The organism is Mesorhizobium sp. L103C105A0, assembly GCF_000502215.1.
In the GTDB taxonomy this organism is placed as follows: domain Bacteria; phylum Pseudomonadota; class Alphaproteobacteria; order Rhizobiales; family Rhizobiaceae; genus Mesorhizobium.
On the sequence record NZ_AYXF01000012.1, the window covers coordinates 1 to 57086 of the forward strand.

General features: G+C 62.7%; 52 protein-coding genes and 2 pseudogenes (1 of these 54 running past the window's edge). 29 read left to right on the plus strand and 25 right to left on the minus strand.

Annotation, left to right across the window (positions count from 1 at the left end; all coding sequences use genetic code 11):
* Positions 1 to 344: pseudogene (locus X727_RS1000000167020) on the minus strand (porin); the annotation flags it as partial.
* Between the two features lie 402 nt (positions 345 to 746).
* Between X727_RS1000000167020 and X727_RS1000000165725 the strand changes: the two are divergent.
* On the plus strand, positions 747 to 1469 hold the full coding sequence (locus X727_RS1000000165725) for a hypothetical protein (RefSeq protein WP_155923608.1): 723 nt from the start codon (positions 747 to 749) through the stop codon (positions 1467 to 1469).
* A 345-nt stretch (positions 1470 to 1814) separates the two neighbouring features.
* On the opposite strand, the gene X727_RS1000000167025 is transcribed toward X727_RS1000000165725, so the two are convergent.
* The 5 genes from X727_RS1000000167025 to X727_RS140170 form a co-directional block, all read right to left on the minus strand.
* Positions 1815 to 1961 (minus strand): hypothetical protein, encoded by a 147-nt coding sequence (locus tag X727_RS1000000167025; RefSeq protein WP_023686592.1) that lies wholly within the window; start codon positions 1959 to 1961, stop codon positions 1815 to 1817.
* Between the two features lie 77 nt (positions 1962 to 2038).
* Entirely contained in the window at positions 2039 to 2293 is a 255-nt protein-coding gene (locus X727_RS140185) for a GlsB/YeaQ/YmgE family stress response membrane protein (RefSeq protein ID WP_023704219.1), read from the minus strand.
* A gap of 105 nt (positions 2294 to 2398) precedes the next feature.
* On the minus strand, positions 2399 to 2605 hold the full coding sequence (locus X727_RS140180) for a hypothetical protein (RefSeq protein ID WP_023683046.1): 207 nt from the start codon (positions 2603 to 2605) through the stop codon (positions 2399 to 2401).
* A gap of 80 nt (positions 2606 to 2685) precedes the next feature.
* Positions 2686 to 3306 (minus strand): ribonuclease D, encoded by a 621-nt coding sequence (locus tag X727_RS140175; protein ID WP_023835012.1) that lies wholly within the window; start codon positions 3304 to 3306, stop codon positions 2686 to 2688.
* 77 nt (positions 3307 to 3383) lie between these two features.
* Complete coding sequence (locus X727_RS140170; RefSeq protein WP_023835013.1) at positions 3384 to 4769, minus strand: M20/M25/M40 family metallo-hydrolase; 1386 nt, start codon at positions 4767 to 4769, stop codon at positions 3384 to 3386.
* A 443-nt stretch (positions 4770 to 5212) separates the two neighbouring features.
* Here X727_RS140170 and polA point away from each other — a divergent pair, with 443 nt between their 5' ends.
* Together polA and X727_RS140160 are read left to right on the plus strand one after the other, a co-directional pair.
* Positions 5213 to 8140: a DNA polymerase I gene (gene polA, locus X727_RS140165; protein ID WP_023835014.1), complete on the plus strand. Its 2928-nt coding sequence runs from the start codon at positions 5213 to 5215 to the stop codon at positions 8138 to 8140.
* 7 nt (positions 8141 to 8147) lie between these two features.
* Positions 8148 to 8636 (plus strand): macro domain-containing protein, encoded by a 489-nt coding sequence (locus X727_RS140160; protein ID WP_023691986.1) that lies wholly within the window; start codon positions 8148 to 8150, stop codon positions 8634 to 8636.
* 8 nt (positions 8637 to 8644) lie between these two features.
* Here the strand turns inward: X727_RS140160 and X727_RS140155 are convergent, their stop codons facing one another.
* Entirely contained in the window at positions 8645 to 9049 is a 405-nt protein-coding gene (locus X727_RS140155) for a Fur family transcriptional regulator (RefSeq protein ID WP_023669789.1), read from the minus strand.
* A gap of 295 nt (positions 9050 to 9344) precedes the next feature.
* Here X727_RS140155 and X727_RS140150 point away from each other — a divergent pair, with 295 nt between their 5' ends.
* The 5 genes from X727_RS140150 (at position 9345) to amrB (ending at position 17660) form a co-directional block, all read left to right on the plus strand.
* A complete protein-coding gene (locus tag X727_RS140150) occupies positions 9345 to 11564 on the plus strand; it encodes a caspase family protein (protein ID WP_023835015.1) in 2220 nt (739 codons plus the stop codon).
* A gap of 89 nt (positions 11565 to 11653) precedes the next feature.
* On the plus strand, positions 11654 to 12046 hold the full coding sequence (locus X727_RS140145; RefSeq protein ID WP_031196013.1) for a hypothetical protein: 393 nt from the start codon (positions 11654 to 11656) through the stop codon (positions 12044 to 12046).
* Positions 12043 to 12756: a hypothetical protein gene (locus X727_RS140140; RefSeq protein ID WP_023835016.1), complete on the plus strand. Its 714-nt coding sequence runs from the start codon at positions 12043 to 12045 to the stop codon at positions 12754 to 12756. Before X727_RS140145 ends, X727_RS140140 begins: the two co-directional genes overlap by 4 nt.
* A gap of 12 nt (positions 12757 to 12768) precedes the next feature.
* On the plus strand, positions 12769 to 15792 hold the full coding sequence (locus tag X727_RS140135) for a caspase family protein (RefSeq protein ID WP_023835017.1): 3024 nt from the start codon (positions 12769 to 12771) through the stop codon (positions 15790 to 15792).
* Positions 15793 to 15941: 149 nt separating this feature from the next.
* Entirely contained in the window at positions 15942 to 17660 is a 1719-nt protein-coding gene (gene amrB, locus X727_RS140130; RefSeq protein ID WP_023835018.1) for an AmmeMemoRadiSam system protein B, read from the plus strand.
* Between the two features lie 29 nt (positions 17661 to 17689).
* On the opposite strand, the gene X727_RS140125 is transcribed toward amrB, so the two are convergent.
* Positions 17690 to 19492 carry a hypothetical protein gene (locus X727_RS140125; RefSeq protein ID WP_245274205.1) on the minus strand — a complete coding sequence of 601 codons (1803 nt, stop codon included), beginning with the start codon at positions 19490 to 19492 and terminating at the stop codon, positions 17690 to 17692.
* Between the two features lie 188 nt (positions 19493 to 19680).
* On the minus strand, positions 19681 to 20760 hold the full coding sequence (locus X727_RS140120) for a serine protease (protein ID WP_023733608.1): 1080 nt from the start codon (positions 20758 to 20760) through the stop codon (positions 19681 to 19683).
* Positions 20761 to 21162: 402 nt separating this feature from the next.
* Between X727_RS140120 and X727_RS140115 the strand changes: the two genes are divergently transcribed.
* On the plus strand, positions 21163 to 22254 hold the full coding sequence (locus tag X727_RS140115) for a trypsin-like serine protease (RefSeq protein WP_023713445.1): 1092 nt from the start codon (positions 21163 to 21165) through the stop codon (positions 22252 to 22254).
* An 80-nt stretch (positions 22255 to 22334) separates the two neighbouring features.
* Here X727_RS140115 and mgrA read toward each other — a convergent pair whose 3' ends face one another.
* The 7 genes from mgrA to X727_RS140080 all read right to left on the minus strand — a co-directional run bounded on the left by mgrA (position 22335) and on the right by X727_RS140080 (position 29687).
* The gene (gene mgrA, locus X727_RS140110) at positions 22335 to 23381 is read right to left on the minus strand and encodes an L-glyceraldehyde 3-phosphate reductase (RefSeq protein ID WP_023669798.1); all 1047 of its coding nucleotides are present in this window, start codon (positions 23379 to 23381) and stop codon (positions 22335 to 22337) included.
* 57 nt (positions 23382 to 23438) lie between these two features.
* The gene (locus X727_RS140105; RefSeq protein ID WP_023700131.1) at positions 23439 to 24581 is read right to left on the minus strand and encodes a Gfo/Idh/MocA family oxidoreductase; all 1143 of its coding nucleotides are present in this window, start codon (positions 24579 to 24581) and stop codon (positions 23439 to 23441) included.
* Positions 24582 to 24592: 11 nt separating this feature from the next.
* Positions 24593 to 25339 carry a sugar phosphate isomerase/epimerase gene (locus X727_RS140100; RefSeq protein WP_023835021.1) on the minus strand — a complete coding sequence of 249 codons (747 nt, stop codon included), beginning with the start codon at positions 25337 to 25339 and terminating at the stop codon, positions 24593 to 24595.
* Positions 25340 to 25439: 100 nt separating this feature from the next.
* Positions 25440 to 26537, minus strand: a complete 1098-nt coding sequence (locus X727_RS140095; protein ID WP_196815019.1) for an ABC transporter ATP-binding protein — start codon at positions 26535 to 26537, stop codon at positions 25440 to 25442.
* A gap of 8 nt (positions 26538 to 26545) precedes the next feature.
* The gene (locus tag X727_RS140090) at positions 26546 to 27481 is read right to left on the minus strand and encodes a carbohydrate ABC transporter permease (protein ID WP_023669802.1); all 936 of its coding nucleotides are present in this window, start codon (positions 27479 to 27481) and stop codon (positions 26546 to 26548) included.
* Positions 27474 to 28367 carry a sugar ABC transporter permease gene (locus X727_RS140085; protein ID WP_023683029.1) on the minus strand — a complete coding sequence of 298 codons (894 nt, stop codon included), beginning with the start codon at positions 28365 to 28367 and terminating at the stop codon, positions 27474 to 27476. Before X727_RS140085 ends, X727_RS140090 begins: the two co-directional genes overlap by 8 nt.
* A gap of 81 nt (positions 28368 to 28448) precedes the next feature.
* Entirely contained in the window at positions 28449 to 29687 is a 1239-nt protein-coding gene (locus X727_RS140080) for an ABC transporter substrate-binding protein (protein WP_023835023.1), read from the minus strand.
* A 392-nt stretch (positions 29688 to 30079) separates the two neighbouring features.
* Between X727_RS140080 and X727_RS140075 the strand changes: the two genes are divergently transcribed.
* Positions 30080 to 31123 carry a LacI family transcriptional regulator gene (locus X727_RS140075; protein WP_023692000.1) on the plus strand — a complete coding sequence of 348 codons (1044 nt, stop codon included), beginning with the start codon at positions 30080 to 30082 and terminating at the stop codon, positions 31121 to 31123.
* A 33-nt stretch (positions 31124 to 31156) separates the two neighbouring features.
* Here X727_RS140075 and gndA read toward each other — a convergent pair whose 3' ends face one another.
* Positions 31157 to 32584 carry an NADP-dependent phosphogluconate dehydrogenase gene (gene gndA / locus X727_RS140070; protein WP_023835025.1) on the minus strand — a complete coding sequence of 476 codons (1428 nt, stop codon included), beginning with the start codon at positions 32582 to 32584 and terminating at the stop codon, positions 31157 to 31159.
* 206 nt (positions 32585 to 32790) lie between these two features.
* On the opposite strand from gndA, the gene X727_RS140065 reads away from it, so the two are divergent.
* Positions 32791 to 33228, plus strand: a complete 438-nt coding sequence (locus X727_RS140065) for a VOC family protein (RefSeq protein WP_023733615.1) — start codon at positions 32791 to 32793, stop codon at positions 33226 to 33228.
* Positions 33229 to 33253: 25 nt separating this feature from the next.
* Here X727_RS140065 and X727_RS140060 read toward each other — a convergent pair whose 3' ends face one another.
* From X727_RS140060 to X727_RS140040, 5 genes are all read right to left on the minus strand, one after another.
* Positions 33254 to 34879: a copper resistance CopC/CopD family protein gene (locus X727_RS140060; RefSeq protein ID WP_050591322.1), complete on the minus strand. Its 1626-nt coding sequence runs from the start codon at positions 34877 to 34879 to the stop codon at positions 33254 to 33256.
* Positions 34880 to 34932: 53 nt separating this feature from the next.
* Positions 34933 to 35451, minus strand: a complete 519-nt coding sequence (locus X727_RS140055; protein ID WP_023835028.1) for a YcnI family protein — start codon at positions 35449 to 35451, stop codon at positions 34933 to 34935.
* 39 nt (positions 35452 to 35490) lie between these two features.
* On the minus strand, positions 35491 to 36030 hold the full coding sequence (locus tag X727_RS140050) for a copper chaperone PCu(A)C (protein WP_023835029.1): 540 nt from the start codon (positions 36028 to 36030) through the stop codon (positions 35491 to 35493).
* Between the two features lie 105 nt (positions 36031 to 36135).
* On the minus strand, positions 36136 to 36492 hold the full coding sequence (locus X727_RS140045; RefSeq protein WP_023835030.1) for a DUF2946 family protein: 357 nt from the start codon (positions 36490 to 36492) through the stop codon (positions 36136 to 36138).
* Between the two features lie 211 nt (positions 36493 to 36703).
* The gene (locus X727_RS140040; RefSeq protein ID WP_023686615.1) at positions 36704 to 37606 is read right to left on the minus strand and encodes a GntR family transcriptional regulator; all 903 of its coding nucleotides are present in this window, start codon (positions 37604 to 37606) and stop codon (positions 36704 to 36706) included.
* A gap of 256 nt (positions 37607 to 37862) precedes the next feature.
* Between X727_RS140040 and X727_RS140035 the strand changes: the two genes are divergently transcribed.
* The 7 genes and pseudogenes from X727_RS140035 to X727_RS140010 all read left to right on the plus strand — a co-directional run bounded on the left by X727_RS140035 (position 37863) and on the right by X727_RS140010 (position 45383).
* Complete coding sequence (locus tag X727_RS140035) at positions 37863 to 39368, plus strand: altronate dehydratase family protein (RefSeq protein ID WP_023728563.1); 1506 nt, start codon at positions 37863 to 37865, stop codon at positions 39366 to 39368.
* 52 nt (positions 39369 to 39420) lie between these two features.
* A pseudogene (locus X727_RS01000000165025) lies at positions 39421 to 40336 on the plus strand (aldo/keto reductase).
* Positions 40337 to 40409: 73 nt separating this feature from the next.
* A complete protein-coding gene (locus tag X727_RS140030; RefSeq protein WP_023669815.1) occupies positions 40410 to 40625 on the plus strand; it encodes a hypothetical protein in 216 nt (71 codons plus the stop codon).
* Positions 40626 to 40637: 12 nt separating this feature from the next.
* Entirely contained in the window at positions 40638 to 41630 is a 993-nt protein-coding gene (locus tag X727_RS140025) for an ABC transporter substrate-binding protein (RefSeq protein WP_023835033.1), read from the plus strand.
* A 146-nt stretch (positions 41631 to 41776) separates the two neighbouring features.
* Positions 41777 to 43300 carry a sugar ABC transporter ATP-binding protein gene (locus tag X727_RS140020; protein WP_023835034.1) on the plus strand — a complete coding sequence of 508 codons (1524 nt, stop codon included), beginning with the start codon at positions 41777 to 41779 and terminating at the stop codon, positions 43298 to 43300.
* A 23-nt stretch (positions 43301 to 43323) separates the two neighbouring features.
* Positions 43324 to 44289 carry an ABC transporter permease gene (locus X727_RS140015; protein WP_023735136.1) on the plus strand — a complete coding sequence of 322 codons (966 nt, stop codon included), beginning with the start codon at positions 43324 to 43326 and terminating at the stop codon, positions 44287 to 44289.
* A gap of 74 nt (positions 44290 to 44363) precedes the next feature.
* Positions 44364 to 45383 (plus strand): zinc-binding alcohol dehydrogenase family protein, encoded by a 1020-nt coding sequence (locus tag X727_RS140010; protein ID WP_023835035.1) that lies wholly within the window; start codon positions 44364 to 44366, stop codon positions 45381 to 45383.
* Positions 45384 to 45482: 99 nt separating this feature from the next.
* On the opposite strand, the gene phnF is transcribed toward X727_RS140010, so the two are convergent.
* On the minus strand, positions 45483 to 46253 hold the full coding sequence (gene phnF, locus X727_RS140005; protein WP_245261350.1) for a phosphonate metabolism transcriptional regulator PhnF: 771 nt from the start codon (positions 46251 to 46253) through the stop codon (positions 45483 to 45485).
* 97 nt (positions 46254 to 46350) lie between these two features.
* Between phnF and phnG the strand changes: the two genes are divergently transcribed.
* From phnG to X727_RS139990, 3 genes are read left to right on the plus strand one after another with little or no spacing between them, the layout of a single operon-like run.
* Complete coding sequence (phnG, locus tag X727_RS140000) at positions 46351 to 46812, plus strand: phosphonate C-P lyase system protein PhnG (RefSeq protein ID WP_023744067.1); 462 nt, start codon at positions 46351 to 46353, stop codon at positions 46810 to 46812.
* On the plus strand, positions 46812 to 47423 hold the full coding sequence (phnH, locus tag X727_RS139995; RefSeq protein WP_023744066.1) for a phosphonate C-P lyase system protein PhnH: 612 nt from the start codon (positions 46812 to 46814) through the stop codon (positions 47421 to 47423). Before phnG ends, phnH begins: the two co-directional genes overlap by 1 nt.
* A complete protein-coding gene (locus tag X727_RS139990) occupies positions 47424 to 48536 on the plus strand; it encodes a carbon-phosphorus lyase complex subunit PhnI (RefSeq protein WP_023744065.1) in 1113 nt (370 codons plus the stop codon). It begins immediately after the preceding gene.
* Between the two features lie 2 nt (positions 48537 to 48538).
* Here the strand turns inward: X727_RS139990 and X727_RS139985 are convergent, their stop codons facing one another.
* On the minus strand, positions 48539 to 48757 hold the full coding sequence (locus X727_RS139985; protein WP_023699000.1) for a hypothetical protein: 219 nt from the start codon (positions 48755 to 48757) through the stop codon (positions 48539 to 48541).
* 65 nt (positions 48758 to 48822) lie between these two features.
* Between X727_RS139985 and X727_RS139980 the strand changes: the two genes are divergently transcribed.
* The 8 genes from X727_RS139980 to phnE (X727_RS139945) all read left to right on the plus strand — a co-directional run bounded on the left by X727_RS139980 (position 48823) and on the right by phnE (X727_RS139945) (position 56451).
* A complete protein-coding gene (locus X727_RS139980; protein WP_023726432.1) occupies positions 48823 to 49722 on the plus strand; it encodes an alpha-D-ribose 1-methylphosphonate 5-phosphate C-P-lyase PhnJ in 900 nt (299 codons plus the stop codon).
* Positions 49719 to 50495 (plus strand): phosphonate C-P lyase system protein PhnK, encoded by a 777-nt coding sequence (gene phnK, locus X727_RS139975; protein WP_023744064.1) that lies wholly within the window; start codon positions 49719 to 49721, stop codon positions 50493 to 50495. Before X727_RS139980 ends, phnK begins: the two co-directional genes overlap by 4 nt.
* A gap of 208 nt (positions 50496 to 50703) precedes the next feature.
* Entirely contained in the window at positions 50704 to 51411 is a 708-nt protein-coding gene (gene phnL, locus X727_RS139970; RefSeq protein WP_023669827.1) for a phosphonate C-P lyase system protein PhnL, read from the plus strand.
* A complete protein-coding gene (locus X727_RS139965) occupies positions 51408 to 52025 on the plus strand; it encodes a DapH/DapD/GlmU-related protein (RefSeq protein ID WP_023669828.1) in 618 nt (205 codons plus the stop codon). The genes phnL and X727_RS139965 overlap by 4 nt, the downstream gene beginning before the upstream one ends.
* Before the next feature lie 130 nt (positions 52026 to 52155).
* Positions 52156 to 53013, plus strand: coding sequence for a phosphonate ABC transporter ATP-binding protein (gene phnC, locus X727_RS139960; RefSeq protein ID WP_023669829.1), 858 nt, complete (start codon positions 52156 to 52158; stop codon positions 53011 to 53013).
* A 148-nt stretch (positions 53014 to 53161) separates the two neighbouring features.
* Positions 53162 to 54070: a phosphonate ABC transporter substrate-binding protein gene (gene phnD, locus X727_RS139955; protein ID WP_023669830.1), complete on the plus strand. Its 909-nt coding sequence runs from the start codon at positions 53162 to 53164 to the stop codon at positions 54068 to 54070.
* Positions 54071 to 54126: 56 nt separating this feature from the next.
* Positions 54127 to 55083, plus strand: coding sequence for a phosphonate ABC transporter, permease protein PhnE (phnE, locus tag X727_RS139950; protein WP_023669831.1), 957 nt, complete (start codon positions 54127 to 54129; stop codon positions 55081 to 55083).
* Positions 55084 to 56451: a phosphonate ABC transporter, permease protein PhnE gene (phnE, locus tag X727_RS139945; protein WP_023669832.1), complete on the plus strand. Its 1368-nt coding sequence runs from the start codon at positions 55084 to 55086 to the stop codon at positions 56449 to 56451.
* Positions 56452 to 56531: 80 nt separating this feature from the next.
* Here phnE (X727_RS139945) and X727_RS139940 read toward each other — a convergent pair whose 3' ends face one another.
* Positions 56532 to 57086 carry the 3' portion of a sugar phosphate isomerase/epimerase gene (locus X727_RS139940; RefSeq protein WP_023683013.1) on the minus strand. It continues 297 nt past the right edge of the window, so 555 of the gene's 852 nt are visible here — the last part of the coding sequence; its start codon lies beyond the right edge, outside the window; it ends in the stop codon at positions 56532 to 56534.

The window sequence follows — 57086 nt, forward strand, 5'->3', positions numbered from 1 at the left end:
GTTGAAGCGGGTCTCAGTGTAGGTCTTCAAGGTGCCGAGCTCGGTTTCCTGGCCGGTCCAGGTCTTCAGCGAGAAACGGGCCTTTTTGAACCAGGTGTCGTTGCTGCCGCCGTCCTCAACGTCGGCGGACGTCGCGCCGTCGAACGAGCCGACATCACCACCGCCGATGTCGTAGCGGACATAGCCGCCGATGCGCAGGCAGGTTTCGGTGCCGGGGATGTAGAAGTAGCNTTGACGTATTCAGCCGGTTCCGGCTCGGCGACGACGACGGCGTCGGCGGCGCGCGCACCGGAAACTGCGATCAGGGCCGCAGCGGAGCCGAGAAGAAGGCTCTTAATGTTCATTTTCTGACCTCCAGTCAAAAGTTAAAAAACGGGTCTGGGTATTCTTTAGCTGAAGGACAGCGTTCCCTGCCCCATCCCCACTACCGAAAAAGATGCGCACCGCGCCGCTCCTTCGAAATCGACNGCTGAAGGACAGCGTTCCCTGCCCCATCCCCACTACCGAAAAAGATGCGCACCGCGCCGCTCCTTCGAAATCGACATTACGCATCGGATTGCGGTGAGCAACCAAGATCGTCGCGCCAAAAGGCCAATCTGGCTTCTATGACAGCCCCGTGTTGCAGAAACGTCACGTTTTTGCCACTTGAGAAACAATTTGGTAACGAATTGGCGTTGCCTCGGCCCGCCTTTATGATCTTTGTATGGCGCTGGGATGCCTTGCTTAGCAATAGAATCGAGAGCGCAATGACAACCAAAAGACGTTTTTCCAAACTGCGGCACAGGGAAAAGCTTGAAAGCCGCGAAGGCCTGCAGGAGACCCTCTACCTAGCCATTGAGAGCGTGCTCCAAACGGATGGACCGAAGATTCGACTGCCGGCGATGAGGGCTGCGTCTGAGATAGCGGCCATCATCGTATCCCAGATAGTATGTCAGCCAGACGCTATTCAGAGGGCCTTCAAAACCATTGAGGAAGACATTCCAAATTACGCGACGGAGTTTGCGACCGAGTTGACACAGATCGCCTTGGGACAAGTTTCTAGGCGCCTCGTTCGTCTCAAAGCCAGCCGTTCCGAACCGGCAGCAACTCTGAAACTGGCGGACGATTGGGCCGGGCCGGTGGCTGGCCCAACGGAGATCGAGCGTTTCTTCGGAATTCCGCGCTCCACATTATATCGTTGGCAGAAACGAAATGAAGCCGTCGCTCTAAATACCCGGAGCAGCAGCAAGCCCGTATTCCCTTTAAGGCAGTTTGCTGATGGACGGCCGGTCCCTGGCATCGCCGAGGTAATCTCGATCGTTGGTAGTCCACGTCAAGCATGGGAATGGCTCATATCGCCAAACTTTCAACTTAAGGAACAAAGTCCAATCGATGTTCTTCACGCTGGCGACATAAAGGGGGTGGTTTCGGCTGCTCGGAACCTCGCACCGAACGACACCACAGTTATCCCGTTCAAAATCTCAACGTAAGTTTTGGTGGTGCCAACACGAGACTTGGTTGGTCGCGAACAGCTCGCACTCGCCCTCGCCCCTGAGTGCGTTTCGCACAGCGCGCTCCATCGCGACCTGGAATTCATTGGGGTGTAGTTTTTTACTAAATTTCTCTCCCCAACGCCCCGAACGATCGCAACCAACGGTAACCACTTCAAGCAAAATCAAGGGCTTAGTCTTAAGGGCGCGTTAAAGCAGGGTTTATGCACCCTTCTGAAATTCCTTAAGAATTTCTAAAATCCGCTGCCGCCAACTGGGTCCGAAAGCCGCATCCTCGCGGCCTGTCTGCCGCAAAAGGCAGAGGCCCTGGCTACCCCGAATATTTCAATTCTGCTGGATCGAAATGCCCTTGTCGTCGATCTTCAGTTCGACGCCCTTGGGCTTGGTCTGTTCGTGATAGACATATGCACCGAGCGCGATGACCACGACAACGAGCGCGCCGACAAGGAGATAGAGAGTGTTCTGTTTCACGGCGCGCTCCTTTGGCAGCAATTCCAGGAAAGCACAGGCTTTCTCCTGAGGAATTGCGTTGAATGAAACTTAGAGCGTCAAGCTCGCTTCAGAACCTTGACCAGCACCAGCAGGATGACGGCGCCGATCGTGGCGTTGATGATGGCAGCCAGAATGCCGCCGCCGATAGCGAAACCGAGCCTTGGAAATAGCCAGCCGGCGATCAGGGCGCCGATAATGCCGACGATGATGTTGCCGATGAGGCCGAAGCCGAAGCCCGAGACGATGAGGCCGGCGAGCCAGCCGGCAATGGCGCCGATTATGATGAAGATGAGAAGGCTTTCGATGCCCATGACGCGTTCCTCCAGGAAGAGAGGCTACGGAGCGGAAGGCCCCGAATCGGCCTCGATATCAACGACTTCAGGCTATGCGAAAGCAGTTGCACCCGCTAGCGGCGCTCATTGATCGTCGTCATCGTCGCTGGAGACTGGCCGCCAGCTGGTCGGGTCGACCTTTTTCTGGGTATCGCTGTCGGTGTAGACCCACCAGGCGCCGTCGCGATATTGCCCGACGGATTCGCTGACGACGCCGGCGCCGTCCTTCCACAGAACAGTGACCTTGGATCCATCCGTCGGGGCGGTCGCTATCGGTTTGCGGTCTGCCACGTCATCCCCCTCATTGAGTCGACAGAACGCCACGACGCGTGTCTGGTTGCAAGGCTGCCGGAAGCGTTATCTGAAGGCCATCAGCTGTGGGCAAAAATATCCTCTTCGTCCCAACCCATCAAATCGAGCTTGGCACGCGTCGGCAGGAAGCAGAAGCAGGCGTCGGCTTCCTTGGTGCGCCCGTCCCGCGCCAGGCGTCCAGCCAGGACCTCGCGCAGACGGTGCAGATAGAGAACGTCGGAAGCGGCATATTCGAGCTGTTCGGGCGACAGGGTCTCGGCCGCCCAGTCCGACGACTGCTGCGCCTTCGACAGGCCGACGCCAAGCAGTTCGAAGCAGATGTCCTTCAAGCCGTGCCGGTCGGTATAGGTGCGGGTCAGCCGCGAGGCGATCTTGGTGCAGAACACCGGCTCCGGCATGACGCCGAAGGCGTTGTAGAGCACGGCGAGGTCGAAACGGCCGTAGTGGAACAGTTTCGATATGCCGCGGTTGCGCAGCAGGCTGACGAGGTTCGGCGCTTTCTTCTGGCCGGGCGCGATCTGGATCACGTCGGCGGAGCCATCGCCGGGCGAAATCTGCACCACGCACAGCCGGTCGCGGTGCGGGTTCAAGCCCAGCGTCTCGGTATCGATGGCCACCGCGTCGACATTGTAGTGGGCGAGGTCGGGCAGATCGTTCTTGTGGAAGCGGATGTCGGCCATGGTTGTCTCCGGATCGCGGCGTAACTCGTCCTCGCCGCGATCCGCTGAAAAATCAACAAGAAAACTTCCCAGCCTCCTCAGCGCGTCAGCGCATCGAGAATGCGCGCCCAGGAGCGCTGGCCCTTGTGGAAGGAGGTCAGCTCGTATTTCTCGTTGGGCGAGTGGATGCGGTCGTCGTCGAGCCCGAACCCGACCAGCAGCGATTCCATGCCGAGATAGGTCTGAAAGTCGCCGACCACCGGAATGGAACCACCACCGCCCGTGGTCACAGCGGGCTTCGGCCATTCATCCGACAGCGCAGTCTTGGCCTTGGTCAGGAATGGCGAGTCGTAGGAAAGCTGAATTGCCGGCCCGCCGCCATGCGGGTGGAATTCGACCGAACAGTCCCCGGGAATGCGCGCCTCGACGAATTTCCGGAAAGCGGCGCGGATCTTCTCGGGGTCCTGCTTGTGGACGAGGCGGAAGGAGATTTTCGACGACGCTTCCGCCGCGATCACTGTCTTGAACCCCTTGCCGGTATAGCCGCCGATGATGCCGTTGAACTCGGCCGTCGGCCGCGCCCAGGTCAGTTCCATCACCGAGCGGCCTTTTTCGCCCGACGGGATCGAGAGGCCGATCGGTCCGAGGAAGGTTTCGGCGGTCTCGCCCAGAGTTTCCCATGATTTCAGGATCTGCGACGGCGTTTCCTCGACCCCGTCATAGAAGCCGGGAATGGTGATGTGGCCGTTCTCGTCATGGATGTCGGCGAGGATTTTCGCCAGGATGCGGATCGGGTTGGCGGCGGCGCCGCCATAGAGGCCCGAATGCAGGTCGCGATCGGCGGCCTTGACGGTGACCTCCTCGCCGACCATTCCGCGCAGCGAAACGCAGATCGACGGCGTCTCGCGGTCCCACATGCCGGTGTCGCAGACCAGCGCGAAATCGGCCTTGAGCTCATCGGCATTGGCCTCGAGGAACGGCTTGAGCGACGGCGAACCGGACTCCTCCTCGCCCTCGAACAGGATGGTGATGCGGCAGGGCAGATTGCCATGCACCTGCTTCCAGGCGCGGCAGGCCTCGACGAAGGTCATCAGCTGCCCCTTGTCGTCGGCCGAGCCACGGCCGGTGATTACCTTGTGACCGGGCTCGATCTCCTTGACCGCCGGCGCAAACGGGTCGTTCTCCCAAAGCTCGATCGGATCGACCGGCTGCACGTCGTAATGGCCGTAAAACAGCACATGCGGCGAGCCGGCGGGGCCTTCATGGTGCGCAACCACCATCGGGTGTCCCGGCGTGTCGCGCACCGAAGCGTCGAAGCCGATCAGCTTGAGGTCCGCCACCAGCCATTCGGCGGCCTTGCGGCAGTCGGCGGCATAGTCGGAATCGGTCGAGATCGACTTGATGCGAAGCAGGCCGAACAGGCGCTCCAGGCTATGGTCGAGATTTTTATCGAGACGGTCTAGGACGGAGGAAATAGTGGACATTACTGCGGGCCTTTCTTTTCGGTGCCGGGACCGTAAAGGCAGCGCATCAAAACGAAAAGCCCGCGATCGTTGGACCACGGACCGTAAACACTTGTCAGAAGGCAAAAAAGAACCGCCGTGGTGGAGGGGAACCACGGCGGTTTTTACTCGAAACGATGCGGCAGCCCGGAGAGGGGGGATAGGCTGCCGCAATTGTCCGGGATAGGCGGGGGACGGGCCTTGCTCCGGACTCGGCGAAAACTGCCGATGACCTTTATTTGTGTCTCGGATCGTGGCGTTTCAAGGGCACAAAAATTACACTTTTGTAACATAGCCGTGAGCGCCGAGGCAAACAGCAGCAGGGCCTATCGGCAGGCAGGCTCTGTCAGCATGTCGCCGCAACACCTGTTGGAAGCCCGCCTTTGCCATGGACCGCGCCGTCCCGGCGCGCTATCCCTGCCGGCATGAAAAAAGGCGACCATCTCTTCCTTATCGACGGCTCCGGCTACATCTTTCGCGCCTATCATGCGCTGCCGCCGCTGACCCGCAAATCCGATGGGCTGCCGGTCGGCGCGGTCTCCGGCTTCTGCAACATGTTGTGGAAGCTGATGCAGGACGCCCGCAACACCGATGTAGGCATCGTGCCGACGCATTTAGCGGTCATTTTCGATTATTCGTCGAAAACCTTCCGCAATGATCTTTACCCGGAATACAAGGCCAACCGCAACGCACCGCCCGAAGACCTGATCCCGCAATTCGGTCTGATCCGCCAGGCAACCGTGGCCTTCAACCTGCCTTGCATCGAGATCGAAGGCTACGAGGCCGACGACCTCATCGCCACTTATGCCAGGCTGGCGTGCGAGGCCGGCGGCGACACCACTATCATCTCCTCCGACAAGGATCTGATGCAGCTGGTCGGACCCACGGTCGGCATGTACGACCCGATGAAGGACCGCCAGATCGGCATCCCCGAAGTCATCGAGAAATGGGGCGTGCCGCCGGAAAAGATGATCGACCTGCAGGCGCTGACCGGCGACTCCGTCGACAATGTGCCGGGCGTACCCGGCATCGGGCCGAAAACGGCGGCGCAGCTTCTGGAACAGTTCGGCGACCTTGACGGGCTGCTCGCCCGGGCCAGCGAGATCAAGCAGGACAAGAGGCGCGAATCGATCATCGCCAATGCCGACAAGGCGCGCATATCGCGCCAGCTGGTGACGCTGAAGAACGACGTGCCGGTGACCGACGGGCTCGACGATTTCGTGCTGCATGCGCCGGATGGGCCGAAGCTGATCGGCTTTCTCAAAACCATGGAATTCACCTCGCTGACCCGCCGTGTGGCCGAGGCGACCAGCACCGAAGCCGGCGATGTGCAGGCTGTCGCCGTCACCGTCGAGCGCGCCGACACCGCGCACGGCCCCGATGTCGGTTCCGGCATAGCGGCGCCTGCGGCAACACAGGATGAAGCCAAAACCGAAACCGCCAGAGCCGGCGACGCCCCTTCGCTGCTTGCCGCACTTCGCCTGGAAACGGCCGCTGCGGCCAAAATCGATCCCGCCGCCTATGTCGCCATCCGCGACACGGCGACGCTCAAGACATGGCTGGCCCAAGCCAAGGAGACCGGCATCGTCGCCTTCGACACCGAAACCACGTCTTCCGATCCGATGCTGGCCGACCTCATCGGTTTCTCTCTGGCGATCGGCCCCGGCCGCGCCGCCTATGTGCCGCTCGCCCACAAGAGCGGCGCCGGCGACCTGCTCGGCGGCGGCACGCTGGAGAACCAGATTCCGATCCGCGAGGCGCTGGCGCTGCTGAAGCCGCTGCTGGAAGACAAATCGGTGCTCAAGATCGCCCAGGACGCCAAATACGACATCGTCGTCATGAGCCGCCACGGCATCGATATCGCACCCTTCGACGACACGATGTTGATTTCCTATGTGCTCGACGCCGGCACCGGCCACCACACTTTGTCCTCGCTCGCCGACAAATGGCTCGGCCATGCCACGACGCCGCTCAAGGATCTCGCCGGTTCCGGCAGAAGCTCGGTCGGCTTCGACCAGGTCGACATCGACCGGGCGACCGCCTACGCCGCCGGCCATGCCGACGTGGCGCTGCGGCTGTGGCAGGTGCTGAAGCCCCGACTTGCCGCCAAGGGCCTGGTCTCGGTCTATGAGCGGCTGGAGCGGCCGCTGGTGCCGGTGCTGGCGCGGATGGAGCAGCGCGGCATCTCGGTCGACCGCCAGATCCTGTCGCGGCTCTCCGGCGAGCTGGCGCAAGGCGCCGCACGCCTGGAAGAGGAAATCTACGGCCTTGTCGGCGAGCGCATCAACATCGGGTCGCCAAAGCAGCTGGGCGACATCCTGTTCGGCCGCATGGGCCTGCCCGGCGGCTCCAAGACCAAGACCGGGCAATGGTCGACTTCCGCGCAGCTTCTGGAGGATCTCGCCGCCGAAGGCCACGAACTGCCGCGCAAGATCGTCGACTGGCGCCAGCTGACCAAGCTGAAATCGACCTACACCGACGCGCTGCCGGGCTTCATCCATCCCGACACCAGGCGCGTCCACACCTCCTATGCGCTGGCCGCGACGACGACGGGCCGGCTTTCCTCATCCGATCCCAATCTGCAGAACATCCCGGTGCGCACCGCGGAGGGACGCAAGATCAGGACGGCCTTCATCGCCGACAAGGGCCAGAAACTGGTCTCGGCCGACTACAGCCAGATCGAACTGCGCGTGCTTGCCCACGTCGCCGAGATCCCGCAACTGAAGCAGGCCTTCGCCGATGGCGCCGACATCCACGCCATCACCGCCTCGGAAATGTTCAACGTGCCGGTCGAAGGCATGCCTTCCGAAGTGCGCCGCCGCGCCAAGGCAATCAATTTCGGCATCATCTACGGCATCTCGGCCTTTGGGCTGGCCAACCAGCTGTCGATCCCGCGCGAGGAGGCCGGCGCCTACATCAAGAAATACTTCGAGCGTTTCCCCGGCATCCGCGACTATATCGAGGCAACAAAAGCCTATGCCCGCGAGCATGGCTTCGTCGAAACCATCTTCGGCCGCCGCATCCACTATCCTGAGATCCGGTCGTCAAACCCGCCGATCCGTGCCTTCAACGAGCGCGCCTCGATCAACGCCAGGCTGCAAGGCACCGCTGCCGATATCATCCGCCGCGCCATGGTGCATATGGACGAGGCGCTGGAAAAGGCCGGCCTGTCCGCCCGCATGCTCTTGCAGGTGCATGACGAATTGATCTTCGAGACGGTTGAAGCGGAAGTCGAGGCGACGATCCCCGTGGTGCGCAGGGTGATGGAGAACGCGCCGATGCCGGCCATCTCGATGTCGGTGCCGCTGCATGTCGATGCCCGCGCAGCGAACAACTGGGACGAGGCGCATTGAAGGTGCGATGATTGTCTTTGTCACCGGAGACCTGCTGGCCGCCCAGGAAAGCTATATCGCTCAAGGCGTGGCAGAGGGCAATCAAGAGGGCCTTGGCACCGGACTTGCGCTGAAGATTTCGAAAAAGTGGCCGAATGTGCAGGCTGCGTTCAAGAAATATGCTCGGACCGGCAGGTTTATTGGGGGTCATATCTGGACATTGGAGCCAGACGGCAATCAGCCGGGCTTCATTTATCTGGCAACCCAGCCAGATATGTATCACGCCACGCTTCCCTATTTACGGAAAGCAGTTCGCGGGCTTGTGAAATGGGCCGACAAAAACCGGGTAGAATCCATCGCCTTGCCAAAAATCGGGTCTGGCCTTGGCAAATTATCTTGGCTCGACGAGGTGAAACCCCTGCTTATGGAGCAGCTAACACCTGGGCCTACGCGGTACGTCGTCTATGAGACATTCTTGAACGAATTCGAGAATAGCGCACCGCCTCGGCTCAAGTAGGAAGCAAGCTAAGCCGCCTCAGCCAGGCACTTGGCACACGTCCCGCGAAACTCGATCACCGCCTTCTTCGCAGCAAACCCGGTCGAGCGCACCCATTCGTCCAGCCGATGGTCGACGTCATGGTCGGACATCTCCATCACCTGCCCGCATGTGTCGCAGATAGCGAAGGCTGTCATCGAATGCGTATGGTCGTGCGGTTCGGCGCAGGCGACGAAGGAGTTGAGGCTTTCCAACCGGTGCACGAAGCCTGACTTCACCAGGCTGTCGAGTGCCCGGTAAACCTGTAGCGGCGCGCGGAAACCGCGCTCGCGCAGCTGGTCGAGAAGCGTATAGGCGCTGAGCGGTCCGCTGGCGGCCTCGAGCTTTTCGAGTACGCTCAGCTGATTCTTCGTCAGCACATCCCTTGCCGCCATGATCCCGTTTTCCGATCGTTTAGAGCATGATGCCGAAAAGTGTGGAGCGGTTCTCGGACGACATCACGTTCCATCTGTTTGATCCAGCGCCGCTCGCAAATCATTTCTGCCATGCGACGGTCTCAATTCCCTTGAGATAGCGATGAAGCAGGCTTTTTGCCACTGTTTCCGTTATCGCCATCGACACCATGACCACCACCGCCGATTGACGGCACCGACCACATTCAAAATACTGACAAAATTCGCGAGGAAAGGTGCCGCACTTGCAAATTCGATCGGGCTTGGGGAAGCAATTATGATCAAACTGACACGACGGACGCTGCTCGTCGGCACGTCGGCGCTTGTGGTTGCCGGTACGGTTTCGTTCCGTGCCCTCGCCGCCTCGCGCACCTATCACGCGCTGCTGGTTGCCTGCACCGACTATCCGAACCTGCCGCAGAAGAACTGGCTGATCGGGCCGAAGAACGATGCCGGCCTGGTGCGCGACTATCTCCTGAAGAACACGCCCGATCCGGTGAAGTTCTCGGCCGAGAATGTGATCCTGCTCGCCAAGGACGTCGAAGGCGCCAACGGCCCGCCGACGCATGCGGCGATCAAGGCCGCCCTTGCCGACCTCGCCGGCAAGGTGCAACGCGACGATTTCGTCTATCTGCATCTGTCGGGCCACGGCGCCCAGCAGCCGCAAGCCAAGGCCGGTGACGAGACCGACGGCCTCGACGAGATTTTCCTGCCGTCCGATATCGACAAATGGATCAACCGCGAAGAGGGCGTGCCGAACGCGCTGGTCGACAACGAAGTCGGCGCCGCACTCGACGCCATCCGCGACAAGGGCGCCTTTGTCTGGGTGGTGTTCGACTGCTGCCATTCCGGCACCGCGACGCGCGCCGCGGAAGTCGATGACGAACTGGAGCGCAAGGTCGAGTTCGCCGACCTCGTCGGCGGCGACGACGCGGCGAGAGCAGCCGCGGTGAAGGCCTATGACGACATCTCGGCAAGCCCATCGCGCGGTTTCGACGAGAATGGCGGCCGCAAGCCGGCCTTCAACCTGACGCCGACCGGCGCAGAGCCAATCGCCCGGGGCAAGCTGGTCGCCTTCTATGCCGCGCAGACGGTCGAGACGACGCCGGAAATGCCGCTGCCCAAGGGCACGCCCGACGCGCCGCGCTTCGGCCTGTTCACCTTCACGATCCTGTCGAAATTGGCCGAGAACCCCAACGTCACCTATCGCCAGCTCGGCCAGGCCGTGCTGCAGCAATATTCGGCCGATGGCCGCACAAGGCCGACGCCCCTGTTCGAGGGCGAACTGGACGCCCGCGTGTTCGGCACCGACAAGACCGACGCCGTCATGCAATGGCCGATTGCCGTCAAGGACGGCGATGCCGCGATCGGCGCCGGGCTGCTGCAGGGTCTGACCCCCGGCAGCAAGCTCGCCATTTTGCCTTCGGCGCTGTCGAAGCTCTCCGACGCCGTCGGCTATCTCGAAGTGAAATCGGCAAAAAACCTCGAAAGCCAGCTCGCACCGGTCGAATTCGACGGCAAGCCGGCGCTTGCGCCGACGGCGGTGCCCGCCGGCGCCTATGCGCGCGTTGCCGAACTCGCAGTCGACTACAAGCTGCTGGTGGCAAAGCCGGCGCCGACCGCAGGGCTCGAAAAAGAAACCGAGCTGGTCAATTCGGTTCTGGACGAATTGGTGGCGAAGCCGAAGTCCGGCTTTCACATCGCGCTGGTCGAGCCCGGCAAGAGCGCCGATCTGCGGCTTGCGGTGCTGCGCGAAAAATCCATGGACGGCGCTGCCGCCAACGCCAGCGACGAACCGGCGCTGTGGTTCCTGCCGGCGTCCGGCGACATCAGCTTGAAGGACGGCAGCAAGCCGCCGCGCGTCGTCATCCATCAGGATGGCCGCGACAAGCTTGCGGAAAACACAGCCAAGACCCTGACCACGATCTTCCGCGCCACCGGCCTGTCGCGGCTCGCCGCGGCGTCCGACTACCGGCCGGACGAGGTCAGCGTCCAGTTCCTGATCAAGCGCCAGGACAGCGATGCGCTGGAGCCGATCGAATCGTCAACGGTGCCGCGCGTTTCGCCGGGCGATCAGGTACACATTGCGGCCAAGAACGAGTCCGACGAGTTCGTCGACATCAACGTGCTGTATATCGGCAGCGACTATTCGATCACCCACATCGTCGCCGAGCGGCTGGCCCCGATCAATCAGCAGGCCGATCAGGGCCTGAAGGAAGGGCTGCTCGCCTTCACCGACACCAGCTTCGGCATGGAGCGAATGATTGCCGTGCTGACCGAGGCGCCGCCGCAAAGCGAGAAAGAGGATCTGAGCTTTCTTGCCCAGGAAGGCGTGCGCGCCGTGACGCGTGCCGCATCGGGAACGCCTGGTTTTTCCGACATGCTGGCCGACATCGGCATGGCACCGGCAACGCGCTCCGTGATGCGGCTTGCCGACAAGAGCGGTCCCAAAGGCGCGGTGATGATCTTCCCGATGGAGACGGTGCCCCGCGCCTGACCTGACATTGCTTCGCCGGCTCTTGTAGGCGTGATATATGAACATTCCCGGCTCGCGACACCTCTATGCGCCGCGGCTGGATGCAACAGATGAGGACATCAGTGACTATCCCCGTGCTCTCCTGGCGTGCAGCGACGGCCGGCCTTGCCGGCAGCCTGTTGCTGGTTGCCAGCGCCTCGGCGGACGAGAATTGCGGCCTGTGCGCCAAGCAGATCGTCACCAATTCCGAGCTCGCCACCTGCTTTCTCGACCAGTACGACCAGATCGCCAAGACCGGCAACACGGCCGTTGTCGTCGATCTCTCCAGCTGCGCCTCGCGCGGCGTGGTCGAGCCCTTGCCGTCACCCAGCAAGGCGGCTGCCGAACCGGACGTGCAGTTCATGATTTCGCGCACGCAGCTCGATTGCCTGAAAAAGAAGCTGGAGACACCCGGCATCGTGCTCGATCCCACCGCCATCATCCAACTGGACAGCTGCGGATGAAAAAGCCGGGGGGCACTGCAACGCAGAAATCGCCGACCACATCGGCGCCTCCGCCGGCCAAGAAGCCGGCGACCTTGCCCGAAACCACCGAAGGCTTTCCGTGGCCGAGCAGTCACGAGATCAAGAAGGAAGCCAACCCCTTCACCGACCGCGACTGGCGCATGCTGATCTACGCCTGGTCGGGTCTCGCCGTGCGCCTGGCGATCATCTTCACCCTGGCCTTCTCGGTCTTCCAGTTTCTGGCAAACCAGGAACAGAAGCGCGTCGAGCAGACGATGTCGCTGGTCGAGCTTTGGGAAAGCAAGGATTTTCAGCAGGCGCAGCGCGCGCTCAAGGAGCGCCTCTCGTCGCTCAACGCCAAATACGACAATCTGCTCAGCGCCACGCCGTCGCCGACCGAGGAACAGGTCTTCCGGCAACGCATTGGCATCGAGGCGATGACTGCCGGCGGCGGCACCATGCCGATCGCCGATTTCAACGACAATTTTGATCGCATCGTCTATTTCCTCAATCGTCTCTCCATCTGTGTTGAGGGCAAGCTCTGTTCGCGCGATGTCGCCGATGCCTATTTCCGCGACTATGCGGTGTCGTTCTGGAGCTATTTTGCCGGCTACATCGAAAAAGAACGCAAGGCCGGTTCCGCCAATTATGCCCAGGCGATCGAGAATTATGTGCGTCACGGGTCGCCGCCGCCCGCCGACTCCAAATAGCGGCGCAACAAGGTGCCGGGCAGCTCCCATCCCTTTCGTGCTATCCGGTGGCTAATCCTGGTCGGTCTTCTGGCGTTAACGTCAACCGCCGGTGCCGAGGACCTCGATTTCCATCTCGATCTCAACACCGGCGGCCACAGCGCCAGGGTCACCGATCTTGCCTTCACGCCGGACGGCGAGGGACTGGTCTCGGCGTCCGATGACAAGACCATCCGCATCTGGGACTGGCAGAGCGGGGTGACGCTCCGCACCATTCGCGGCTATCTTGGCAATGGCAATGACGGCAAGGTCTTTGCGATTGCCGTGTCGCCGGATGGCAAGACGATCGCCGCCGGCGGTTATTTCGGCGCCGGCATCGGCGACAAGCCCCCTTATGGCGATATCAGGCTGTTCGATTTCGCCACCGGCAAGATCAGAACCGTGCTCAAGGCCGCCGACTATGCCATCTATGATGTCGCCTTTTCACCCGACGGAAACACGCTCGCCGCCGGCGGTGGCGATGGTTTCGTCTACCTCTGGCGGGCGGACGACAAATCCGCGTCGGGCTGGACGCTGGCGGAAAAATTCGATGCCGATTCCTGGCGTGTAGAAAAGCTCGCCTTCGCCGCTGCGGGAACCCGGCTGGCAGCGACGACCACCGACAATGGCATCCGGCTCTGGGACGTCGCCAAGTCAGAGGAAATCGCTTTGCCCGCCGAGGCCGAACCGCTGCGCGATGTCGGCGTCGCCGCACTCGCCGTGTCATTGGATGGCAGGCTGTTCGCCACCGGCAGCAAGGACGGCGACGTCCAGCTCTGGCAGGCCAGCACGGGCAAATTCGTCCGCGCCATGCCGAAGCAGGATTTCCAGATCGGCGCTCTGAGCTTCGCGACGGGTTCGCGGCTTGTGGCGTCATGCAGCTATCGCTGCGCCGACAAGCATCGCTCGGTGATCTGGAATACCGACAGCGGCGAGCAACTGCTCGACTATAACGGCCATGACGGCACGGTCTTTGCTGGCGCCGGCAATGCCGACGGCTCGCTGGTGGCGACAGCCGGCGGCACCCGCAACGGCATCCAGGTCTGGAACCCCATGACCGGCGAGCGCAAGGCGCTGCTGCAAGGGGTCGGCGAACCCGTGACGGCGATCGGGATCGATGCGGCGAGCAACTCCATCGCTTGGGGCAACACCAACCCCTGCCCTGAACGCGTGTCCTGTCCCGAGCTGCAGGGCACGCTGGACAAGGTACTGGCACTACCGACGGCCGAGCGGTTCTTCGAAGACCCGGTGGCGTTGGCGGAACAGGGCGCCTATGCCCGCGCGGCACTCGCAGAGGGTGAGTGGTCGCTCCGTGCTGCCCCCGGCGGCAAGGACGGCCTGGAGAATGCCGTGCTCGAAATCGCGAGCGGCGGAAAGGTGATGCACAGCATCGAGAATGCCGCCACCAATGGCTTCGTCCATTCGGCTTACACGCTGATCGGCAATGGGCTTGGCCTGATCACCGGCGGCAGCGACGGCACGCTGTTGGAATACAAAACCGCGACCGCCGATGTATCGGGTGAATTCACCGGCCACACCGGCGAGATCAACGCCATGGTTGCCGCCGAGAAGGAAGGGCTGTTGGTCACCGGCAGCGCCGACCAGACCGTGCGGTTGTGGAATTTGAAGAGCCACAAACTGATCGTGTCGATGTTCTTCGCCGGTTCCGAATGGATCGCCTGGATGCCGCAGGGCTACTATTATTCCTCCGCCGACGGCGACAAGTTGATAGGCTGGCACGTCAATCAGGGTCGCGACCACGAAGGGCGTTTCATCAGCGCCGGCCAGCTGAAGAAATATCTCTGGAGCCCGGAAATGGTGCGCCGGGCCATCATCCTGCGCAGCGCCGAACAGGCGGTCCAGGAAATGCGCCCCGGCGTCGACCGCGAGCTGGAAAAGCTGCTCGAGCGCAAACCGCCGGAATTCGGCATCAAGCTTGCCGCCGACCAGAGCAACGTCCGCGAGGGCTATGTCGCCGTCGAGATTTCGGGCGCGCAGGAAGCCGGCGCCGATGTCGCCGGATTTTCGATCCTGTCGGACAGCCGCAATGTCGGCGATGTCACCGCTCGGTCAATCGATGGCGGCAAGAGCACCATCGTCGAAGTGCCGGTCGAGAATGGCGAAAATACCATTCGCATCACCGGCACCAACGAGTTCGGCTATCTGACCGAGCGCAGTGTCACAGCGCTTGCCAGGAAAACCGAAAATCCAGCCAACAAGGGCAAGCTCTACGTCGCCGTGATCGGCGTCGACAAATATCCTTTCCTCACCGATGCATGCGCCGGCCACGCCTGCGATCTGCGCTATCCCGTCGATGACGCCACCGAATTCCTCAAGGTGATCTCGCAGAAATCCGCGCCCTTGTTTTCGGCGATGGAGACGCTGGTTCTGGTCAACCGCGAAGCGCTGGATGAGGCGCCCGATACCGGCAAGGACGTGTTCAAGGTCGCCAGCGCCGACACCATCCTGGAACCGGATTCCGACACCATCGACGACCAGCTCGCCGATTTCCTCGACAAACCCGGCGAGAACGACACCACCATCATTTTCGTCGCCGGTCACGGCATCAACATCGACGAAGACTATTATTTCATCCCCACGGACGGCCGCAAACAGGATCCCGACCGCTGGAAGCGCTCCTCGCTGGTCGACTGGGGCGACATCCAGAAATCGGTTGAGCGGGCCAAGGGCATGCGCTTCATGCTGCTCGACACCTGCCACGCCGCCAACGCCTTCAACCCGCGCCTGGAAAAAGACGCGCAGGACGCACGCATCGTCGTCTTCTCGGCCACCGCTGCCAACAACACCGCCGCCGAACTGCCCGAGCTCGGCCATGGCGTCTTCACCTATTCGATCCTCGAAGGCCTGCGCGGCCGGGCCAAGACCTCCGACGGCGGCGTGACGCTGTTCGGCCTCGCCGACTACATTTCGCGCGAAGTGCTGCGGCTGACCGCGTCCAAGCAGAAGCCGTTCTACTATGTCGGCGGCGTGGAGAACATTGTGCTGGCTGAGCCGTGAGAGGTCGGCACCCAGGCACCCACCTCTGGCCTGCCGGCCATCTCCCCCGCAAGGGGGGAGATCAGTCTCTTCATTGCTGGAGATCTATTTTCAAGGTTGATGATTGGCGAAAGTCGAGGCGACATCCAATCTCCCCCCTTGCGGGGGAGATGTCCGGCAGGACAGCGGGGGGTGCCTGGGCACGGACCAGCATTCTGGTCTTTGCCACCGCCTTGCTTATCCTCTCAGTGCTTCAAGCGTCTGCCGCCCCCATCACCTGCCCGCCCGGCGACACAAACTTCCCGTCCTTCTACTCCGACCCCACACTCTTCACCGACGCCATCGCCGCCGTCGCCAGAATCGAGCCGTCCAACCAACGCCTCACCGGCATCACAGTCCCCCACCACCTGCTCGTCGCAGATCTCGTCGCACTCGGTTTCCACGCCGCGTCCGGCTTCCGCTACAAGCGCATCGTCATCCTGTCGCCGGACCATTTCCACGAGACGCAGAAACTCTTCGCCACGACGCCGCGCGGTTTTGAAACAGTGCTCGGTCCAGTCCAGGCCGACACGGAAGCCGTGCACCTTCTGGAAGCGAACCGCGACATGGTCGAAGACTCCTGCCTGTTCGCCAGGGAGCATGGCGTGCAGGCGATGCTGCCTTTCCTGCATCACTATTTCCCCGAAGCTGAAATCGTGCCGGTGGCGATGTCGGTCAAAGCCAAGCGAGCCGACTGGGACCGGCTGGCGCAGGCGCTGAAAGCGATCGTCGACAAGGACACGCTGATCGTCGAATCCACCGATTTCTCCCACTATCTGCCGCAGCACGAAGCCAGGCGTTTCGACCAGCAGACGCTCAACATGCTCGCCGCCGGGTCGCTCGACGGCATCGCGGCGCTGCGCCAGCCGGGTCACGCCGATTCGGTCGGTGCGCTCTATATCCAGACCAGGCTGCAGCGCGAACTGTTCGGTGCTGCGCCGCTGGTCGTCGCCAACGAGAACTCGCAGGCGCATTCAAGCGACTATGTCGAGCGCACCACCAGCTATGTCGTGGCGCTGTTCGGCGCCTTCGGCCCCGGCTTCAACAATCCTGCCCGTCCCGACGACAAGCTCTACTATTTCGCGGGCGACGTGAATTTCGCCCGCGCCATGAAGAAGATCCTGGTCCGCGACGGTGTTGCCGAGAAGATCGTCGAAAGCGTGCTGGCCCTGACCCGCTCGCGGCCGCTGATCGTCAATCTCGAAGGCGTGATCCTGCCCAACGTCCCTGAGGCGATCGACGACATGACGCTGGCCATGCCCGCAGACCTCGCCATCGACATGCTCAAGAAATTGCATGTCGCCGCTGTCAGCCTGGCCAACAATCACGCCTACGACCTCGGCCCGTCAGGCTATGCCGAGACGCTGGCCGCACTCGATGCGGCCGGCATCGCCCATTTCGGGCAGGGCGAGACGCTGGCGCTTGCCGATCTCGACCTGGTCGGGCTGACCGACATCGATACCAACGGCTCCAGGAACACCGACCTTCTGACGCCTGCTTTGCTCGACCGGCTGCTGCACGACAATGCCGAGCGGCCGGTGATTGCCTTCGTCCATTGGGGCCGCGAGTACAAGACGGAGCCGTCGCCGCGCGAGGAGATGCTTGCCGACCAGATGCGGCTGCGCGGTGTCACGGCAATCGTCGGCGGTCATCCACATGTATCGAGCGAGGCGATCCTGCCGCTCGGCGGCGGCGATGTTGCGGAGATCTATTCGCTCGGCAATTTCCTGTTCGACCAGAAAGCCGAACGATCGTCCGGGTCGATGCTGGAACTCAGGGTGTTCAGCCAGGACACGATCTTTGCCCGGCTGATCCCGCTGCCCAATTTTTTCGAGATGGGCTCGAAATGACGCGATTCCCGAAAGGACGTGACAGGACCTCAACAGCCTTGCAGATCTTCCGGCAGATAGCAGACCGCCGGCTTGGTGCTGGTTTCGAACAGCGACTGCTTCGGCCTGAAATAGAAGAACGTGGCCGGCTTGCTCTCACGTGTGCTGCCATCGGCGAAATGGGCGGCGATGCTGAAGCGATGGATCGACGACATTGACGACCACATTTTCAGCCGTGCCGTGTAGGCGCTGAGATTCTTGTTGCCGCGCACCGGCATGGGGATGCTGTAATCGGTCTTGCCGATCGGAAATTCGATGTTCTGGTAGCGCAGCGCTTCGGGCGACGCGCCGCCGCCATCGCCGCATTCGGCGAGCGATTCTGGGACCTCGATGCTGACCAGCGAGACGATGACGCGAAACGGCTCGCTCTGCTGGTAGACAGCGCCCTGATCGTCCGCCCAGGAATAATCGAGCTTGCCAATCCCGGTCACGCTCATTTTCTCGACGCTGCCGCTGATGTAATCGGCAACGTCGCCGAACTTGACCTTGTTGGCCACCTGGGCGCGGCAGACATCCAGGCTGTCCCTTGACGGGCAGGTGAAGCGCTCGGTCTCGAGCGTGGTTGTGTCGACGCCGGCTTCAGTCAGCACGTCCTTGATCGAGACGTCGACGCCATCGCCGAAAGTGCCGATGTCCTTCGTGAACATGCGGCTCGGCTCGCCGGTCGCGTTGTCCTCCTCGTCGGTCCTGGTGAACTGGATCGACATCTTCATGTCTTTCACGTCGCCCCAGCCATTGTTGACGATCGAGAAGTCGGGGCGGAAGCCGACGCAGCCATAGTGCTCGCTGATCGACAGCATCGGCTTGCGGTAGGCCTCGCTCGCGGCCACCTTCATTTCCAGGCTGTCGATCTTGACCCTCGACTGGTCGGTGGTCTTGAGGTCGACTTCGGCGAAGGCCGGCGCCGTCTCCCAGTCCATGCCTTCATAGACATTGCCGGTACGAATCTCTCCGGTGCCGTTCCAGGCATCGTTGTACTGGTCCGACACCGGATAGATCGCGATGTCTTCGTCGCGCACCAGATGCTGGTACTGCATGTCGGCCTGCTGCGTCATGCGCTGGTCGACGGCAATGCCGATCTCGACCTTGTCGGCGGAACCGCCGCCGGTCTGCGCCTTGAGCAACCCGCCCACTCTGGCATCGGCCAGCACGTCGGGGCGCGCACCGCCGATCTCCTTGCCCATCGCCCATTGCGACCAGTAGACGGTGCCGCCGGACAGCCGGGTGCGGCCCTTGCCGTCCTTCAGCCCATCGGCAAAAGAGCCGACGAATATCTCGCCTGTCTTCGTCTCCAGCCTGCCCTCGCCATTCGGCACACCGGCCCTGAATTGCCCTTCATAGCGATTGCCGTCGGCATCGACATGGATCGCATGGCCGTAGAGCTGGCCGGCGACCCAACGGCCGTCGAGAATCTCGCCTGAACGCAGCTCCAGCCGGCCTTGTCCTTCGGGGCGGCCATTCCTGATCTCGCCGAAATAGCTGGAATAGATCGTCTTGGGGTCATAGCTCGCCGAGCCGCGTACGCGCCAGACCAGCCTGCCCTTGCCGTTGACGGTGCCGTCGGCTGCGACGGTGCGGTCCGGCGACACGCCGGCTGCCGGCTCCCAGGTGAAATCAAGACCCAATTCCGGGTGGGAATCCCAGACCCGTACATTCTTGCGCAGCACCGAACGTGTTTCGCTTTTATAGAGGATTTGCACCCGCTCGGCCCAGGCGCCATCGGGTGTGGCACCGCCTTGATCGGCCATAGCGGAAAAGCATGTCAGTGCGGCCAGCATGGATGCAGCCGCCATCGCTTTGACTCCGAAGATCATTCTTGCCCGCGCCATCTTACCCAACCCCTTGGATCGCCTAGCGTAAGCACCGCTGTAACACAGTGCAAGAGAGGTGTTCCGATACAAAAAAACCGGCGGCAGGAACGTCCCGCCGCCGGTTTGCTAATGCTGTTTCTCGCCGCTGTTTGCCGGCGAAAGATCGGGCCTTATTTGTACAGGCTGTTGATCCACGCCACGTTGGCAGCGTTCAGGCGCACCGCTGTGTTGGCGTTGGGGCTTTCGGCCACGTTCACGCCGGTGACGACGCGCTGCTTGGCGCCATTGTCATAGGCGTAGACCGAGCTGCCGCTCGACCCCGGATAGGTGTCGCAGTCGTATTGGAAATACTCCGCGCCGATGTTTTCGGCTTTCACTTCGCAGGTCGCCTTCCACATCGTACCCATCGGCTTGTCGCCGGGGTAGCCAACGATGTTGGCGGTGAAATCGCCGAGGTTCTCATAGTTGGCATAACCCAGCCAGCCGAGATTGGTGCCGACATCCTGCTTCAGCGTGATGATGCCGAGGTCCCACGGAATGACCGAGCCGTAGTAACCCTGATAATTGTCGATGAAGCCCTGCAGGATGTAGACGCTCTCATAGCTGAAAGCGCCAAACGGTGCATCGTCGGCGGTGTTGCCGTTGAGCGACGGCACGAAGATGACGTCGTCGAGCCAAGCCTTGTCTTCATTGCTGTAGAGACAATGCGCGGCGGTGAGCACCGTGCGCGGACCGATCAAAGTCCCCGAACAGCTGCCGTAACCGCTCTTGGCTTTGCCTTCGATATAGCCGATCGCGGTGAACGGGTAGGTCTTGGTGTTCTTGATCTGCTCGCGGTCGTCGGCCCCGAACACCTGGCGGCCGGCTTCGTCGCCGCCCGTCAGTCCGGTCTTGTCGGCGTTCGGTGTGTTGGCGGGCGCGTTCAATTCCTTGATGACAAGGTCCTTCAGCGTCTCGCCTGCATCGATCTTGATGTCCTTGCCATCGGCGGAACGTCCGACGATGCCATAGGATTTGACCGCCGTGCCCTCGTCGGTCAGCGGCGCTGCCCGGCTGGCTTCATCTTCGGTCAGTTTCGGCGGAGCGATCGGCTTTGCCCGGCCGGGCTGGTAGTCGCCCGTTCCGAGATCGCGCATGCTTTCGCCATTGCCGGCATTCGCTGAGCCGGGATCGGCGGCGAAGGCAGGCATCGTCCACAGTGCGGTGGATAGCAGTGCGGACGCAATGATAGTGCTTGTCAGTTTCGTCATGGTGAGACTCTCCCAAAAGTCAGCAAGGAGTGGAGCAAAATACAGAAATATTGTCGAGATCGTGGTGGAGTTAAAAAATTAGTTTGGTTACCCGCCCGTATCGGATCATCGGTCCGGGCGGCCTCGTTAAAGCCCTCCGCCAAACGCACCCGCGTCGATATACTGCCTAAAATAATCCAACATTGGCAATGACAAATCGCTTCCACGTAGCCCGTGGGGGGCTATAGGGTTTGGGTGGGCTCTGCCCGATGGGGCACGATTAGCAAAAGTGGTATTTCGGTTTTATAACCGCGCGGATGTCGTTCGTTCTGGCAGAAGGCGATCGAGGTACCGCTACCGCTTCTGTTGGTTATGCGTCATGGCGGCATGGCTCGGCAATTTTCATCTCAGGAGGGTTTCAAGGTGAACATTATCCATCGGTTCAGGCCGCTTGCCGCTGCATCGCTGCTGGGCATCGCGGCCGCTTTCCCCGCCGTCAACGCGCTCTATGCAGCCGACGACGCCGCCAGGCCGGAAGCGGCGGTCTCGCCGATGCAGCGCGTTGCCGAATCCCGGGACAAGGCCAAGGCCGAGAATCCCGACGGGGCCGACCGCGTCTATGGCGGCAAGGAAGCCGACAAAGGGGCCTATCCGTTCCAGGTGGCGCTGCTGACCAGCGCCCGGCTGGACCCCAGCCCGGCCTCGCAGCCGAACGCGCAATTCTGCGGCGGCAGCCTGATTGCTCCGCAATGGGTGCTGACGGCGGCGCACTGCCTCAACGACAAGGGCCGGCCGATTTCGCCCGACACGGTGACCGTGCTGACCGGCGCCACCGATCTTACCGAAGGCAAGCGCTACAAGGTGGTCGAGGTCATCGTCAACGAGGGCTACAGCGAACAGACGCTGGACAATGATCTCGGCCTGCTCCGGCTGGCGGAGCCCGCCGATGCGCCGGTCATCAAGATCACCAATGAGCCGACGCCAGACAGCGGCAAGACCACGGTCATCGGCTGGGGCAAGATGCAGGACGGCACCTTCCCGACCGCGCTGATGGTGGCCGATCTCGATCTCGAGCCGAGCGCTGCCTGCAACAGCGGCATCAAGTCGATCTATGCGCATGACCTGAAGGCGGCACTTGGCGATCTCTCGCATCGGATGCGTTATTCGGAAAAGGGCATCGATGCCGCCGCCAATGCGATCGCCGCCGATATGTCGGATCCGCTGACCAAGAACATGATCTGCGCCGGCACCGACAGCGGCGAACGCGACGCCTGCAACGGCGACAGCGGCGGTCCGCTGTTCATGACCGGCGCCAACGGTCCGGTCCAGGTCGGCGTCGTCTCCTGGGGCGAAGGTCCGTCCGACGGCACCGCCGCTTGCGGCCACAAGAATGCCTATGGCATCTACACGCGATTGGCCAACTATACGGGTTGGATCGAAGCCAAGATGAAGACCCCGGCTCCGGCAGCCGCGGCGGCGCCCAAGGCCGGTCTCGGCACGGCCAAGAAGCCCTGAACGGGCCCGAAGCTTGATAAACGCAAAACGGCGGGATCTTTCCCGCCGTTTTGATTCATGTCCGGTGCCGGCTGTTCCGCTTACTTCCGCGGCGGGCCTTTGCGCTCGGCCGACGCCGCCCACAGATTGATGTCGGACTCGCGTGCGTAAGTGTCGATTTCGGCGAGCTCGGCATCGCTGAACTCGAGCACCTTGAGCGCGCCGACGCAGTCCTCGACCTGTTCGGGCCGGCTGGCGCCGATCAGCGCCGAGGTGACCCGGCCCTTGCGCAGCACCCAGGCCAGCGCCATCTGCGCCAGCGTCTGGCCACGCTTGCCGGCGATCGCGTTCAGCGCCTGGATGTTGGCGATGGTCTTTTCGTTGATGAAGGCGGGCCGCAGCGACTTGCCTTGGCTGGCGCGGCTACCCTCGGGGATGCCGCCGAGATATTTGTCGGTCAGCATGCCTTGCGCCAGCGGCGAGAACACGATCGATCCGACACCGAGCCCTTCCAGCGTATCGAGCAGTCCGTCCTCTTCGACCCAGCGGTTGAGCATCGAATAGCTCGGCTGATGGATGATGCAGGGCGTACCGAGCTGCTTCAATATGTCGGCGGCCTCGCGCGTGCGCTGCGAATTGTAGGACGAGATGCCGGCATAGAGCGCCTTGCCGGAACGCACCGCATGGTCGAGAGCGCCCATCGTTTCCTCAAGCGGCGTATCCGGATCGAAGCGGTGCGAATAGAAGATGTCGACATAGTCGAGCCCCATCCGCTTCAGGCTCTGGTCGAGGCTCGCCAGCACATATTTGCGGCTGCCCCATTCGCCATAAGGCCCTGCCCACATCTCATAGCCGGCCTTGGTCGAGATGATCAGCTCGTCGCGATAGCCGGCGAAGTCGGTGCGCAATATCTCGCCGAAGGCGATCTCGGCCGAGCCGGGCGGCGGGCCGTAATTGTTGGCGAGATCGAAATGGGTGATGCCGAGATCGAAGGCCTTGCGCGCGATCGCCTGCTTGGTGTTGTGCGGCGTGTCGTTGCCGAAATTGTGCCACAGGCCGAGCGAGATCGCCGGCAGTTTCAGGCCGGATCGCCCACATCTGTTGTAGAGCATTTTCTCATAGCGGTGTTCAGCCGGCTGCCAGCGCATGGGTACAGATCCTGGATTGTATGGGTGTCGGCGCGAGCGCGCCGACACCCTTCTACCTCATTTCTGCTTCGCCAACAGTCCTTTTGCGTCCTTGACGCCGAGTGCAGCCGGCCGCTCGCAGCTGGTCTGCATGGCGACGAACTTGCCGGTCTCGCCCGACCGCAACAGGCCGGTCATGACATCGACGGCATGCAGCGCGAGCTCCATCGAGCAACGATGCGGCCGGCCCTCGGCGATCGCCAGCGCCATGTCGGCAAGGCCTGCGGTGCGGTAGTTGGCCATCATGCCCTGGCCGTGCATTTCGTTGGGCACGCCGAACGGATGCTGCCATTTCGGCAGTTTCTTCACCGGTTTTGCCGCCTCGGTTATGCGCACGTCGCCACCGAAGAAATTCGGATCCGGCACAAACACCGTGCCCGTTTCGCCATAGAGTTCCATCGGCGCATGACCATGCGCCCAGACGTCCCAGCTGGTGTTGAGCGTGACCACGGCGCCGTTCTCGAACTCCAGCAGGCCGTGGATCGTCGTCGGCGTGTTGACCGGGATTTTTTCGCCCGCGCGCGGTTTCGACGAGATCGTGCGTTCCTTGGCAGGCGTCGTCGCGAAGGCCGCCACCTGCTTCACCGGCCCGATCAGCTGGATCAGGTTGGTGATATAGTAAGGCCCGATGTCGAGCACCGGCCCGGCGCCCGGCTGGAAGAAGAAATCGGGATTGGGGTGCCAGTGCTCCATGCCGTGGCCCATCACATGACAGGTGCCGCTGGTGATCTTGCCGAGCGCGCCGGTGTCGATGAGGTTGCGCACCAGCTGGTGCGCGCCGCCGAGGAAAGTGTCCGGAGCCGAACCGATGCGCAGCCCTTTCTTCTCGGCCCGGCTCTTGAGGTCGAGCCCTTCCTTGACCGACAGCACGAACGGCTTTTCCGAATAGACGTGCTTGCCGGCATCGAGGATCTGCTTCGACACCCCGTAGTGCACCGCCGGGATGGTGAGGTTGACGATGATGTCGATCTCGTCATCCTTGAGCAGTTCTTCGACGGTCTCGGCGCGCAGCTTGAACTCCTTCGCCCGTGCCTTGGCCGCGTCCATGTTGATGTCGGCGCAGGCGCGCATCTCAATGCCGCGAAACAGCGGCGCCAGCGAGAAATACGCTTTCGAGATGTTGCCGCAGCCGATGACGCCGATACCCAGTTTCTTTGCCATGATGATTGTTCCTAGTAAGCCTTGGCGGATGCGAGCGAGCGGCTGGCGAAGCGCTCGATATCGTTGGGGTTGTCCTGTTCCATGACGTAATATTTGGCCGCGCTCTTCGCCCGAAGTGTCTTGATCAGGCCGGCCCAGTCGATGGTGCCGTGGCCGACATCCGCCCAGCCGTCCTCGTCAAGGCCTTCGCCTGACTTGGCCATGTCCTTGACATGGACGGCGCTGATGCGCTTGCCGTGCTTTTCGATCCACGGAAGCGGATCAACGCCGCCGCGGACTACCCAGGCGACGTCCATCTCCCAGCCGATGTCGGGCGCAGTCGACAGGATGTGATCCTGCGGCACCGAGCCGTCGGCGAGTGTCTTGAACTCGAAATCATGGTTGTGCCAGGCAAAGCCGTAGCCGGCTTTTTTTGCGGTCTCGCCGACCTTGGCCAGACGCTCGCCAAAGCCGCGCCAGCCGGCAGCGTCGGCCGGCCGCTGCTCGGCCAGCAGATAGGGACAGATGACGAGCGTGATGCCGAGTGCGTCGGCTGTTTTGCGTACGCCGTCGAAATCATTCTCCAGCGCATCGATCGAGAAATGTCCGGTCGGCATCGAAAGCCCGTTCTTGTCGAGTTCGGCGCGGAACGCCGTGGGGTCGTCATAGACGCCGCCGAAACCTTCGACTTCCTTGTAGCCGAGCTTGCCGAGCATTTTCAGGATGCCGTCCCACGGCTGGAAATTGCGGGCGCTGTAGAGTTGGAATGACCAGTTCATCGTCTCTGTCCGTTTCTTGGGTGGTTAAGGCTTTGGGATGTTTTCGGGGGATCGTTTTCGGTCGTTCTTGGGAGGATGGTTTGCGGATGATTCTAGAGGGTCACAGGCGATTGCCGGTCGCAGCGTCGAACAGCGAGGCGCGCGCCGGATCGAAACCGAACTGGATCGGATCGCCGCTGCGCAGCGTCCGTTCCGCTTCGACGCGGAAGGAGAAGTTGCGGCCGGCAAGCTTGGTCCACACCAGCGTGTCGGAACCCATCGGCTCAACGATCTCGACCGAACCGCCGGCGGAAAACGGCATCGACTTTGCAGCGTCACCGAAAGCGATGTGTTCAGGCCGGATGCCCAGCACGCAAGCGCCGGCCGGGCGCTCCGTGCCGTCAAAGGTATAGCGGTCGAGCGGCACCGAAACACCGTCGGTCCTGAACGCCGGAGCAGCACCGGCTTCCAGCTCCCCTTCGAGGAAATTCATCGCCGGCGAGCCGAGGAAGCCCGCGACAAAACGGTTGACCGGCCGGTTGTAGATCGTCTGCGGCGCGTCGAGCTGCTGGATGACGCCGCCGCGCATGACCGCGATACGGTCGGCCAGCGTCATCGCCTCGATCTGGTCGTGGGTGACGTAGATCATGGTGTTCTGCAGCTTGCGATGCAGAAGCTTGATTTCGACGCGCAGTTCCGAGCGCAGCTTGGCGTCGAGATTGGATAGTGGCTCGTCGAACAGGAAGACATCGACGTCGCGCACCAGCGCCCGCCCGATCGCCACGCGCTGGCGTTGGCCGCCGGACAAGGCCGCGGGCTTGCGCTGCAAAAGCGGCTCGATCTGCAGGATCTCGGCGGCGCGGGCGATGCGCTTGGCGATCTCGTCCCTAGGCACGCCGGCAACGCGCAGGCCGAACGACAGGTTCTTCTCCACCGTCATTTGCGGATAGAGCGCATAGGACTGGAACACCATGCCGATGCCGCGATCCTTGGGCTCTTCCCAGGTGACGTTCTTGCCCTTGATGAAGATGCGGCCTTCGGAAATATCGAGCAGCCCGGCGATGCAGTTGAGCAAGGTCGACTTGCCGCAGCCCGAAGGACCGAGCAGCACGATGAACTCGCCCTCGGCGACCTCGAGATTGAGGGTCTGCAGCACCGATACAGAGCCGAAATTCAGGGACAGGTCCTGGATCGAAACGCTGGTGCCGTTGGCTGCCATCATCGCCATCACCCTTTCACCGCACCGGCGGCGATGCCGCGCACGAAAAGCTTGCCGGAAATGAAGTAGACGATGAGCGGCACGAGCCCGGTCAGGATGGTGGCGGCCATGTTGACGTTGTACTCCTTCACGCCTTGCACCGAATTGACGATGTTGTTGAGCTGCACCGTCATCGGATAGGTGTCGGGGCGGGTGTAGACGACGCCGAACAGGAAGTCGTTCCAGATGCCGGTCACCTGCAGGATGATGGCGACTACGAAGATCGGCAGCGACATCGGCGCCATGATCCGCAGGAAGATGCCCCAGAAGCCGGCGCCGTCGACCCGTGCCGCCCTGAACAGCTCTTCCGGCATCGAGGCAAAATAGTTGCGGAACAAAAGCGTGAGGATCGGCATGCCGAAGATGGAATGGACGATCACCAGGCCGCTGAGGCTGCCGTAGAGGCCGATCTCGCGCAGGATGATGACGATCGGATAGATCATCACCTGATAAGGGATGAAGGCGCCGACGATCAGGATGACGAAGAATGTGTCGGCGCCCTTGAAGCGCCAGTTGGCCAGCGCATAGCCGTTCACCGAGGCGATCGCGATCGACAGCAGCACTGACGGCACAGTGATGCGCACCGAATTCCAGAAGCCGCGCGAAAGCCCGTCGCAATTGAGGCCGGTGCAGGCGGTCGCCCACGCCTTCACCCACGGTTCGAACGTGATTTCGAGCGGCGGCGAGAAGATATTGCCCATCCGTATCTCGGGCATGCCCTTAAGCGAGGTGACCACCATCACGTAGAGCGGCAGCAGATAGTAGACCGCCACCACGATCAGCGTGCCATAGAGGAAGATATTGCGGCGCGAGAAGACATGCCGCGGCTTCGGCCCGCGCGGCCCGGAGGCTTCGCGCTCGGCGGCACCCGCGCTGGCGGGCAAAGGGACGGCCGGGTCAGCCACGCTTCCTGCCTCCAAATTCAAGGTAGGCCCACGGCACGACGACGATCACCACCGAGAGCAGCATCATGGTCGAGGCGGCAAAGCCCTGGCCAAGATTCTGTGCGAAGAACATGTAGTCATAGACATATTTGGCCGGCACTTCGGAGGCGATTCCGGGGCCGCCGCTGGTCTGGGCGACAACGAGGTCGTAGACCTTGACGATGCCCGACGCGATGATGACCAGCGTGGTGATGAAAACCGGCCGCATCATCGGGATGACGATGAACAGATAGGTCTTCCACATCGGGATCCCGTCTACCCGCGCTGCCTTCCAGATGTCCTCGTCGATGCCGCGCAGGCCGGCCAGCATCAGGCACATGATGAGCCCGGTGCCTTGCCACAGCGCCGCAATCGAAATGCCGTAGATGACGATGCTGGAATTGTAGAGCGGGTCGAAGTTGAAGCTCGTCCAGCCGAGGTCCCGCACCACATGCTGGATGCCGAAATCCGGATTGAGCAGCCACTGCCAGACCAGGCCGGTGACGATGAAGGAAAGCGCGAACGGATAGAGGAAGATGGTGCGGAACGTGTCCTCGAAACGGATCTTCTGGTCGAGAAGCGCTGCAAGCAGGAAGCCGATGACCAGTGAGAACACCAGCGAGATCGCGCCGTAGATCAAAAGGTTCTCGATCGAGATCAGCCAGCGCGGCGTCGCCCACAGCCGGTAATACTGGTCGAGCCCGGCGAAATTCAGCCGTGGCAGCAGCTTCGAATTGGTAAAGGAATAGAACACCGTCCAGACGGTGCCGCCGACGAAAACCACCGACGCGGTGAGGATCATCGGGATCGAGGCGACCTTCGCATTGATGTTGCGGAACAGCGGGTTGGGGCGTTCGCTCTTGCTCATCTCGTCAGCCGGCTGGGTAAGGGCGGTGCGATCCCGGCCCTGCTTTCGCAAGGCCGGGAGCGAGGTGTATTGCCTCCAACGTCAGTCTGCCGAAGCGATGAGGTCGGCGAAGCGCTTCTGCGCGTCTTCGATGGTCAGGTCCGGCTTGGCGAAGAATTCGGCGAAGAGATCTTCCTTCTGCTTCTGGGTATCCTGCGAAAGCAGTTGGTCCGTCCACGGGATGACGGCGCCCTTGGCGAGGATGGCCAGACCCTTCTTCATGCAGTCGTTCGCCGCATTGAGATCGACGTCGCCACGCACCGGCAGCGAGCCCTTCTTGAGATTGAAGGCGACCTGAGTCTTAGGGTCGAGCAGCGTCTCTGCCAACACCTCCTGCGCCTTGGACTTGTCGGCATCCTTGAGCAGCGGGAAATAGAAGGCGTCGCCGCCGGTGGCGATCACTTCGTTCAGACCGAGGCCCGGCAAGCAGGCATAGTCCTTGCCGGCGACCTTGCCGGCAACCTGGAACTCGCCTTGCGCCCAGTCACCCATGATCTGGCCACCGGCCTTGCCGGTGATGACGAGATTGGTTGCCTGGTTCCAGTCCTGCACATTGGTGTTCTTCGCCATCTTGCGGGCATCGTCGGCGGCCTTGAAGACCTTGGCGATCTCGGGCCCGGCGGCGAACTTGGCATCCTTGTCCTTGTAGACCTTAAGGAACGCGTCGGTGCCGCCGACCGCCGCCAGCAGCACGTCGAAGGCGCCGGAAGATTGCCAGGCCTGTCCGCCGACAGCGAGCGGGATGATGCCCGCCTTTTCCAGGGCGGGCGCTGTCGCCACGAATTCATTCCAGTCCTTCGGCAGCGGCACGCCGGCCTTCTCGAAGGCTTCGTTCGACAGCCACAACCACTGCCAGGAGTGGATATTGACCGGCACGCAATAGATCTTGCCGTCGATGGTGCAGCTGTCGAGCAGGCTCTTCGGCCGCACGATTTCCGTCCACTTGCCCTTGGTGGCGACATCGGTGAGGTCGCGCATCAGGCCGGCCTGCACCAGTTCTTCGGCCTGCCGGCCGTGATTGAACTGGGTGGCGCCCATCGGATCGCCGCCGGTGATGCGGCTGATCATGATCGGCCGTGCCGTGCCGCCGGATCCGGCAATGGCGCCGTCGACCCAGTGATTGCCGGTCGCGTCGAAGGCCTTGGCGAATTCCGCAACCGCCGCCGCCTCGCCGCCCGACGTCCACCAATGGGTGACTTCCAGGTCGGTGGCGGCCGCCGGGCCGGCAAGCTGAAGCGCGGCCGTCGCGGCAAGGGCAGCGGTCAAAAGTCTATAGCGCATTTCGGTTCCTCCCAGAATCTGAAACGTTACAGATTTTCGATACGGCAATTATGCGGTGCGTGCAACCCCTGAGATAAACGCGCTCGAATGTTTTTTCGAGGCGCGAACAAATTCGTTGCGAGCAAACCGGCAAACTCCGCGCAAAACCGGGTGCTGCGCTGCAAAATCATGCTGCAACGCAAGAAAACCGTCTCGAACCTGATTCTCGCGCAACGTTTCTGGCCGCCAAAACCCTGCCAAAACCATGGCTTGAGAGACCCACGCGCTGCGATGTTGGAAATCTGTAACGTTTCAGTATATTGAGGTCTGACGGCGAAGAACCGTGCCACATCGTCATCGAAGCGATTGTCGGCTGGTCCGGCGGCTGCTATGCGCCTGACGGGGCGGGACGAATGGACAGGGACCAGACGGAGAAGGACGACGAGGCGTCGGCGCATGAGCGGCCGACGCTGAAAACGCTTGCCTTCATGACCGGGCTCGGCGTCACCACCGTCTCGCGCGCGCTCAAGGATGCACCCGAGATCGGCGCCGAGACCAGGCGGCGGGTTCAACTCGTCGCGAGGCAGATCGGCTACCGGCCGAACCGCGCCGGCGTGCGCCTGCGGACTGGCAAGACCAATGTTATCAGCCTCGTGCTCAATACCGAGCGCGAGATCATGAGCTTTGTCTCGGACATCATCTACGGCGTCTCGGAGGTCATTGCCGACACACCCTATCACCTGATCGTCACGCCCTACTCGCGCTCGCAGGATCCGCTGGACCCGGTAAAGTATCTGGTAGAGTCCGGCTCGGCCGATGGCGTCATCATCTCACGCACGCAGCCCAACGATCCGCGCGCCCGCTACATGCTGGAGCGTGGCATACCCTTTGCCACGCATGGCCGCACCGACATGGGGCTTGTCCACCCCTATCACGACTTCGACAATTACGCCTTCGCCGCCGAAGCGGTGCGCCATCTGGCCGGCGTCGGCCGGCGCCGGCTGGCGCTGGTAGCGCCGCCGGTCGGGCTCACCTATTACGACCACACGGTCAATGGCTTTGCCGACGCACTGAGCGAGGTCGACGCCAGCGAAGTGCCGTTCAACGCTGTTTCGATCGACCAGTCGATCGATCAGATCAGGACGCGGACCGCGCAGTTGATGCGCCGCGACGTCAGGCCGGACGGTTTCGTCAGCAGCGCCGCCGCAGCAACGCTGGCCATCGTCGCCGGCATCGAGGATGCCGGCCTGAAACTCGGCCGCGACGTCGATGTCGTGTCCAAGCAATCGTCGGAACTGCTGCATCTGTTCCGCCGGGAGTTGCTGATCGTCAACGAAGACTTCCGCCTCGCCGGCACCGAGCTTGCCCGCGCCGTGCTGGGCTGGATAGGCGGCGCGGCACCTGGCTCTTTGCAGACTGTGGTCAAGCCAGGCGACGTCGTCGCGTATCAGGGCTGACTGGCACGACCTGAGAGGCCGCCTCACCTGACCCTAGCCGGCAGCGCCGCTGCCCCATGGGCCATGGAAAGCCCCCTGCTCGCCGATGCGCTCGAAACCATGCGCGCCGAAGAAATCGCGCTGCGCCTGGATCAGGTTCGAGGTGCCGCGGCCCTGGCGGTAGCTGTCGAAATAGGCAAGCGCCGACGCCAGCGCCGGCACGGGCGAACCGGCCTCCGACGCTCTTGCGACGATGCGCCGGAGCGACGGATGCGCCTCCTGCATCATGGTGGTGAAAGCCGGCGCCATCAAAAGGTTGGTGGACGCGCCGCCCGAGCCGAAGGCTTCCGCCATGGTGTCGAGCATCTGCGAGCGGATGATACAGCCGGCACGCCAGATCTTGGCGATGGTCGGCATCGGCAAGTTCCAGTTGAACTCCTTCGAGGCGGCGCTCATCACCGCGAAACCTTGTGCATAGGCGGCGATCTTGCCGGCGAGCAGCGCCAGCTCCAGGTCTTTCAGAAGTGCCGCCTTGTCGCCGGAGATCTTGGTGACGCCGATATTGCCATAGGCTTTTTCGGCCGCCTGCCGCTCATCCTTGATCGAGGACAGCACGCGGGCCGCCACCGCCGCCTCGATGGCCGTCGCCGGAATGCCGAGCTGCTGCGCCTCGATGACAGACCATTTGCCGGTGCCCTTCTGGCCGGCACGGTCGAGGATGATGTCGACCACCGGCTTGCCGGTCTTTGCATCGTCGGCGGCCAGCACCTTGGCGGTGATCTCGATCAGATACGAATCGAGCCGGCCCTTGTTCCAGTCCTCGAAGACCTTGCCGATCTCCTTCGGCCCCATGCCGAGACCGTCACGCAGGATGCCGTAGATCTCGGCGATCATCTGCATGTCGGCATATTCGATGCCGTTGTGGATGGTTTTCACGAAATGCCCGGCGCCGTCTGTGCCAAGCCAGGCAGCGCACGGTTCATCCTTGAACTTGGCCGAGATCGCGGTCAGCACGCGTTCGACGCGCTTCCAGGAGTCTTCGGTGCCGCCGACCATGATCGACGGTCCATGGCGCGCGCCTTCCTCGCCGCCGGATACGCCCATGCCGATGAAGGTGAGACCTGAGCCCGACAGTTCCGAAAAGCGCCGCATCGTATCGCGGAAATTGGCGTTGCCGGCATCGATGACGATATCGTGGTCAGACAACACGCCGCGCAGCGCTTCGATCTGTTCGTCGACCGGCTTGCCGGCCAGCACCATGATGATGACCGGGCGTGGCGGCTTGATCGCAGCTGCCAGTTCCTCCAGGCTGTAGCAGGGCACCACCATGTCCCTGAGCAAACCGGCGCCTTCGAGGAAGGCATCGGTGCGCGCCTTGGTGCGGTTGAAGACGGCGATGCGGTGCCCGTGCTCGGCAATGTTGAGCGCGAGGTTGGAGCCCATTGTGCCAAGGCCGATCAGGCCTATTTCGGCTTTTTCCATCGTTTCTTCCCTGCTTTCGGATTTTGTTGAGGCCGCGTTTTTCGGGATGCCCACTTTTCGGCGAGATGATTGACGGGCCTTTCGCGCCACGTCAACCGCCTCGCCGAATTGTGTTGCGTCTGCGTTGTGTCAGACCGAGTCAGGAAGGGTCAGTTGGTGACCAGGCGACGCCTTGCCGATCGAACATATGGCGATAGGTTGGACATATGGCAGTCAAACGGATGGACAATGTCGGAATCGTCGTCGAGGACCTCGACGAGACGGTTGCTTTCTTTCGCGAGCTCGGCCTCGAACTGGAAGGGCGGGCGACGATCGAAGGCGAGTGGGCCGGACGTGTCACCGGGCTCGGCGATCAGCACGTCGAGATTGCCATGATGCGCACACCGGACGGTCATAGCCGGCTCGAGCTCTCCCGCTTCCTCACGCCGCCTGTCGTTGCCGATCACCGCAACGCCCCGGTCAATGCCTTGGGCTACCTGCGCGTCATGTTTACCGTGGACGACATCGACGACACGCTTGAAAGGCTCCGCAAGCGTGGCGCGCAGCTGGTCGGTGAAGTCGTCCGTTACGAGGACGTGTATCGGCTCTGCTACATCCGCGGGCCGGAAGGGCATCTCATCGGGTTAGCCCAGGAACTCGGCTGAGCGTCCTTCGCGGGCGGGCTGAATATCACTCGGCGCGGATATCGATCGGCGCTTCGATCTTTATCACTTCGAAATCCGAAACCAGAATATCGAGCCGCGCCGTCCAGCGGCCTGGAATCGGAATGACGAGATTATCGACCCGCCAGGTGCCGTCGCCTGGCTTGGTCGCCGGACGCTTGATCGGCTCGATCCCCGAATCGGGCTTGGACAGCACCAGCGTCACTTCCTTGGCGTCGAGCGGGCCGAAATCGCCATCCATGATGACGATGGAGGCGGTGACCTCCCCGGTATGGCCGGGCGTGATGTCGATGTCGGCCATCGCCTTCATAGTGTGGATATGGGTCGACGTCGGTTGTGCCGCGGCGATTGCCAGGGCCCGTGGCGGCGGCGTGAAGCGCCAGCCGGCGGCAACGCCGAAGATCAGGAGCACGATCAGCATTTCGACTGAGATCGAGCGGCTAAGCCGTCGCCGCACTTCCGTCGCTCCGGCCTCGGCCAAGGCGGTGAGCCGCCATCGATTGACCGCCGCCAGCGTGAACAGAAACACCAGCAGCGCCAGCTTGATCAGCAGCAGCCGGCCATAGGCGGTGTTGACCAGTGCCGCCGGTGTCTGCACCTGGATGATGGCGAGCACCACACCGGCGGCGGCAAGCACTACCACCACGGGCATGATCGCGCGCGAAAACCGCCGCAGGAACGCCCCGGCTTCCACCGATTGGCTGCTCAACGCCAGGCCGAGCGGCAGCAATGCTCCAGCCCAGAAAGCGATGCCGGCGCCATGCAGGAACACCATAGGCCGCGTCAGCCATTGCGGTTCGGCTGCACTGGCATGGCCGCTGGCGGCAAGGGCTGCACCCACACCGGCCAGCCCGGCGAGCGCCAACGGCCTGGCGCCAGCACGCGATCCGACCAACGACAGCAGGCCAAGCCCGAGCGCCGCCAGCGAAATCAGCACCGTCCAGCCGAAGCTGGTGCCAAGCGCCGTCCGCCAGACCACCGGTTGCGCCAGCCGGGCGAGTGGCGCGCCCAGCGCGTCCAGCCCCTGGAACCCGAGCGACAGGGGTGCTGCGACCAGCCCGCACAGGATGGCGGCAATGACGAAGCGCTGGCCTGAGCGCTGGCCTTGCGCCAGCCATGTCAGCGCGAAGGCGCCGCCAATGCCGAGGAAAAGCCCGATGTAGAGAAGAACCTTGCCGGTCCAGATCGCTGACCGCAAATCTATATCGACAGCTTCCCCCACCGCCGGCGCCGCACTTGGCGCGCCAACGGAAAACAGCACCGAGCCGCCGACCGGATGGCCATCGGCGGAAATCACCCGCCAGCTCAAGACATGGGTGCCCGGCCCGAGCTTTTGTGGATTGTCGATCTCAACCGTTTGGTCGCTCAACCGAAACGAGGTCAAAGCGACAGGCGTACCGTCGGGCCGCACCAAGGTCAGCACCAGCGGCGACACAGGCTCGCTGAAGGTCAGCGAAAATTGCGTCGGCGCTCGCTCCAGAACCGCGCCGTCGGCAGGCTCGGCCTTGATCAGCGCCGCATGGGCAAAGGCCTGGTTTGGCGTGGCAAGGACGGCAAGCAGCAGGATCGCGGCCAGCAAGCTGAAGCACCTGCCGGCTGTCCGTTCCATCCGCTGGAAACAGGCCACGTTCATGCCATCCACCAAAACAGTGGCGCGCCGCTTCGAAGCAGCGCGCCGCCAATGCATCATTTCTTGGGCAGCAGGTTGAGGCCGGGCGCCGGATCTTCCAGCGCATCCTCATCCTGACCAGCCGCCGGAATCTCTATCCAACGCGTGGTGGCGCCATCGCATTCCTGCACCACCGGAAAATAGAGTTTTTGCCCGGCCGGCAGATCGGCGGCCAACGTGCCGCGGAAGACGAACTCGTCATAAAATTCATCCGGCAGGCTGCCGCCGCTCCAGTCGACTTCCTCGACGCCCGAGGTCACCGCCTCGCCATAGAGCTGGTAGGATTTCTCGTACTTGCCTTTCTTGACCTGCAGCGTCCAGCCCGGCTTCGGCATCGGCTTCACTCCGATCACCCCTTCCGGGATCTGCACGCGCACGGCAATCGTCGCCTTGCCGTCGCAGCCATGCGGCACCCGCAGCACGGCCTTGTAGGTCGAACCGACCGGCGCTTCCTGGGTTTCGAGCGTGATATGGCCGAAGGCAGCGCTTGTCCCCAGGACAAGGAATGCAGCGGCCGGCAAAAGATACTTGTTCATGATGGTCCCTCTCGAAAAATCGGTTGGCAAATTGATTGGTCAGTCGTTGTCTTCGAGGGGTGGCGCGCTGCCTATGGCTTGCACGGCAAACTCGACGGTCACGGTTCCGGCCTTCTCGAAAGTCAGCGTGGCGGCAAACATCTGGCCTTCTTTAGGCGGCTGCTTCAAATCCATGAACATCACGTGGTAGGCGCCAGGACCCAGCGTGATCTTGCCGCCCGCCGGAATGTCCAGGCCGCCACTGACCGGGCGCATGGTCATGACGCCGTCTTTGACTCCCATTTCATGCAGTTCGGCCTTGCCCGAAATGCCGGAGGCAATCGACAGCAGCCGGTCCGCTGCGCTGCCCTTGTTGACGATGGTGAAATAGCCGCCGGCGACCTTGGCGCCGGCTGGCGTGGCACGGGACCAGGGATGCTCGATCTCGATGTCACCGGCCTTGAACTCATGCGCAAGGACGGAATGGGCGCCGACGAACAACAGTGCAAAGGCAAAGAGGGCGCTGCCGAGACGCTGCTCGATAGTGGTGAAGATAGGGGTGCTGCGGCGCAACGCGCCGGCATGACGAAAACGGGACATGGGTAGGCTCCATGAATATGAGGTCGCGCCTTTGTCCGGCTGCGAACGAGTTTATCATTGGATGATTATCGCCCGCGCGGGTTACGCCAAGCGAGCGGCGGTTTTTCAGCCCGCAAGCGGCGGGGCGCGCGGATTGGCCGGAGAGCGCTCACGCGTAACGTCGGGATGCCTGACTGCCGGCGGAAGAAACGCGACTGTTTCAAAAGACAGGCTCACCGGCGCCACGCCGACGCCTGCTGGCGGCGCATAGGCGACGGAGGCCATGCTGCAGCCGAGCATGCAGCATGCCGGCATGTGCGGCTGGTGCGGATCGCCGCCGGGAAGCTGGACCGCCCCATCATGGCTGCAGATGACGTTGCCGAAAGCGTCGAGTTGCGAGGCATCCGGCGCAATGCCGAAAGCAAGCACGCCGAGCGTCGACTGGAGCAGCAGCACACAGGCCGCGACAAAGGCGGCCGTCATGCTCCATCTCTTACGCCGGAAGTCCAAAGACCTGCCTCTTCACGCAGCAACGCGTGGATATCTAGCACGCGGCATGTCGGCGGAAAATCGCCAAATCATCGCTGCGGCAACGCGGCGCGTTCGATCCATGTCGCACAAAAGTGCGCAGCGGTTTGGGATAACGGCATGAGGCAGAGATCTTGTGCGCATAACGTCCCTTCGGACGTCGCGCTCAGGAAGCCGGGCGGCCGCCGATTTCCGGGATCGACGTCAACAGCGTGTGGCGTGCCGACTTCAGATGCTTGCGGCAGGCGGCGTCGACCTTGCCGAGATCGCGCGATTTCAGCGCCGCGATGTAGGCGAGATGCTCGCTCACCGCGACTTCGTTGCGCTCGCGCTCCTGCGCCTTGTTCCACTGGTAGTGGTAGTGAAAGATCATGGCGATGACGTCGTAGAAATCGACGATGAAGCGGTTGTGCGACGCCCGGTGGATCAGCCGGTGGAAGCGCTCGTCTAGCTCCGAGAATTCGTTGAAGCGGATGGCGATTTCGCTGGCCAGAAGCCGGTGCTCGTCTTCCAGCCGGTCGAGATCCGCCCAGACCGGACTATCCCCAGGCAAGGCGGCAAAGGCCGCCGCCGAGCGTATCTCGAACATCTCGCGGATTTCGGTGAGTTCGAGCGCAAAGGCTCGCGTAAACCCCTTCAGCACCCAGTGGCTGTTGCGCCGCTTCTCGATCAGGCCGAAGCGGGAGAAGCGGATCAGGAACTCGCGCACGCTGGTGGTGCCGACGCCGATCTCGCGCGCCAGTTCGAGCTCGTTGATCTGCATGCCGGCCTCTGCACCGCCGGCCAGCAACCTGCGCATAAACGACCGCTCGATGATCTGGGCCAGTGTGTCTGTCTCCTCCTCGGGGAAGAAATCATCCGGCTTCGGCGTCCTGAGCACTGTCTTGCTGCGTTTGTTCCACGCGATCAGCCCGGTCTCTTCCATGCGCGCCAGAATGGTGCGCACGGTGGTCCGGCTGACGCCGAGCAAAGTGCCCAGTTCCGGCTCCGACGGCAGGCTCTGCGTCTCATCGAGCAGCCGCAGACCCCTGTTGTAAGCGTCCTTGTAGACGTTGTTGCTCTTCGACATCCCTGCCCCGTTGCGCGCCGGCGCTTGCTGTGGCTGGCTTGAAGCGCGATATCACATATGTCCTGGCTCTCACCCGGCAGAGCAAACGCTCTGCGTGTCAGACGCCGCTCCCCACAAGCCAAGCGTCCATCGGACACATGGTCTCCTCCTGAAAAAACAATTGACGCACAAATGTTTTTTCACGATAAAAGACATTATATGTAAACAGACGCGTGTCAATCCGCGCATCCCCAGGAACAGACCCAGGAAACTGCCCGTGAACGCCTCGAACAGCATTCTTCTGTCCCCCGCCGACAATGTCGCGGTCGCCAATGGCCGCATCGAGATCGGCACCCCTCTGCCCGGCGGCGCCGTCGCCACGGCCTTGATCGAGCCCGGCCACAAGGTGGCGATCAAGCCTATCGCCGCCGGCGAGGCGGTGGTCAAGTATGCCCAGGCCATCGGCCGCGCCACCCAGGACATCGCGCCCGGCGACCACGTCCATTCGCACAATCTGGTCTTCGAGTCCGGCCGTCTGCCGGTGGTGCCGCCGAGCGAAGCGGAGCATGCCACCGAAGCTGACCGCGCCCGGACATTCATGGGCTATCGTCGCGCCGATGGCCGTGCCGGCACCCGCAACTTCATCGGCATCATCGCCAGCGTCAATTGCTCGGCCACCGTCTGCCACGCCATCGCCGACGAGGCCAACCGCGTGCTGCTGCCGAAATATCCGGGGATCGACGGCTTCGTCCCGATCGTCCATGGCCAGGGCTGCGGCATGAGCGGCACCGGCGACGGCATGATGGTACTGCACCGCACGCTCGCCGGTTACACCCGCCATCCGAATTTCGGCGGCGCGTTGATGGTCGGCCTCGGCTGCGAGGTCAACCAGCTCACCCTTTACGGCCAGAAGGGTGCGGCGGCGGGAAAACGCCATTTCAACATCCAGGACGCCGGCGGTTCGCGCAAATCGGTCGCAAAGGCGATGGGCGTGCTCGCCGAAATCGCCGAGGAAGTCGGCCAGTATCAGCGCGAGCCGATCCCGGTCTCGGAGATCGTCGTCGGCCTGCAATGCGGCGGTTCCGACGGCATGTCGGGCATCACCGCCAATCCCGCGCTGGGAGCGGCGGTCGACATCCTGGCCGGCGTCGGCGGCATCGGCATCCTGTCGGAGACGACGGAGATCTATGGCGCCGAACATCTGCTCGCCTATCGCGCGGCAACGCCGGAGATCGCCAAGAAGCTCGACGGTTTCGTCAAATGGTGGGAGGACCATGTCGCCAAACACGGCGCCTCGATCGACAACAACCCCTCGCCCGGCAACAAGCGCGGCGGTCTGACCACCATCCTGGAAAAGTCGCTGGGCGCCGTGGCCAAAGGCGGCCAGACTCCGCTCAACGGCGTCTTCGGTTATGCAGAAAAGGTCACCGGCAGTGGCCTGGTGTTCATGGACACGCCCGGTTACGACCCGGTCTCGGCGACCGGTCAGGTGGCGGGCGGCGCCAACATCATCGTCTTCACCACCGGCCGCGGCTCCTGCTTCGGCTGCCGGCCCACGCCGTCGATCAAGGTCGCCACCAACTCGACCATGTACCACCAGATGGAAGAGGACATGGACGTCAATTGCGGCGTCATCGCTTCGGGTGAGAAGACCATCGCCGGCATGGGCCGGGAACTCTTCGAACTCATCGTCGAGACGGCATCGGGCCGCAAGACCAAGAGCGAGGCGTTCGGCTACGGCGACAACGAGTTCGTGCCGTGGCACCTCGGCGCGACGCTCTAACCACCGACGAAAAAAGCGGGCTGCAAAGACGGCTCACAAGGGGAGGCTGTGGATGGACAAACGCCGCATCGGCACGACTGCGCTCGAGGTAACCGAGATAAGCTTCGGCGGGGCGGCGATCGGCGGGCTCTACCGGGCGTGTCCGCGCGAAGCGGCGATGGAGACGCTGCAGACAGCCTGGGATGCCGGCCTGCGCTATTTCGACACCGCGCCCTTCTATGGCTTCGGCCTGTCGGAACGGCGGACCGGCGATTTCCTGCGCTACAAGCCGCGGGATTCCTATGTGCTGTCGACCAAGGTCGGACGGTTGTTCCGCCCGGTGCCGGAAGACCAGGTTCCCGATCATTCCTATGTCGACCCGCTGCCCTTCGCGCTCGACTACGACTACTCCTATGACGGCATCATGCGCTCGGTCGAGTTCTCCTATGCCCGGCTCGGGCTGAACCGGATAGACATCCTGTTTGTGCACGACATCGGCACCTACACACATGGCGTCGAGAAGACGAAGCTGCACTTTCGCCAGCTGATCGACGGCGGCTTGAAGGCGCTGGAAGAGCTTAAAACGTCCGGCGTGATTTCCGCCTATGGGCTCGGCGTCAACGAGGTGCAGATCTGCCTCGACGTGCTGCGCGAAGCGCCGCTCGACTGCATCCTGCTGGCCAGCCGNAGACGTGTGCTCTTCCGATCTGACCGGGCCGGTGCACGGCGCGCATTTCGATTATCTGCCGGCGACGCAGGACATACTCGAGCGTGTTGGGGCGATGGAGAAAATCGCTGATGAGGGCGGATATCCGCTGGCGGCGGCTGCATTGCAGTTTCCGCTGCAGGAGCCTGTCGTGGCCAGCGTGCTGACCGGAACGGCCAAGCCCGCCAACCTGACGCGCAACCTCGACCTGTTCAACGTCCAGGTGCCGCAAGCGGAATTCGCCCGCTACGCTCCCTACACCATCGTTCAGGAGCTCGGCTGACGAAACGCCACGATCACGGCTCTCAAGAAGGAATGAATATTCCATATTGACTCGACGGTGGAATTAATATTCCATGATGATCAAGGAGGATCGGGAGCGTCTGGACGTGGCACTGAGGATCGGCAGGGAGGTTTCCCCGCCGAGCCATGCGCAGGCCGATATGAAACACCGCTTGCGTCGGCCGGACCGATGCACTATCAAAAAGCGGCAACTGTTTTTTATTGATAAAGTTCTGTTTGGGCCGCGCCTATCCAAATGGAGCTTCCGCAACCTTCACCGGGCGATCTAGGGAGGATTCCTAATGAAATTCGTGACCAGCATTCTCAACCGCCGTTCACTGGTGGCACTTGCTGCCGCCTCGATGTTTGCAGGCACGCTGCACACGGCGCCGGCTTCGGCGGCGGACGTGACCATTCCGATCATCGTCAAGGACACCACGTCCTTCTACTGGCAGATCGTCCTGGCCGGCGCCCGCAAGGCCGGCAAGGATCTCGGCGTCAACGTACCCGAACTCGGCGCCCAGGCTGAAACCGACGTCAACGGCCAGGTCTCGATCCTCGAGAATGCCGTCGCCGGCAACCCGGCCGCGATCGTCATCGCGCCGACCGAATTCAAGGCGCTCGGCAAGCCGATCGATGAAGCGGCCAGCAAGGTCAAGGTCATCGGCATCGACTCCGGCGCCGACTCCAAGGCGTTCACCTCGTTCCTGACCACCGACAATGTGCAGGGCGGACGCGTAGCCGCTGACGGTCTTGCAGCAGCCATCGGCGAAGCCAATGGCGGCAAGATCGAGGGCGACGTCGCCCTGATCACCAACGCGCCGGGCGCCGGTTCGCTGGAGCAGCGCAAGCAGGGCTTCACCGAGCAGCTGGCCGCGAAATATCCGGGGCTCAAGCTCGTCGCGGACAAATATGCCGACGGCCAGGCAACGACCGGTCTCAACATCGCCACCGACCTGATCACCGCCAACCCGAACCTCAAGGGCATCTTCGCGTCCAACCTGATCATGGCGCAGGGCGTCGGTCAGGCAGTCGCCGAGAACAACCTTGGCGGCAAGCTGGCGCTGGTCGGCTTCGACAGCGATGAGAAGCTGATCAAGTTCCTCAATGACGGCGTCATTTCCGCGCTCGTCGTCCAGGATCCGTACCGGATGGGCTATGACGGCATCAAGACCGCGCTCGCCGCCTCGAAGGGCGAGAAGGTCGAGGCCAATGTCGACACCGGCGCCAACCTGGTGACCAAGGCAAACATGAAAGACCCCAAGATCGACGCCCTGCTCAACCCGAAGCTCTGAGCCCGTCAGGCAAAAATCGTTTCCGGGGCCTCGCGCCCCGGAAACATTCGATACCGGCTTGAATATCCACCGGCTTGAATTACCTCGGCGATGTGGCTGACTGCATCGCGACGTGCCAACCGTAAGGCCAACCTGGGAGGATTGTCATGACGCCCACGGCGCAGGAACTGCACCCGGCCCCAACGCTAGCGCCCGGCAGGACGATCCTCGAACTGCACGGGCTGGAAAAGCGCTATCCCGGCACGCATGCGCTGAAGCCCGTTCACCTTGCCTTCAAGGCAGGTGAGATCCACGCCATCGTCGGCGAGAACGGCGCCGGCAAATCCACCCTGATCAAGCTTCTGACCGGCGTCATGCCGCGCACCTCCGGCGATGTCATCTGGGAGGGCAAACCGGCAGCGCTGGCAACCCCGCACGAGGCGATGGCGCTGGGCATCAACGCCGTGCATCAGGAGGTCGTGCTCTGTCGCCATCTCACCGTCGCCGCCAACATGTTCCTCGGCGAGGAGAATTCGCGCTTCGGCATCCTGCAGCAGCGCGCCATGGTCAAGGAAGCGCAGAAGATCATCGACGGTCTCGGCTTCGACCTGCCGGCGCATGTCATGCTGGGTGACCTCACCATCGGCCAGCAGCAGCTGATCGCCGCCGCCCGCGCCACCGTGCGCGGCACCAAATTCCTCATCTTCGACGAGCCGACCGCCTATCTCACCCGCAAGGAAGCCGACCAGCTGTTCACGCTGATCCGCAGGCTCAAGGGCGAAGGCGTCACCATCATCTACATCAGCCATCGCATGGAAGAGGTGTTCGAACTCGCCGATCGCGTCTCGGTGCTGCGCGACGGCACGCTGGTCGGCACTCGTAACATTGCCGAGACCAATGACGCCGAGCTGGTCAAGATGATGATCAACCGCTCGATCGAGCAAGTCTACCACAAGGAGCATTTCACCCCCGGTGCCGTGATCGTTGAAGCGAAAAACCTGTCGGGCAAGGGCTTCGAAGACGTCTCGATGACAGTGCGCGCCGGCGAGATCGTCGGGCTCTATGGCCTGATCGGCGCCGGGCGGAGCGAGTTCGTCACCACGCTCTATGGCCGCCACAAGAAGTCGGCCGGACAGGTCCTTTGGCAAGGCAAGCCGGTCCACATCAATTCCGAGCACGACGCGATCAAGCTCGGCATGGCGCTGGCGCCGGAAAGCCGCCGCGACCAGGGCCTGTGCCTGAACCTGCCGGTCGGCCTCAACCTCAACCTGCCGATCTACAAGCGCATCTCCAACAACCTGCTGATTTCGAACACGAAGGAAAAGGCTGAAGCCGATCGCCAGATCGCCGGCCTCCGCATCAAGACGCCAACACGCGGCGCACTGGCCTCCAGCCTGTCCGGCGGCAACCAGCAGAAGATCGTTATCGGCAAATGGCTGGCGCACGGCGCCAAGCTGTTCATCTTCGACGAGCCTACGGTCGGCGTAGATGTCGGCACCAAGGCCGAGATCTACCGCCTGTTCGGGGAACTGTTGTCCAAGGGCGCCGGCATCATCCTGATCTCGTCCTATCTGCCCGAGGTTTACGAGCTCGCCGATACGCTGCACGTGTTCCGGCGCGGCAAACTGGTCGCCAGCCATGGCTTTCGCGCCGCCAGCCACGAAGACGTGCTGACGCAGGCGATCGGCTGACAAAACAAGAAACGGGAGGAACCATGAGCATCGAAACCGTCGCGATCGAAAAACCGAAACGGAACTACAACGTCCTGTTCGGGCTGACGCTTCTGGCGTTGCTGGTTCTGCTCTGGATCGTGCTGTCGGTGGCGACGCCGAGCTTCGCCTCCTCCAACAACATCGCCAATCTTTTGCGGCAGGGCTCGATGATCGCCATCATGGCGGTCGGCCAGACCTTCGTCATCATCACCGGCGGCATCGACCTCTCGGTCGGCGCCGTGGTCGGCTTCGCCACCGTCATTGTCGCCATGATGATCAATGCCGGCTTCCCGATCTGGGTCGGCATTCTGGTGACGCTGCTGGTCGGCGTTGCCATCGGACTGTTCCATGGCTTCGGCATCGTCAAGATGGGCCTGCCGCCCTTCATCATCACGCTGGCGACGCTGACCTCGTTGCGCGGCATCGGCCTGTTGATGACCAACGGCAATTCGATCAACATCAACAGCGACAGCTTCACCGCGTTCTCGCGCAGTTCCTTTGTCGGCATCCCCAATCTGTTCTGGATGGTGATCCTGGTCGGTATCCCGGCCTACATCTTCCTGCACCACAGCCGCTGGGGCCGCTATCTCTTCTCTGTGGGATCCAATGCCGAGGCCTCGCGCCTCTCGGGCGTCAATGTCCAGCGCACCATCTACATGGCCTACACGCTGTCGGGCCTATGCGCGGCCTTCGTCGGCGTGCTGCTGGCGGCGCGCATCGGCATCGGCAACCCTACCCAGGCGGAAGGTTGGGAGTTGCAGGCGATCGCCTCATCGGTGATCGGCGGCACTTCGCTGTTCGGCGCCGTCGGCTCGGTGCATGGCCCGCTGCTCGGCGCCTTCATCCTGGCCACCATCAACAACGGCGCCAATCTGCTCAACGTCAACTCGTTCTGGCAGCGCATCATCACCGGCGCGCTGATCATAATCATCGTCTATTTCGACGGGCTGCGCCGTCGCGGCAAGTAATTCTCCCTGACCTTCTGCGCCGGCCTGCTTAACAACGGACCGGCGCCTTTTTTGAGAAACACTGGAATTGCCGAATGAAAGCTGTTGTCTGCCGCTCGCCCGGCGAGCTTGTCCTGGAAGACCGGCCGGCGCCAGGAGCGCCGCCTGCCGGCTGGGCGCTGGTCGCCGTCAGCCATGTCGGCATCTGCGGCACCGACTACCACATCTTCGAAGGCAAGCACCCGTTCCTTGCCTATCCCCGCATCATGGGCCATGAAGTGTCGGGCACCGTCGTCGAGACCGGCGAAGATGTCGACCTTGCCATGGGCGAGCCCGTCATCATCAATCCCTATCTCGCTTGCGGAAAATGCATCGCCTGCCGGCACGGCAAGCCGAATTGCTGCGTCAGGATCGAAGTGCTTGGCGTCCATCGCGACGGCGCCATGGCCGAGAAGATCCTGGTGCCGGCGCAGAATCTTTATCCGGCAAACGGCTTGTCGCTGGCCGATGCGGCGGCGGTGGAATTCCTCGCCATCGGCGCGCATGCCGTGCGGCGCGCTCGCGCCGAACCAGGCGCCCGCACGCTGGTCATCGGCGCCGGGCCGATCGGCCTTGGCGCAGCGCTGTTTGCGCGCATCGCCGGGCTCGATGTCAGCCTGCTCGACATGAGCACGGAGCGGCTGGATTTTGCAAAAGGCGAACTTGGCTTCGCCACGCTCGACGGCTCACAAAAAGCGGCAGCCGAACTGGTGCGCGAGGCAACCGGCGGCGAAGGGTTCGACATCGTCTTCGACGCCACCGGCAACACCGCCTCGGTGCAGTCGGCCTTCGCACATGTCGCGCATGGTGGCACGCTCGTGCTGGTCAGTGTCGTCAAGGACGACATCGTCTTTTCCGACCCGGAATTCCACAAGCGCGAAATGACATTGATCGGCAGCCGCAACGCGCTGAAAGTCGATTTCGATCACGTCGCCGCCTCGATACGCAACGGCGCCGTGCCTCTGGCAAAACTCGTCACCCACCGCACCACGCTGGCCGGCACGCCGGATGATCTCGCCCGCTGGGCGCATGAGAAATCGGGGTTGATCAAGGCTGTGATCGAGGTTGGGGCATAACATCGCAGGTGGTCCCGGCCCGAATGACGACGACCCGCGCAGGTTGACTCCCACTCCGTCCTCAAAACGCCAGGCCGCTGAAAAATAGGCGCGACCCCGCTACAGCGCCGACAGTTTCAGCTCGACCCGCTCCGCCGGAAACCGTGTTTCGGCAAACTGGATCGGCTGGCCGTCCGGTGTGACGTTGACGGCGACCGCCACCAGCACGATTGCGCCGGGCTGCAGATCGAGGTCGGCGAGATCGGCGGCATCGGCATGGCGGGCCGACAGCACCGTCGATTGCCTGAGATAATCGTCAATGCCGAAACGCTTGAGCGAGGCGGTAACCGAACCGGTTTCGGCCATCGCAGCATTGATGCCGGCGAAACGCTTCGCCTCGTACCAGGCGGCGGCGCGCGACACCGGCCGTCCATCGGCTTCGCCGCGCGTCTCCAGGCGGATCACCTCAGCCCCTCTTGCCAGACCAAGCCCCTCGGCGACGCGCTGACTGGCCGACTCAACTGTAGAAGCTAGCAGCACGATGTGCCGTTCCGATGTTTGCCCTTGCAGACCGGTCGAAAACCGAGTGCGCGCGCCGATCGGATAGGACAGCCGTTTGCGCGAAAAGACGAAGGTGCCGCGTCCCTGCTCGGCCCGCAGCACGCCGTCCTGCACCAGGGCCGATATGGCGCTGCGCACCGTGTGGCGATTGACGCCGTAGCGTTCGGCCAAGGCCATTTCCGGCGGCAGCGCGGCATTCTCGGCAAAATCGCCGGCGGCGATCGAATGCAGGATCAGGTCCGCAATCTGCCGCCACAGCGCGACACCGCTACGGCGTTCGATGCTGCTCGCGCCCTTTTGAGCCACCATTTCGTCCACGCTCCCGCCCATGTCATCCACCCGTCATGGACACAAGTTAGATAATAGGTACAATTTGTATAATTGTCTATATCACTAGACAAATTATGTACATTTCAGGGAGTTATCCATGCGAGGACAGGAAGCCCGCGACCAGGCCGAGCGCAAAGCCGTCATGACGACGTTGGCGCAGGCCAGTGGCGATAACATCGCCCGGCTGTGGAATGAGGCCGGCCTGATCTCGGAAGCAGAGCTTTTGCGCGGCCCGGAAACCGGTCTGGTCACCGTGCGTGGCCGCATCGGCGGCGGCGGCGCGCCCTTCAATGTCGGTGAAGTGACCGTCACCCGCGCCACCGTCCGGCTCTCTTCCGGACAGGTCGGCCACAGCTACATGCTCGGCCGCGACAGGCAGAAGGCGAAGCTTGCGGCAATCGCCGATGCACTTTGGCAGGATCCCGCCCATCGGCAGACGGTCGAGAGTGCGCTGGTCGCACCGCTGCGCGCCGCCCAAAGCGAGGCGCGCGAAAAGCGCCGCTCCGAGACGGCGGCAACGAAAGTGGATTTCTTCACCATGGTGCGCGGAGAAGACTGATGGACATCGCAGCCCAATGGATCGACGGCGGCTTCGCCGATCCGGTGTTCAACGCCCAGGCGGTCTTCCGCGCGGTCATGGATGCCATGGCGCGGCCGGGCAGCGAGCGGCCTCTGCCTGCCTTCGCCCGCCCCCCTTCGCCGCTGTCCGCAACCGCCGGCGCCATTGCACTTTCGCTCTGCGACAACGACACACCGCTCTGGCTCGATCCTGCTTTGCAGGCATCGGCAGCGATCAAATCCTGGCTCGGCTTCCACGCCGGCGTGCCACTCGCCAACACGCCGGCCGATGCGCATTTCGCATTGGTCGGCACGCCGGCCGAGATGGCCGCCCTCGACGGTTTTTCGCAAGGCACGCAGGATTATCCCGACCGTTCGACGACACTGATCCTGCAGGTCAGCGATCTCACCTCCGGCGCGCCGCTATTGCTCGAAGGTCCCGGGATCGAAACCAGCGCGACCATCGCGCCGGCACAGATGCCCCGTCATTTCGTCGAACAGTGGAAGCAGAACAGTCAACGCTTTCCGCGCGGCGTCGACATCATTCTGGCGGCGCCCGACGGCATCGCCTGCCTGCCGCGCACGACGCGCATCAAGACGATGGAGGCATAAATGTATGTCGCGGTAAAAGGCGGCGAAGCCGCAATCGCCAATGCCCACAGCCTGCTTGCCGACCGCCGTCGCGGCGACCGTTCGGTGCCGGCACTGCGCCTCGACCAGATCGTCGAACAGCTGGCGCTCGGCGTCGACCGGGTGATGAGCGAAGGCTCGCTCTACGACCGGGAACTGGCTGCACTCGCCATAGTCCAGGCGCGCGGCGACATGATCGAGGCGATCTTCCTGGTGCGCGCGTACCGCACCACACTGCCGCGCTTCGGCTACACCAACGCCATCGACACCGGCGCCATGCTGGTCGAGCGGCGCGTGTCGGCGACCTACAAGGATTTGCCCGGCGGCCAGCTGCTTGGGCCTACCTTCGACTACACCCACCGCCTGCTCGACCCGGAACTCGCCACCGGCGCCGATGTCGCCGAACCGCTGCAGCGCGAGACGGAAACGCAGGCCATGCCGCGCGTCTCGGCCATCCTCGCCCGCGAAGGCTTGATCGAGCCGGATGGCGACATGCCGCAGGACCATGTCCCCGGCGACATCACCCGCGAGCCGCTTGAGTTTCCGATGGCGCGCGACATCCGCCTGCAGGCGCTGTCACGCGGCGATGAAGGGTTTCTGCTGGCGCTCGGCTATTCCACCCAGCGCGGCTATGCCCGCAACCACCCCTTTGTCGGCGAGGTGCGTATCGGCGAGGTCGAGCTGGAACTCGACGTGCCGGAACTGCCCTTCGCCGTGCTGCTCGGCAAGGTCCGCGTCACCGAATGCCAGATGGTCAACCAGTTCAAGGGCTCGGCCAAGGCGCCGCCGCAATTCACCCGCGGCTACGGACTGGTCTTCGGCCAAAGCGAGCGCAAGGCGATGGCCATGGCGCTGTGCGACCGCGCGCTGCGCGCAACGGAACTCGGCGAAGATGTCGTCGCCGCCGCGCAGGACGAGGAGTTCGTCATCTCGCACTCCGACAATGTTCAGGCGACCGGCTTCGTGGAGCATTTGAAGCTGCCGCACTATGTCGACTTCCAGGCCGAGCTCGATTTGGTGCGCCGCATGCGCGCCGAATACGAAGCTCGAGAGAACCCTGCAAAGGTGGAAGAGACGCGGGAGGCGGCCGAATGAGCCTAATCGCCCCCGCCATTGCCGCCACCCCCGTTGCCGCCATCCCCGTTGCCGCCGTCATGGGAATGGCTGCTATGCCCGCCGACGTAGCTGCCGTTTCCGCCTGTGACATGCGCGCCATCTCTGGAAGCAGGCAGAAACAAGCGCCGAGGTACAAAACCGACCACGCAGACAAACGCCAGAAGCAGAATTGCAATCTGGATCCAACCGGTCTGAGTCATTCGACTTCGCCTTTATTTCCGTTTTCTGGGCGTCAATGCAATAGCAGGGAGTGGATTTGATCGCCATGACCGACATCGCCACCTACAACTTCGCCTATCTCGACGAGCAGACCAAAAGGATGATCCGCCGGGCGATCCTCAAGGGCATCGCCATCCCTGGCTATCAGGTTCCCTTCGCTTCGCGCGAAATGCCGATGCCCTATGGCTGGGGCACTGGCGGCGTGCAGGTCACCGCCTCGATTATCGGGCCGGACGATGTGCTGAAAGTCATCGACCAGGGCGCCGACGACACCACCAATGCCGTCTCGATCCGCGCCTTCTTCAAGAAGGTAGCCAACGTCGCGGTGACGACCGATACCGCCAGCGCCACCATCATCCAGACCCGCCACCGCGTCCCGGAACACCCGCTGAGCGCCGGCCAAGTTCTAGTCTACCAAGTGCCGATACCCGAGCCGTTGCGCTTCCTCGAGCCGCGCGAAACCGAAACGCGCAAAATGCACGCGCTCGAGGAATACGGCCTGATGCATGTGAAGCTCTACGAGGACATTGCCAAACACGGCCGCATCGCCACCACCTATGCCTATCCGGTCAAGGTCGAGGGCCGCTATGTCATGGACCCCTCGCCGACGCCGAAATTCGACAACCCCAAAATGCACCGTTCGCCGGCCCTGCAGCTGTTCGGAGCCGGGCGCGAAAAGCGCATCTATGCCGTGCCGCCCTTCACCGATGTCGTCAGCCTCGACTTCGAGGATCATCCCTTCGAGGTCCAGACCTTCGACCTGCCCTGTGCGCTGTGCGCGGCGGAAAATGTCTATCTCGACGAGGTCATCCTCGACGACCATGGCGACCACATGTTCGTCTGCTCCGACACCGACCATTGCGAGAAGCGGCGCGCCGAAGGACATCGCGGCCACCTTGCGGCTGAAAGCCATGTTACCGCAGGAAAGATGAGGCCAGCAGAATGACCGGCGACCCACTGCTGCGCGTCTCCGAACTGTCCAAATTCTACGGCTCGCGCGTCGGCTGCGAGAATGTCACCTTCGACCTGTGGCCGGGTGAGGTTCTGGCCGTCGTCGGCGAATCCGGCTCCGGCAAGACGACGCTGCTCAACTGCCTGTCGACGCGGCTGCTACCATCTTCTGGCACCGCCAGCTACCGCATGCGCGACGGCCAGTTCCGCGAACTCTACCGTATGAGCGAGGCCGAGTGCCGCTTCCTGATGCGCACCGACTGGGGCTTTGTTCATCAGAACCCCGCCGACGGCTTGCGCATGACGGTGTCTGCCGGCGCCAATGTCGGCGAGCGGCTAATGGCGGTCGGTGACCGCCATTACGGCAAGATCCGCGCCACTGCCGTCGACTGGCTGTCGCGCGTCGAGATCGACGAGGACCGCATCGACGACGAGCCGCGCGCCTTTTCCGGCGGCATGCGCCAGCGCCTGCAAATCGCCCGCAACCTCGTCAACGGACCGAGGCTGGTGTTCATGGACGAGCCGACCGGCGGCCTCGACGTCTCGGTGCAGGCGCGCCTGCTCGATTTGCTGCGCGGGTTGGTCACCGATCTCGGCCTGGCGGCCATCGTCGTCACCCACGATCTCGCCGTCGCCCGGCTTCTGTCGCAGCGTATTATGGTGATGAAAGACGGCCGTGTCGTCGAAAGCGGCCTGACGGATCGCGTGCTCAACGATCCCCGCGCGCCTTACACGCAATTGCTTGTTTCCTCGATTCTACAGGTGTGAAGATGGCGCCAAGGCACCCCCCTCTGGCCTGCCGGCCATCTCCCCCTCAAGGGGGGAGATCAGCAGCTTTTATGTCCCGCCCCTTCTACGATGCAGAAGAATGGCGAAGTCGAACGCGACAGCCAATCTCCCCCCTTGAGGGGGAGATGCCTGGCAAGGCAGAGGGGGGTGTTGGCCCGCGGACGAACAACGATTGGAGAACCTTCTGATGCCGACGCCCCTCGTTGTTTCCGGCGTCGCCAAAAGCTTCACCATGCATCTGCGCGACGGCATCAGATTGCCGGTTGTCGCCGGCGTCTCATTCTCGATCCGGGCCGGTGAATGCGCCGTGCTCGGCGGGCCTTCCGGCGCCGGCAAAAGCTCGATCCTGAAAATGCTCTATGGCAATTATGCCGTCGATGAAGGCCAGATCATCGTTCAGCATGAGGGCGGCCTGATCGATCTCGCCATCGCCAGCCCGCGCACGGTGCTTTCCGTGCGCCGCCAGACGATCGGCTATGTCAGCCAGTTCCTGCGCACCGTGCCGCGCGTCTCCGCGCTCGACGTGGTCGCCGAGCCGCTGGTCGAACGCGGCGAGGACCGCGAGAGCGCGCGGAAAAAAGCACGCACCTTGCTGGGGCAGCTCAATTTGCCGGAAAAGCTCTGGGCGCTGCCGCCGGCGACTTTCTCGGGAGGTGAGCAGCAGCGCGTCAATATCGCGCGCGGCTTCATCACCGAGCATCCGGTCTTGCTGCTCGACGAGCCGACAGCTTCGCTCGATTCGAAAAACCGCGACGTTGTGGTTGCGTTGATCGCCGCCAAGAAGGCCGGCGGTGTCGCCTTGCTCGGCATCTTCCATGACCCGGATGTGCGTGACGCCGTCGCCGATCGCATCATCGACGTGACCTCTTTCGCCGCCGGAAAAATCGCTGCATGAGCAGGAAACTATCGGAAGCGCCGTTGGTCCACGCCACGGCGCAGGTCGAGAACTCGACATTGGGGCGCTGGACAGAGATCGCCGACCGCAGCCGCGTGTCCGAAAGCATCCTCGGCGACTATTCCTACATCATGCAGGACTGCGTCGTCTGGTGCGCGACCATCGGCAAGTTCTCCAACATAGCCGCCGCCGTGCGCATCAACGCCACAAACCACCCGACCTGGCGGCCGACGCTGCATCACTTCACCTATCGCGCCTCCGACTATTGGGACGACGCCGAGCACGAAACAGAATTCTTCGCCCAGCGCCGCGCCAAACGCGTCTCCATCGGCCACGACACCTGGCTCGGCCACGGCTCGACCATCCTGCCCGGCGTCACCGTCGGCGATGGTGCTGCCGTAGGCGCCGGCGCTGTGGTGTCGAAGGATGTCGCGCCCTACACCATCGTTGGCGGGGTGCCAGCCAAGCCGATCCGCGAGCGTTTCGATCGCCGCACGGCCGAACGCTACCAGGCGCTCGCCTGGTGGGACTGGGACCACGCCAGGCTGCGCGCCGCGCTCGACGATTTTCGCGTACTCGAGGCAGACGCGTTCCTCGAGAAATACGGCGCCTGATCGGGTGCGATCACCCCCACTTGCCGCACGGCTGTGGAGCGTAACAAAACTGACATCGTGATGACATGGCAGGTTCATGTCGCTGCGCTAGGCGAGAACCAGACGATCAATTCAGGTCTGGAACTCTTCAATGTTATCGACCCCTGCCACGCTCGAAATCCGCGGCGTCTCGCGCCGATTTGGCAAGAACACCGCCGTCAGCGCCATCGACCTGTCGATCCCGCAGGGCCAGATGGTCGGCATCATCGGTCGTTCCGGCGCCGGCAAATCCACCCTCCTTCGCATGATCAACCGTCTCATCGACCCCAGCCAGGGATCGATTTTTTTTGACGGTGCCGAGGTCTCGCGGCTGCGTGGCTCGCCGCTGCGACGCTGGCAGCGCGACTGCGCCATGATCTTCCAGCAGTTCAACCTGGTGCCGCGCCTCGATGTGCTGACCAATGTGCTGCTCGGCCGTCTCAATCATCGCTCGACCTTTTCCAACCTGCTCGGCATGTTTACCCGCGCCGAATGCGCTGAGGCGATTGCAGCACTCGAGCGCCTCGACATCGCCCGCACCGCACTGCAGCCAGCCGGCACGCTGTCTGGCGGCCAGCAGCAGCGCGTCGCCATTGCTCGCGCCATGATGCAGCAGCCCAAGGTGCTGCTCGCCGATGAGCCGATCGCTTCGCTCGACCCGCTCAACGCCAAGGTGGTGATGGACTCGCTGCAGGACATCAACCTGCGCGAAGGCATCACCGTCGTCACCAATCTGCACACGCTGGACACCGCCCGCACCTATTGCAACCGCATCATCGGCATGGCTGCCGGCAAGATCGTCTTCGACGGTCCGCCGGAAGCGCTCAACCGCGAGGCCGTGCGCCTGGTCTATGGCGCCGACGGCAACGGCGTCGATATCTCCGAGGCCATCACCTCGACCAGCATCGCCTACAAGCAAAAGATCGCCGCATCCGCCAGCCCGCTCGAGCCCGCATTCCCCGGGTACTGATCCATGATCCCGAAAAGTGGATACCGGTTTTCGGAAAAGATCATGGACCAAAACTGAGCCGCACTGGATCGACCGCCCGCGTCAAGGGCACTTGCAAAAATCAAGAACGCTGCCGGCGCGGGGCCGGAACTTACAGGAGAGACATCAAATGTTCAGGAAGATGGTATTCGGCGCCGTTTCGGCGCTCGCCATGGCAACCAGCGCCGCGCATGCGGCCGACCTCAAGGAATTCCGCGTCGGCATCCTCGGCGGAGAGAACGAAACCGACCGCCTGCGCAACTATCAGTGCCTGGCCGATCACCTGAAGACCGAATTCGGCTTCGAAAAGGTCTCGCTGTTCCCCGCCGCCGACTATGACGGCGTCATCCAGGGCCTGCTCGGCGGCACGCTCGACTTCGCCGAACTCGGCGCTTCCGGCTACGCCAGCGTCTACATCAAGGACCCGAAGGCGGTCACCCCGATCCTCACCACCCAGCAGACCGACGGCGCCACCGGCTATTATTCCATCGGCCTGGCGCTGAAGTCTTCGGGCATTACCGACATCAAGTCGGCCAAGGGCAAGAAGCTCGGCTACGCCGATCCGGACTCGACCTCGGGCTACCTGATCCCGCTGACCCAGATCCCGAAGGACACCGGCGCCTCGAACGACGCCTACTTCGCCTCGACCCAGTTCAATGGCGGCCATGAAAACAACATCCTCGCCGTTCGCGACGGCAAGGTCGACGTTGCGGTTGACGATTCCTCCGGCATCGGCGACTTCAAGAACGGCTACACCTCCGGCACCTTCCACAAGGTCACCGCCAAGGGCGCCGTCGACCCCAACGACTTCGTCGAAGTCTGGCGCTCGGGCCTGATCCCGAACGGCCCGCTGGTCGTGCGCACCGCGCTCGGCGACGACATGACCGCCAAGCTTGCCGCCTTCTTCACCGACCTGCCGAAGAAGGACAAGGCCTGTTTCGAAGGCGTCGAAGGCGGCGACTTCACCGGTTACGTCCCGGTCAAGCCTGACTTCTACAACGTCATCGTCGAAGCCCGTAAGGCAGCCATCGGCGGCTGACGGCAAAATCAGAAAGGGCGACGTGAAAAACGCCGCCCTTTTTGCATGTCCCGATCATGACCATCTCAGCAACAGCCCGCTCCAACGCGACCCTGCAGGTAGCCAACGCCTGGCAGCGCCAGATATCGTTGCGGCGGCTTTATACCATCCTCGGCATCGGCCTGCTGCTGGCGGCGACGCTGTCGAGCATGTGGTTCGCCGACGAGGCCAATGCCGGTCACTTCTGGGACCGGCTGCCGCATATATTCGACTTCCTCAGCTGGCTGATCCCGAAGGACTGGAACGACGTCTGGCGGGCGCTGTTCGACATCGCCTCGCCGCATGACACCGGCACCCAGGAGTTCAACTTCCCGCTCGGCCGCGTCTATGTCTGGGGCGGCTTCTACATCCCCGAATATTTCGAGCTGATGCTGACCACACTCAACGTGGCGCTGGTCTCGACTTTCATCGGTTTCATCTTCGCCGTGCCGTTTTCGTTCATCGCCGCGCGCAACCTGACGCCGCATCCGGCGCTGCGGCTCGTCGTCAAGCGCTTCATGGAATTGCTGCGCGCCTTTCCCGAAATCGTCATTGCCGGCCTGTTCGCCGCCATTGTCTCGACCGGGCCGATCGCAGCCATCATCGCCATCGGCCTGCATTCGATCGGCGCGCTCGGCAAGCTGTTCTATGAAATCAACGAGAACATCGACATGCGCGCCGAAGAGGGCCTGAGAGCGGTCGGCGGCAACTGGTTCGAGCGCGTGCGCTTCGCCGACCTGCCGCAGGTGCTGCCCAATTTCATGTCCTACACATTGCTGCGCGTCGAGATCAACGTGCGGGCCTCGACCATTATCGGCGCCGTCGGCGGCGGCGGTATCGGCGAGGAACTGAAGCTCTCGATATCGCGCGGTTTCGGCGCCAAGACGGTGGCGTTGGTGCTGCTGTTGTTCACGACGATCTTCATCGTCGACCAGTTCTCCGCCTGGCTGCGCCGCAAGCTGGTCGGCGAGCAAGCTTTTCTGATGAGCGCTTAAATGACCGCTTTGACCACTGATCAGGTCCAGTCGATCGAGGAACGCTATCCGCAAATCTTTCGGCGGCCGGCCTACAAGCGATTCGCGCCGCTGTTCCTGTTCGGCGGCATCCTGCTCTACCTCGTTTACGCCTTGTGGTTTTTCAACCTGCCGCAGGTGATGCGCGACTCGCATTGGGAGCGCCTGCCGCTCTTCCTGACGCAATGGATCAGCTACGATCTGCAGCCTGAATTCCGCCTCGACCAGCCTGAAATCACGCCGAAATACCCGCGGTTTTCAGCACTCGGCGAGAACCCAGATCCCGACTGGGTTGTCAAGAACGCGGATGGCACCTTCACCGTCCTGATCGATGGCGCGGCCAGGTCCGTCACCTTCGACAAGACCAAAGCGACGATCGTCGCCAATGGCGAGATGGTGCCGGTGGCGCTGACCAGCGGTAAGCCGGTAATTACAGGTCCGGTGCCTGGCTGGATCACCGCGCATGACGACGAGATCGTCGCCAGGATGGGCTTTGTCGGCGAAGTGCGCGTCACCGTCGATCGCGTCAAGGTCCGCAAGCGCTTCCTCGGCTGGGCAAATTTCGTCTTCGACACGCGCTCGCCCTTCTTCGGCAAATCGGCCAGTGAAGTGATCTCGCTGATCTGGTCCGGACCGGAACTTAAGCCTGGCACCTCGAACCTCGCGCTCGCCGGCGACAACATCTGGAACAATGCGCAGTGGCAGCATGGCGACGTCTGGACGAAACTGCTGCAGACCATCGTCATGGCCTTTCTCGGCACGTTGCTCGGCGGCCTCGTCGCCTTCCCGCTCGCCTTCTTCGCCGCCCGCAACATCACGCCGAGCGGATTGTTCGGCCAGGTGCTCAAGCGCTTCTTCGATTTCATGCGATCGGTCGACATGCTGATCTGGGCGCTGTTCTTCACCCGCGCCTTCGGCCCGGGACCGCTCGCCGGCAGCGCCGCGATCTTCTTCACCGAAATAGGCACGCTCGGCAAAATCTATTCGGAAAGCCTGGAAAACATCGACGACAAACCGCGCGAGGGCATCAAGTCGACCGGCGCCAACGGCCTGCTGGTGCAGCGCTATGGGGTCATGCCGGAAGTGATCCCGGTCTTCATCAGCCAGACGCTCTACCAGTGGGAATCCAACACAAGAGGCGCCACCATCATCGGCGCCGTCGGCGCTGGCGGCATCGGCCTGAAACTCTGGGAAGCCATGCGCACCAATTCCAACTGGGCCAACGTCTTCTACATGGTGCTGCTGATCCTGCTCGTCGTGTTTGTGTTCGACAACATCTCGAATTTCCTGAGGCGCCGGCTCAGCCGGACCATCCATGATTACAACAGGATGCAGGCCGAGGAGGGGTGACGTGCGAGGGACAGCACCCCCCTCTGTCCTGCCGGACAGTGGGGGGTGTGAAGGAACGCAGCACTCCTTGGGCGGCGCGGCTAAGCCGCCCGCTTCCACCCATCCCTGATATGCCTGTATCCCTCGCGATAAACCGCTTCCGGCGTCTCGGAAAAATCCCGCCACACCTTGGTCGCCGCCGCCAGATCCTTCAGCGATCTGCCAAACGCCTCGATCGTCAGCCAGTCGTCATAGCCGCTCTTGCGGATGGCCGCGAAAGTCTCTTTCCACGGAATGTTCCCGCGCCCCGGCACGCCGCGATCGTTCTCCGAAATGTGGATGTGCACGACATTCCGCCGGTGCTTCATGTAGGCGCCGATCGGGTCGGCTTCCTCGATATTGGCGTGGAAGGTGTCGTACATCGCCTTGATGTGCGGCCGGTCGATGGCATCGACGTGCTCGGACAGATCGGCCATCGTGTTCAGCAGATAGCACTCGAAACGGTTGAGCGCCTCCAACCCGATGGTAACGTTCCGCTTGCCGGCATGATCGCCAATGGCGCGCTGCGAGGCGATCGAGCGCTTCTTCTCGGCAGCGGTCGGCCCGCTGCCGGAGAAGGCGCCGAGCGTCGAATGCAGCGGCCCGCTCAGCGTACT

Excerpts from the sequence above, each read along its gene's own strand:
- X727_RS1000000165725 (WP_155923608.1), top strand. The coding sequence starts at position 747 with ATGACAACCAAAAGACGTTTTTCCAAACTGCGGCACAGGGAAAAGCTT.
- X727_RS140185 (WP_023704219.1), bottom strand. The coding sequence starts at position 2,293 with ATGGGCATCGAAAGCCTTCTCATCTTCATCATAATCGGCGCCATTGCC.
- X727_RS140175 (WP_023835012.1), bottom strand. The coding sequence starts at position 3,306 with ATGGCCGACATCCGCTTCCACAAGAACGATCTGCCCGACCTCGCCCAC.
- X727_RS140170 (WP_023835013.1), bottom strand. The coding sequence starts at position 4,769 with ATGTCCACTATTTCCTCCGTCCTAGACCGTCTCGATAAAAATCTCGAC.
- polA (WP_023835014.1), top strand. The coding sequence starts at position 5,213 with ATGAAAAAAGGCGACCATCTCTTCCTTATCGACGGCTCCGGCTACATC.
- X727_RS140160 (WP_023691986.1), top strand. The coding sequence starts at position 8,148 with ATGATTGTCTTTGTCACCGGAGACCTGCTGGCCGCCCAGGAAAGCTAT.
- X727_RS140155 (WP_023669789.1), bottom strand. The coding sequence starts at position 9,049 with ATGGCGGCAAGGGATGTGCTGACGAAGAATCAGCTGAGCGTACTCGAA.
- X727_RS140150 (WP_023835015.1), top strand. The coding sequence starts at position 9,345 with ATGATCAAACTGACACGACGGACGCTGCTCGTCGGCACGTCGGCGCTT.
- X727_RS140145 (WP_031196013.1), top strand. The coding sequence starts at position 11,654 with ATGAGGACATCAGTGACTATCCCCGTGCTCTCCTGGCGTGCAGCGACG.
- X727_RS140140 (WP_023835016.1), top strand. The coding sequence starts at position 12,043 with ATGAAAAAGCCGGGGGGCACTGCAACGCAGAAATCGCCGACCACATCG.
- amrB (WP_023835018.1), top strand. The coding sequence starts at position 15,942 with ATGTCCGGCAGGACAGCGGGGGGTGCCTGGGCACGGACCAGCATTCTG.
- X727_RS140125 (WP_245274205.1), bottom strand. The coding sequence starts at position 19,492 with ATGGCGGCTGCATCCATGCTGGCCGCACTGACATGCTTTTCCGCTATG.
- X727_RS140120 (WP_023733608.1), bottom strand. The coding sequence starts at position 20,760 with ATGACGAAACTGACAAGCACTATCATTGCGTCCGCACTGCTATCCACC.
- mgrA (WP_023669798.1), bottom strand. The coding sequence starts at position 23,381 with ATGCGCTGGCAGCCGGCTGAACACCGCTATGAGAAAATGCTCTACAAC.
- X727_RS140105 (WP_023700131.1), bottom strand. The coding sequence starts at position 24,581 with ATGGCAAAGAAACTGGGTATCGGCGTCATCGGCTGCGGCAACATCTCG.
- X727_RS140100 (WP_023835021.1), bottom strand. The coding sequence starts at position 25,339 with ATGAACTGGTCATTCCAACTCTACAGCGCCCGCAATTTCCAGCCGTGG.
- X727_RS140095 (WP_196815019.1), bottom strand. The coding sequence starts at position 26,537 with ATGGCAGCCAACGGCACCAGCGTTTCGATCCAGGACCTGTCCCTGAAT.
- X727_RS140085 (WP_023683029.1), bottom strand. The coding sequence starts at position 28,367 with ATGAGCAAGAGCGAACGCCCCAACCCGCTGTTCCGCAACATCAATGCG.
- X727_RS140080 (WP_023835023.1), bottom strand. The coding sequence starts at position 29,687 with ATGCGCTATAGACTTTTGACCGCTGCCCTTGCCGCGACGGCCGCGCTT.
- X727_RS140075 (WP_023692000.1), top strand. The coding sequence starts at position 30,080 with ATGGACAGGGACCAGACGGAGAAGGACGACGAGGCGTCGGCGCATGAG.
- gndA (WP_023835025.1), bottom strand. The coding sequence starts at position 32,584 with ATGGAAAAAGCCGAAATAGGCCTGATCGGCCTTGGCACAATGGGCTCC.
- X727_RS140065 (WP_023733615.1), top strand. The coding sequence starts at position 32,791 with ATGGCAGTCAAACGGATGGACAATGTCGGAATCGTCGTCGAGGACCTC.
- X727_RS140060 (WP_050591322.1), bottom strand. The coding sequence starts at position 34,879 with ATGAACGTGGCCTGTTTCCAGCGGATGGAACGGACAGCCGGCAGGTGC.
- X727_RS140055 (WP_023835028.1), bottom strand. The coding sequence starts at position 35,451 with ATGAACAAGTATCTTTTGCCGGCCGCTGCATTCCTTGTCCTGGGGACA.
- X727_RS140050 (WP_023835029.1), bottom strand. The coding sequence starts at position 36,030 with ATGTCCCGTTTTCGTCATGCCGGCGCGTTGCGCCGCAGCACCCCTATC.
- X727_RS140045 (WP_023835030.1), bottom strand. The coding sequence starts at position 36,492 with ATGACGGCCGCCTTTGTCGCGGCCTGTGTGCTGCTGCTCCAGTCGACG.
- X727_RS140040 (WP_023686615.1), bottom strand. The coding sequence starts at position 37,606 with ATGTCGAAGAGCAACAACGTCTACAAGGACGCTTACAACAGGGGTCTG.
- X727_RS140030 (WP_023669815.1), top strand. The coding sequence starts at position 40,410 with ATGATGATCAAGGAGGATCGGGAGCGTCTGGACGTGGCACTGAGGATC.
- X727_RS140025 (WP_023835033.1), top strand. The coding sequence starts at position 40,638 with ATGAAATTCGTGACCAGCATTCTCAACCGCCGTTCACTGGTGGCACTT.
- X727_RS140020 (WP_023835034.1), top strand. The coding sequence starts at position 41,777 with ATGACGCCCACGGCGCAGGAACTGCACCCGGCCCCAACGCTAGCGCCC.
- X727_RS140015 (WP_023735136.1), top strand. The coding sequence starts at position 43,324 with ATGAGCATCGAAACCGTCGCGATCGAAAAACCGAAACGGAACTACAAC.
- X727_RS140010 (WP_023835035.1), top strand. The coding sequence starts at position 44,364 with ATGAAAGCTGTTGTCTGCCGCTCGCCCGGCGAGCTTGTCCTGGAAGAC.
- phnF (WP_245261350.1), bottom strand. The coding sequence starts at position 46,253 with ATGGGCGGGAGCGTGGACGAAATGGTGGCTCAAAAGGGCGCGAGCAGC.
- phnG (WP_023744067.1), top strand. The coding sequence starts at position 46,351 with ATGCGAGGACAGGAAGCCCGCGACCAGGCCGAGCGCAAAGCCGTCATG.
- phnH (WP_023744066.1), top strand. The coding sequence starts at position 46,812 with ATGGACATCGCAGCCCAATGGATCGACGGCGGCTTCGCCGATCCGGTG.
- X727_RS139990 (WP_023744065.1), top strand. The coding sequence starts at position 47,424 with ATGTATGTCGCGGTAAAAGGCGGCGAAGCCGCAATCGCCAATGCCCAC.
- X727_RS139985 (WP_023699000.1), bottom strand. The coding sequence starts at position 48,757 with ATGACTCAGACCGGTTGGATCCAGATTGCAATTCTGCTTCTGGCGTTT.
- X727_RS139980 (WP_023726432.1), top strand. The coding sequence starts at position 48,823 with ATGACCGACATCGCCACCTACAACTTCGCCTATCTCGACGAGCAGACC.
- phnK (WP_023744064.1), top strand. The coding sequence starts at position 49,719 with ATGACCGGCGACCCACTGCTGCGCGTCTCCGAACTGTCCAAATTCTAC.
- phnL (WP_023669827.1), top strand. The coding sequence starts at position 50,704 with ATGCCGACGCCCCTCGTTGTTTCCGGCGTCGCCAAAAGCTTCACCATG.
- X727_RS139965 (WP_023669828.1), top strand. The coding sequence starts at position 51,408 with ATGAGCAGGAAACTATCGGAAGCGCCGTTGGTCCACGCCACGGCGCAG.
- phnC (WP_023669829.1), top strand. The coding sequence starts at position 52,156 with ATGTTATCGACCCCTGCCACGCTCGAAATCCGCGGCGTCTCGCGCCGA.
- phnD (WP_023669830.1), top strand. The coding sequence starts at position 53,162 with ATGTTCAGGAAGATGGTATTCGGCGCCGTTTCGGCGCTCGCCATGGCA.
- phnE (WP_023669831.1), top strand. The coding sequence starts at position 54,127 with ATGACCATCTCAGCAACAGCCCGCTCCAACGCGACCCTGCAGGTAGCC.
- phnE (WP_023669832.1), top strand. The coding sequence starts at position 55,084 with ATGACCGCTTTGACCACTGATCAGGTCCAGTCGATCGAGGAACGCTAT.